Source organism: Kordia sp., assembly GCF_965283645.1.
In the GTDB taxonomy this organism is placed as follows: Bacteria; Bacteroidota; Bacteroidia; order Flavobacteriales; family Flavobacteriaceae; genus Kordia.
Map to the genome: position 1 here is coordinate 4,909,560 of NZ_CBDIPG010000001.1, position 57,671 is coordinate 4,967,230.

At 34.4% G+C, this 57,671-nt stretch carries 48 protein-coding genes (2 of these 48 cut by a window edge); 17 read left to right on the forward strand and 31 right to left on the reverse strand.

Translation table 11 applies throughout. The annotated features are described in order from the left end of the window. From mnmA to ACQ654_RS21565, 6 genes are all read left to right on the forward strand, one after another. Positions 1-585, forward strand: partial view of a tRNA 2-thiouridine(34) synthase MnmA gene (gene mnmA / locus ACQ654_RS21540; protein ID WP_430412409.1) — the final stretch only. 603 nt of this gene lie to the left of the window's left edge; only the last 585 of its 1,188 coding nucleotides appear in the window; its start codon lies off the left edge, out of view; its stop codon occupies positions 583-585. Between the two features lie 159 nt (positions 586-744). Beyond that, a complete protein-coding gene (locus tag ACQ654_RS21545; protein WP_430412410.1) occupies positions 745-2,364 on the forward strand; it encodes a S8 family serine peptidase in 1,620 nt (539 codons plus the stop codon). 5 nt (positions 2,365-2,369) lie between these two features. After that, the gene (locus ACQ654_RS21550; protein ID WP_430412411.1) at positions 2,370-3,326 is read left to right on the forward strand and encodes an NAD(P)H-dependent flavin oxidoreductase; all 957 of its coding nucleotides are present in this window, start codon (positions 2,370-2,372) and stop codon (positions 3,324-3,326) included. 5 nt (positions 3,327-3,331) lie between these two features. Further along, on the forward strand, positions 3,332-3,712 hold the full coding sequence (locus ACQ654_RS21555; RefSeq protein ID WP_430412412.1) for a VOC family protein: 381 nt from the start codon (positions 3,332-3,334) through the stop codon (positions 3,710-3,712). A gap of 36 nt (positions 3,713-3,748) precedes the next feature. Beyond that, positions 3,749-4,249 (forward strand): hypothetical protein, encoded by a 501-nt coding sequence (locus ACQ654_RS21560; protein WP_430412413.1) that lies wholly within the window; start codon positions 3,749-3,751, stop codon positions 4,247-4,249. A 170-nt stretch (positions 4,250-4,419) separates the two neighbouring features. Next, a complete protein-coding gene (locus tag ACQ654_RS21565; protein WP_430412414.1) occupies positions 4,420-4,587 on the forward strand; it encodes a hypothetical protein in 168 nt (55 codons plus the stop codon). A gap of 130 nt (positions 4,588-4,717) precedes the next feature. Here ACQ654_RS21565 and ACQ654_RS21570 read toward each other — a convergent pair whose 3' ends face one another. The 3 genes from ACQ654_RS21570 to ACQ654_RS21580 form a co-directional block, all read right to left on the reverse strand. Continuing rightward, positions 4,718-5,443, reverse strand: a complete 726-nt coding sequence (locus ACQ654_RS21570; RefSeq protein WP_430412415.1) for a DUF6090 family protein — start codon at positions 5,441-5,443, stop codon at positions 4,718-4,720. Positions 5,444-5,576: 133 nt separating this feature from the next. Then, the gene (locus ACQ654_RS21575; protein ID WP_430412416.1) at positions 5,577-6,404 is read right to left on the reverse strand and encodes a M23 family metallopeptidase; all 828 of its coding nucleotides are present in this window, start codon (positions 6,402-6,404) and stop codon (positions 5,577-5,579) included. A 4-nt stretch (positions 6,405-6,408) separates the two neighbouring features. Next, a complete protein-coding gene (locus ACQ654_RS21580) occupies positions 6,409-7,521 on the reverse strand; it encodes a serine hydrolase (protein ID WP_430412417.1) in 1,113 nt (370 codons plus the stop codon). A gap of 174 nt (positions 7,522-7,695) precedes the next feature. On the opposite strand from ACQ654_RS21580, the gene ACQ654_RS21585 reads away from it, so the two are divergent. Then, entirely contained in the window at positions 7,696-8,181 is a 486-nt protein-coding gene (locus tag ACQ654_RS21585) for a hypothetical protein (RefSeq protein ID WP_430412418.1), read from the forward strand. A gap of 72 nt (positions 8,182-8,253) precedes the next feature. On the opposite strand, the gene lysA is transcribed toward ACQ654_RS21585, so the two are convergent. Beyond that, on the reverse strand, positions 8,254-9,498 hold the full coding sequence (gene lysA, locus ACQ654_RS21590) for a diaminopimelate decarboxylase (RefSeq protein ID WP_430412419.1): 1,245 nt from the start codon (positions 9,496-9,498) through the stop codon (positions 8,254-8,256). A gap of 399 nt (positions 9,499-9,897) precedes the next feature. On the opposite strand from lysA, the gene ACQ654_RS21595 reads away from it, so the two are divergent. The 7 genes from ACQ654_RS21595 to ACQ654_RS21625 all read left to right on the forward strand — a co-directional run bounded on the left by ACQ654_RS21595 (position 9,898) and on the right by ACQ654_RS21625 (position 14,708). Further along, a complete protein-coding gene (locus ACQ654_RS21595) occupies positions 9,898-10,086 on the forward strand; it encodes a hypothetical protein (protein WP_430412420.1) in 189 nt (62 codons plus the stop codon). Positions 10,087-10,158: 72 nt separating this feature from the next. Then, positions 10,159-10,332 (forward strand): hypothetical protein, encoded by a 174-nt coding sequence (locus tag ACQ654_RS21600; RefSeq protein WP_430412421.1) that lies wholly within the window; start codon positions 10,159-10,161, stop codon positions 10,330-10,332. 140 nt (positions 10,333-10,472) lie between these two features. Continuing rightward, complete coding sequence (locus ACQ654_RS21605; protein WP_430412422.1) at positions 10,473-10,703, forward strand: hypothetical protein; 231 nt, start codon at positions 10,473-10,475, stop codon at positions 10,701-10,703. Between the two features lie 26 nt (positions 10,704-10,729). Next, the gene (locus ACQ654_RS21610) at positions 10,730-10,975 is read left to right on the forward strand and encodes a hypothetical protein (protein ID WP_430412423.1); all 246 of its coding nucleotides are present in this window, start codon (positions 10,730-10,732) and stop codon (positions 10,973-10,975) included. Between the two features lie 552 nt (positions 10,976-11,527). Beyond that, on the forward strand, positions 11,528-12,721 hold the full coding sequence (gene sucC / locus ACQ654_RS21615; RefSeq protein WP_430412424.1) for an ADP-forming succinate--CoA ligase subunit beta: 1,194 nt from the start codon (positions 11,528-11,530) through the stop codon (positions 12,719-12,721). Between the two features lie 567 nt (positions 12,722-13,288). Beyond that, positions 13,289-13,723, forward strand: a complete 435-nt coding sequence (locus ACQ654_RS21620; protein WP_430412425.1) for an Hsp20/alpha crystallin family protein — start codon at positions 13,289-13,291, stop codon at positions 13,721-13,723. Positions 13,724-14,030: 307 nt separating this feature from the next. Beyond that, positions 14,031-14,708, forward strand: coding sequence for a class I SAM-dependent methyltransferase (locus ACQ654_RS21625; RefSeq protein WP_430412426.1), 678 nt, complete (start codon positions 14,031-14,033; stop codon positions 14,706-14,708). Here ACQ654_RS21625 and ACQ654_RS21630 read toward each other — a convergent pair. The 20 genes from ACQ654_RS21630 to ACQ654_RS21725 form a co-directional block, all read right to left on the reverse strand. Then, a complete protein-coding gene (locus tag ACQ654_RS21630) occupies positions 14,705-15,592 on the reverse strand; it encodes an SPL family radical SAM protein (RefSeq protein WP_430412427.1) in 888 nt (295 codons plus the stop codon). The genes ACQ654_RS21625 and ACQ654_RS21630 overlap by 4 nt on opposite strands. An 18-nt stretch (positions 15,593-15,610) precedes the next feature. Further along, positions 15,611-17,392, reverse strand: a complete 1,782-nt coding sequence (locus ACQ654_RS21635; protein WP_430412428.1) for an FAD/NAD(P)-binding protein — start codon at positions 17,390-17,392, stop codon at positions 15,611-15,613. Positions 17,393-17,562: 170 nt separating this feature from the next. Further along, complete coding sequence (locus tag ACQ654_RS21640) at positions 17,563-18,141, reverse strand: PhnA domain-containing protein (protein ID WP_430412429.1); 579 nt, start codon at positions 18,139-18,141, stop codon at positions 17,563-17,565. A 64-nt stretch (positions 18,142-18,205) separates the two neighbouring features. Beyond that, positions 18,206-19,081, reverse strand: coding sequence for a hypothetical protein (locus ACQ654_RS21645; protein WP_430412430.1), 876 nt, complete (start codon positions 19,079-19,081; stop codon positions 18,206-18,208). A gap of 15 nt (positions 19,082-19,096) precedes the next feature. Then, positions 19,097-19,699, reverse strand: a complete 603-nt coding sequence (locus ACQ654_RS21650; protein WP_430412431.1) for a short chain dehydrogenase — start codon at positions 19,697-19,699, stop codon at positions 19,097-19,099. Positions 19,700-19,737: 38 nt separating this feature from the next. Continuing rightward, positions 19,738-20,154, reverse strand: a complete 417-nt coding sequence (locus ACQ654_RS21655) for a hypothetical protein (protein ID WP_430412432.1) — start codon at positions 20,152-20,154, stop codon at positions 19,738-19,740. Positions 20,155-20,171: 17 nt separating this feature from the next. Further along, a complete protein-coding gene (locus tag ACQ654_RS21660) occupies positions 20,172-20,450 on the reverse strand; it encodes a DUF1456 family protein (RefSeq protein WP_430412433.1) in 279 nt (92 codons plus the stop codon). Positions 20,451-20,559: 109 nt separating this feature from the next. Further along, positions 20,560-20,751 (reverse strand): cold-shock protein, encoded by a 192-nt coding sequence (locus tag ACQ654_RS21665; protein ID WP_298427232.1) that lies wholly within the window; start codon positions 20,749-20,751, stop codon positions 20,560-20,562. A gap of 94 nt (positions 20,752-20,845) precedes the next feature. Beyond that, complete coding sequence (locus ACQ654_RS21670) at positions 20,846-21,526, reverse strand: ATP-binding cassette domain-containing protein (protein ID WP_430412434.1); 681 nt, start codon at positions 21,524-21,526, stop codon at positions 20,846-20,848. Further along, on the reverse strand, positions 21,520-22,443 hold the full coding sequence (locus ACQ654_RS21675; RefSeq protein WP_430412435.1) for an ABC transporter permease: 924 nt from the start codon (positions 22,441-22,443) through the stop codon (positions 21,520-21,522). The genes ACQ654_RS21670 and ACQ654_RS21675 overlap by 7 nt, the downstream gene beginning before the upstream one ends. A 353-nt stretch (positions 22,444-22,796) precedes the next feature. Then, positions 22,797-24,785: an excinuclease ABC subunit UvrB gene (uvrB, locus tag ACQ654_RS21680; RefSeq protein WP_430412436.1), complete on the reverse strand. Its 1,989-nt coding sequence runs from the start codon at positions 24,783-24,785 to the stop codon at positions 22,797-22,799. A gap of 251 nt (positions 24,786-25,036) precedes the next feature. Further along, the gene (locus tag ACQ654_RS21685; protein ID WP_430412437.1) at positions 25,037-25,288 is read right to left on the reverse strand and encodes a hypothetical protein; all 252 of its coding nucleotides are present in this window, start codon (positions 25,286-25,288) and stop codon (positions 25,037-25,039) included. Between the two features lie 10 nt (positions 25,289-25,298). Further along, positions 25,299-25,820, reverse strand: a complete 522-nt coding sequence (locus ACQ654_RS21690) for a hypothetical protein (RefSeq protein WP_430412438.1) — start codon at positions 25,818-25,820, stop codon at positions 25,299-25,301. A 113-nt stretch (positions 25,821-25,933) separates the two neighbouring features. Further along, complete coding sequence (locus tag ACQ654_RS21695; protein WP_430412439.1) at positions 25,934-26,482, reverse strand: hypothetical protein; 549 nt, start codon at positions 26,480-26,482, stop codon at positions 25,934-25,936. 13 nt (positions 26,483-26,495) lie between these two features. Beyond that, the gene (locus tag ACQ654_RS21700) at positions 26,496-31,334 is read right to left on the reverse strand and encodes a choice-of-anchor L domain-containing protein (protein ID WP_430412440.1); all 4,839 of its coding nucleotides are present in this window, start codon (positions 31,332-31,334) and stop codon (positions 26,496-26,498) included. A 185-nt stretch (positions 31,335-31,519) separates the two neighbouring features. After that, entirely contained in the window at positions 31,520-33,616 is a 2,097-nt protein-coding gene (locus ACQ654_RS21705; RefSeq protein ID WP_430412441.1) for a gliding motility-associated C-terminal domain-containing protein, read from the reverse strand. Between the two features lie 198 nt (positions 33,617-33,814). Beyond that, on the reverse strand, positions 33,815-40,126 hold the full coding sequence (locus ACQ654_RS21710) for a lectin-like domain-containing protein (protein WP_430412442.1): 6,312 nt from the start codon (positions 40,124-40,126) through the stop codon (positions 33,815-33,817). 351 nt (positions 40,127-40,477) lie between these two features. Further along, positions 40,478-47,161, reverse strand: coding sequence for a T9SS type B sorting domain-containing protein (locus ACQ654_RS21715; RefSeq protein ID WP_430412443.1), 6,684 nt, complete (start codon positions 47,159-47,161; stop codon positions 40,478-40,480). A gap of 302 nt (positions 47,162-47,463) precedes the next feature. After that, positions 47,464-48,297 (reverse strand): ABC transporter permease, encoded by an 834-nt coding sequence (locus ACQ654_RS21720; RefSeq protein WP_430412444.1) that lies wholly within the window; start codon positions 48,295-48,297, stop codon positions 47,464-47,466. Between the two features lie 18 nt (positions 48,298-48,315). Next, positions 48,316-49,218, reverse strand: a complete 903-nt coding sequence (locus ACQ654_RS21725) for an ABC transporter ATP-binding protein (protein ID WP_430412445.1) — start codon at positions 49,216-49,218, stop codon at positions 48,316-48,318. Positions 49,219-49,470: 252 nt separating this feature from the next. Between ACQ654_RS21725 and ACQ654_RS21730 the strand changes: the two genes are divergently transcribed. Further along, positions 49,471-49,656 (forward strand): hypothetical protein, encoded by a 186-nt coding sequence (locus ACQ654_RS21730; RefSeq protein WP_430412446.1) that lies wholly within the window; start codon positions 49,471-49,473, stop codon positions 49,654-49,656. Between the two features lie 62 nt (positions 49,657-49,718). Here ACQ654_RS21730 and ACQ654_RS21735 read toward each other — a convergent pair whose 3' ends face one another. The 7 genes from ACQ654_RS21735 to ACQ654_RS21765 form a co-directional block, all read right to left on the reverse strand. Continuing rightward, a complete protein-coding gene (locus ACQ654_RS21735; RefSeq protein ID WP_430412447.1) occupies positions 49,719-50,777 on the reverse strand; it encodes a nucleoid-associated protein in 1,059 nt (352 codons plus the stop codon). 255 nt (positions 50,778-51,032) lie between these two features. Further along, positions 51,033-51,257, reverse strand: a complete 225-nt coding sequence (locus ACQ654_RS21740) for a hypothetical protein (RefSeq protein ID WP_430412448.1) — start codon at positions 51,255-51,257, stop codon at positions 51,033-51,035. Between the two features lie 224 nt (positions 51,258-51,481). Next, complete coding sequence (locus ACQ654_RS21745) at positions 51,482-51,994, reverse strand: IS1096 element passenger TnpR family protein (RefSeq protein ID WP_430412449.1); 513 nt, start codon at positions 51,992-51,994, stop codon at positions 51,482-51,484. 27 nt (positions 51,995-52,021) lie between these two features. Continuing rightward, positions 52,022-53,056: a COX15/CtaA family protein gene (locus tag ACQ654_RS21750; protein WP_430412450.1), complete on the reverse strand. Its 1,035-nt coding sequence runs from the start codon at positions 53,054-53,056 to the stop codon at positions 52,022-52,024. Between the two features lie 34 nt (positions 53,057-53,090). Then, the gene (locus ACQ654_RS21755) at positions 53,091-54,515 is read right to left on the reverse strand and encodes a CCA tRNA nucleotidyltransferase (protein ID WP_430412451.1); all 1,425 of its coding nucleotides are present in this window, start codon (positions 54,513-54,515) and stop codon (positions 53,091-53,093) included. Between the two features lie 213 nt (positions 54,516-54,728). After that, positions 54,729-55,289 carry an L-threonylcarbamoyladenylate synthase gene (locus ACQ654_RS21760; RefSeq protein WP_430412452.1) on the reverse strand — a complete coding sequence of 187 codons (561 nt, stop codon included), beginning with the start codon at positions 55,287-55,289 and terminating at the stop codon, positions 54,729-54,731. Between the two features lie 2 nt (positions 55,290-55,291). Continuing rightward, complete coding sequence (locus ACQ654_RS21765; RefSeq protein ID WP_430412453.1) at positions 55,292-56,194, reverse strand: glycosyltransferase family 2 protein; 903 nt, start codon at positions 56,192-56,194, stop codon at positions 55,292-55,294. Between the two features lie 74 nt (positions 56,195-56,268). Between ACQ654_RS21765 and ACQ654_RS21770 the strand changes: the two genes are divergently transcribed. Together ACQ654_RS21770 and ACQ654_RS21775 are read left to right on the forward strand one after the other, a co-directional pair. Further along, positions 56,269-56,865: a class I SAM-dependent methyltransferase gene (locus tag ACQ654_RS21770; protein ID WP_430412454.1), complete on the forward strand. Its 597-nt coding sequence runs from the start codon at positions 56,269-56,271 to the stop codon at positions 56,863-56,865. 6 nt (positions 56,866-56,871) lie between these two features. Then, positions 56,872-57,671, forward strand: partial view of a hypothetical protein gene (locus ACQ654_RS21775; protein ID WP_430412455.1) — the 5' portion only. 157 nt of this gene lie beyond the right edge of the window; only the first 800 of its 957 coding nucleotides appear in the window; its start codon is at positions 56,872-56,874; its stop codon lies beyond the right edge, outside the window.

Here is a 57,671-nt window from a genome sequence, read left to right on the forward strand (position 1 = left end):
ATTGGAAAAGTAAAACTACCAGACTTTTTACAGCAACAACTGCAACCAAAAGAAGGTGTAATAGTTGAGGTTTCTACAGATAAAGAAAGCTATCACAAGCAATTGCCAACATTTACAAACAAAGTAGACGAATTAGCGTACTATGCGCAAAAACATACCTATGCACTTTCAGATGGGAAAGTAGTAGGAAAACACCAAGGAGCACACTATTTTACCAAAGGACAACGCAAAGGCTTGGCCGTTGGCGGAACAACAGAACCTTTATTTGTTATAGAAACTGACGTAAAAGAAAACGTAATATATACAGGACAAGGAAAAGCACATCCAGGATTGTACAGACGTACATTATTTGTAAAAGATGACGAATTGCATTGGGTTCGAGAAGACATGGCTTTACAGCCAGATGAATCATTGGAAGTCATGGCGCGTATTCGATATCGTCAACCATTGCAAAAAGCATTAATTTACAAAATAGATGGCGGCGCATATGTAGATTTCGAAAACCCACAAAGTGCCATCACAGAAGGACAATTTGTTGCTTGGTACATCAACGAAGAATTAATTGGTTCAGGAGTGATTTCTTGATGAATTTGAATTTGAAATCGAAAATGTTATATCGAGAGCAGTCGAGATACAATCAAACTTAAAATAATTTGAAAATGATTTCGTATAATTTCCCAAGAATAAATTAACAAATCAACAGAAATGTAAAACCCAAACTCCAAAACCGATAACTGATAACCTATGAAAAAGCTGCTTACACTCTTACTACTATTCGTTACTCAATTCGGTATTTCGCAAACGGAACATGCTTGGGTATACTTTACGGACAAACCTGATGTAGCAAATGCATTGGCCAATCCGACAACAATTCTAACGCAAAAAGCAATAGATCGCAAAACAAGTCATGGTGTTGCAATAGATGAACGAGATGTTCCTGTGAACGAATCGTACATCACACAAATAAAAATGCAGCAAGGAATTACGGTGAAAGCGAAATCAAAATGGTTCAACTGTGTGCATGTATTAGGAACGCAAACTGACATTGATGCGTTGGTGAATCTATCTTTTGTAAATGAAATTCTATATGCAGATCGATCGTTAAATACAATGAACAGACCTGCGGCAATAGCAAATGCAGAAAGAACAGTAGAAAAGTTTGAAACCTTAGTCATGTACAACTATGGAAATGGTGCGAATCAATCTGAAATGATTAAAATAGATAAGCTCCATGAGCTAGATTATACTGGTGAAGGCGTAACAGTTGCAGTATTGGATGGTGGATTTACAAATGTAAATACTTTAGCAGCTTTTCAGCGTTTGCGTGACAATGGCGATTTATTAGATGGATACGATTTTGTAGATAGAAATACAGATGTGTATGCCTACACAGGAAACAGTCATGGAACAAATGTGCTATCTGATATGGCTGGTTATATTGACGGGCAATTTGTAGGAACCGCGCCAGATGCAAGCTATTACTTATTTAGAACAGAAGATGCTGGAAGCGAAACACCTGTAGAAGAATCGTATTGGGTTGAAGCGGCAGAACGAGCAGATAGTTTAGGTGTAGATGTGGTAAATACGTCGTTGGGTTATAATCGTTTTGACGAAAGTAAATATGATTACACAACGGCTGATATGGACGGAAATACAACATTCATCACCAAAGGTTCTAACATTGCCGTTGAAAAAGGATTGTTACTAGTAAACTCAGCAGGAAACTCTGGAAATGATGGTACTTGGGGAATTATAACCGCGCCAGCCGATGGAAATGGCTTCACCGTTGGAGCTGTTGATGGAAGTGGAAACTACGCGGCATTCAGTTCAAGAGGAAGAACACCAAACATTCCTGTAAAACCAGATGTGGTTGCACAAGGTGAAAGTGTATATGTAGTAAGCTCAGATGGAAATGTAGTACTATCAAACGGAACTTCGTTTTCTTCACCAATTATAGCAGGAGCAATGGCGTGTTTGGTACAAGCGTTTCCAAACAAAACAAATTTGGAACTAATGCAATTGGTGCGAGAATCATCTTCCATCTATGCAAATCCTACGATCCAATTAGGTTATGGAATTCCAAACTTTGAAATGGCGTTTCAAACCTTATCAACTCCAAAAACTAGCAATCAGGCTACAATTCAAGTCTTTCCAAATCCCGCGAAAGCGATAGTACACATCAATTTACCAAAAGACTATCAAAATGCTACAATTACGCTAGGAACGTTGGTTGGGAAAACGATCAAAACATATACAATAGCATCAAATTCAAGTGTAGATGTGAGTCAATTAGCGGCTGGAATTTATCTCTTGCGTATTGAAGCAAACGGAGCACAATTCACCAAAAAACTTATAAAACAGTAATACGAATGACAATATTCGCACAAAATAGAATTACAAAATTATACAACATACAATATCCAATAATTCAAGGTGGAATGATTTGGGCAAGCGGTTGGCGATTGGCTTCTGCGGTAAGTAATGCTGGAGGATTAGGCTTGCTAGGCGCTGGTTCTATGTATCCAGATGTGTTACGCGAACATATTCAAAAATGTAAAAAAGCTACAGACAAACCGTTTGGTGTCAATGTTCCGATGTTGTATCCGAATATTGAAGAAATCATGAATATTATTGTGGAAGAAGGTGTGAAAATTGTATTTACTTCTGCGGGAAATCCGAAAACATGGACGCCTTTTTTAAAGGAAAATGGAATTACAGTTACACATGTTGTGAGTAGTTCAAAATTTGCGTTAAAATCACAAGATGCTGGCGTACATGCGGTCGTAGCAGAAGGTTTTGAAGCTGGCGGACACAACGGACGAGAAGAGACAACAACATTAACATTGATTCCGAGTGTAAAAGAGAAGTTAGAAATTCCGTTAATTGCGGCAGGCGGAATTGGAAGTGGAAAAGCAATGTTAGCCGCAATGGTTTTAGGAGCTGATGGCGTACAAGTAGGAAGTAGATTTGTAGCTACGGACGAAGCTTCTTCACATCTTGAATTTAAAAAACAAGTAGTAGAAGCAACGGAAGGAAGTACAAAATTAATGTTGAAAGAATTAGCGCCAGTTCGTTTACTCAAAAATAAATTTTACGAAGATTTAGAAGAATTATACACAAAAGCGCCATCTGTGGAAGAACTCAAAACTTTACTTGGAAGAGCGCGTGCAAAACGTGGAATGTTTGAAGGTGATTTGATAGAAGGTGAATTGGAAATTGGACAAGTTGCTGCGTTAATTCATGAAATAAAACCTGCTGGTGAAGTTGTAAACGATATGATTTCAGAGTTTAAAGATAGCGTAGCGGTAATTAAAACACAATTTTAAAACGAATGAAAGCAACAGAACAATTTCTGAGTGTACATCCAGTATTAGCTGTAAAAGATGTGTTGGCATCGTTGGGTTTTTATGTAAATAAACTCGGTTTTGAAGTTACTTTTGCAGATCATAAAACAAATCCTACTTACGCAGGGATTAGACGTGGAAATGTTGAAATTCATTTGCAATGGCATCATGCTTCCGAATGGGAACATCATATTGATCGTCCAATGTTGCGTTTTTTAATTTTGAATACAGAAGCATTGTTTGATGAATACAACACCAAAAAAGTGTTTCATGCACAAACTTCACTCAAAAAAACCGCTTGGGGAACCAAAGAATTTGCTTTTTATGATATCGATAAAAACGGTTTGACGTTTTATGAGGATTTGTAAAAAAGTATTAATTTATATCAAAACATAGCAACAATCATGAAATTGATTTTCAAAAATGTATTTTGTCTTTTAATGATTTTGATCATTTTTGTGTGTTGTGATCATGCAAAAAAAGAAAAAATAGACAATACATTGTTTCAGCTTGATGTTGTAGATAGTGAAAACTTTGTTAGCATAAAGATTCCTGATAGCGTAAATTTTTCATTTCCTGATGAAACAGCCAAAAAAGAACCTTATAAATACGAAGATTTTAATGCTGATGGAAAGCAAGATATTTTAGTATATCTAGGCGCTTGTGGTACAGGTGGTTGTATGTATGGTTTATTTCTAAATGAATATGAGAACTATTATACTTTGGCTTTTCTGGATTATTTAAAAGGAGCCAAATTTGAAAAAGATGAAAGCGGTTTTGTGATCATCAAATCTTTTGAAGAAGTTGCACCTTACAATCCGTCTAAGTTGAATGTTTCAGTGTATGCATTTGACAAGAATACAGAATATTATAAGCTCGATTCGATATTTGTGTTACAGGATTGAAAATCAATAAGAAATAATATTTTTATAGCAAACTCACGTTAAATATACAATTCCGTGAATTGCTATATCGTTCACCAATGAATTCACGGAATTGTCACATGCGTTGTTATGAAACCTCTTTCGCGCTCTATACTTTTGAGTCATTATTAATTTTTAAAATGATTCAAATTATGAAAAAAAGAAATTTAAAATCGCTAAGCCTAAACAAAAAATCTATAAGTGATTTAGATCTGAATAATACCAAAGGAGGATTGCCTTTAACGATACATATACGTGTTTCTTGGGCTGTTTGTCCTACGCCATTGGATATTGCAACAAAATTATTGGATTGTAATTAAAAAGAGTTCCAACGCTTAGAACTGACTGAAACTTTTCAAAAATAAAAATTGTTGCTTCTAGCTATTCTCAAACGATCTTTGGATCGTTTTTTCTTTTTATATTTTTTTAGATTTAATGAGTATTTGAAGTTCAATCATCTTTCAATCGTTTATCAATTCGCTCTAAAACAATCTTTGCGTTGTCTTTATAACTTTTAATCAAAAGCAAATGATTTCCATAGGCTAATACATTGTAAGCGGCAACCTTTTTTCGGTAATCTTCATCAGTAGCAAAATAGGCAATCATATCATCTGTTAGCTTTCCTTGTGCCCAATCTACAAACCAAGAAAACTCTTTAAAATCATCTAAATTATCCAAAACTACTTTTTCCAAACGCTCATTGCTTTTGTCAATATTTGGAATGAACAACGAGTAAAACTGAGTCAAATCGGCAAAAAGACTATCTTCTTCACTCGTCCCTGTTTCTATAGTACGACGTAGAATATCATAGCCTTTCGTTTGAATGTTAAATGGTTGATATAGTGTAACTAAACTTCTGCTTCGCGGAAATTCTTGAAAATTAGCTATCGTAATTTCCTTGTGAATAATCTTATCACTAATTCCTTGATTAACTTCAATTATTTTAATCAATTGTGTAGCCGCAATAGTATCTCTTTGCAAATCTGTAGCAACGGTTTTTAAAGTATCTTTTAATGCACTTTTGGTTTTTCTACTTTCATTCCAATTGTTTACTTGTAATGCAAGTAGAATTCCAATCATGACTAATAAAATCTCTCCAATAGCATATAAAACATAGTTTTTAAACTTATTTTCTTTTAGAAGACGTTGTCTGATAGAACGAAAAAACTTTAGCATACTACAGGTGTTAGTTTATATTATTTTGATCATCTTGATCGTTTGATTTAGGAAAGTTTTTATAAAGTCGAATCCCTAATCTCGCGAAAAGTAACACAGCAATTACAAGTACAATATTTAAACCTTCCATAACTTATTTTCTTCTTCGTGTATATCGTCTTCCTTTTCTAAACTTTTTACCGACAAAGCCTTCAAACTGAATGGCAACAGAAACATTTCCATTTTTTTCAGTTGCTTTATGAACCACAAAATGTAAATGTGGAGTTGTGGTAAACCCTGTCATTCCTGAGATTCCAATTGCTTGTCCTCTTTCTACAAGATCACCTTGTTCGACCAAAGCTCCATTAAAATTTAAATGAAAATAGGCGGCAGTTGTACCGTCATCATGTTGAATAATTACATAATTTCCATGATTGATAAACTTTCGAGTCCTTCCGTGTTTTTTAGAACTTTCTTTAATCATAACTACTTTTCCTTCGCGTGCGGCGTAAATAGTATCACCAATTTGAGTTCCAAAATCAAACGCATGATACGATGAAATATGATCATGTGAAAAATTACCGTAATTCCCCTGAATCAACTTTCTGTTTCTCTTATACGGCAACAAATATTCATACTCGTCCGTGTGTTTTACGGTACTTGGATCGCCGTATCCAAATTTAAAATTAAAATAATCTCTTAATGTGATTAAAGAACTATCCGTTTTCAGAATATTACGTGGAACTTTGATAAAATTATTAATTCGTTCAGAAGGTTTAATCACAGTAATTTCAGTAAAAATAATCGTTTCAGGAATGTTATCTTTTGGGATAATTTTACAAAACATTGGTGATAACATATTGTTTTTCACATATAAAGAAACATATTCTTTTGTAGATAAAGTAGAATCTCTTTTAATAGAAACCTGTTGTGCTTTACAAATAGAAATGCTAAATAGTAGTAAGAAAATAACGATTCTCATAGTATTAATTCTTTTGTTTTTCGAGATAAAATTGATGAATTTTTCGTCCTAATTCGGCTAAAAACGGAATTCCAATAGTTTCATATTCATACGTATCATCATTAAAGATTTGATTTTTATTTACATGAATTGTCGCTGTAACCGTAAATGAAATATCATTTTTTTTATCTACAATATGCGCACAATCTGTCAAATAACCATACGCATATCCAACTTTGTTATAAATTTTAATATGAGCAGGTATTGCTTCTTTTGTGTCTCCATACATGAAGAATTTCACATAACTATCATAATATTCATCATCTGTAAAACCTTGTTGTTTCGGAGTTTTGTGCATTACTTTCTTCACAAATTCACGATCTTCATCTGAAAGATTAAAGACAGTTTCCTTTCGTTGACTTTTTGTATGATGAAATCGATACATAAGTTGATGAAGTGTTTGCAACGGAATGTAATTCTTCTTAGAAAAATTCATTGGTTCATTTACCAATGAATCGTTTCGGTAAAAGCCTTTGCCTTTATGAATTCTTTTCAAATCTAAGGCGTCAATTGATCTATTTTGAGCTTCTTTTTGAAAATATACAACGCTGTCATTCTTAGTAAAAGTAACTGCTTTAGAAGTGGTAGAAGCTGGGTTTGAAGTGCTCAATCGATGTGAAATACGCACTAAATAAGATGTTTTTTTTCGCAAAGCATCAGTAATACTGTCCTTTCTTAAAAAATCGAACAATCGGTTATAGGCTTCATTATCACTTACGGCAAAAATTTTCTGAACTTCTTTTTGAATGGTAGTTTTGACTGAATCACCTTGTATCTGAAAAAGTGTTTCACTGTCAATCGTTGGAATATTATTCGCTTTTTCTAATGCTAAAAGTGCAATTGGAAATTTGACACTACTTGCAGGATAAAAATAATCGAAGTCATTCAATTGAAAATCAAAATTAGTTCCTTCGGAATCCGTAACCATAATTTGAACTTCATGTGCTTCCAAATTTCGCATAACTTGTTGAATTTCTTCAGCATCAGAAGCGAGTGCAAATTGTATTGGATCGTCAAAATCCTTTTGCTTGGCACAACTAAAAAGCACAATTGGAAGTAAAAGCAATAGTTTTTTCATCAAAATAAAATACGGTTAAATCTTTTTACAAGATACTATTTTATCTAAAAGAGTAGAAATTTTAAAAACTGTTACACTATAAATTATTGTCAAGGACATTGCTAAACTTAAAAAAGAAATGGAACTTTCTTATATTTGACAGTATATATTCCTCAAAACGCAAACGATATAAACATGAAAATTCAATTTACAGAAGAGCAAAAATTTTCACAATGGTGGCTTTGGTTGATTCTAATTTCTGTTGGAATTATGCCTATTTACGGAATTTACAAGCAATTAATCCGTGGAGAATCTTTTGGGAGCAAACCAATGTCGGATACTGGACTCATTATAGTTGCGATTGTAGTTTTTCTAGTCATTGGATTATTTTTAATCATGCGTTTACAAACAACAATTGATGCTGCCGGAATTCACATGCGTTATTTTCCTTTCATAAAAAAAGACGTGAAATGGCATGAAATTAAGAAAGCGGAAGTTGTTAATTATGGATTCGTTGGCGGTTGGGGAATTCGACTTTGGACATCGTACGGAACCGTTTATAATATCAGAGGAAACAAAGGTTTGGCAATAGAACTTCAAAATGGAAAGAAATTCCTCATCGGAACACAAAAAGAAACTGAACTGACGGAAGTTATAGAAAAAGTAAACGTAGCTCAATAATTTATCAAAATTATATGGAATAAAAAAAAGTGCCTACAATTTGCAGACACTTTTACCAACACTGATATTTACCTAAACTTCTTTAGGCACACTTTTTTTCTTTTTTTTGGTTGAAAAGTTAACATCAACCTGATTTTTCAAAATATCATCAAAAGTTTCACGCTTACGAATCAAATGTGCTTTGTTTTCATACCATAAAACTTCGGCAGGTCTGTAACGTGAATTGTAATTACTCGCCATAGAAAAACAATACGCGCCAGCATTATTAAACTTTAAAATATCGCCTTCGCGGATTTCACTAATTCTCCTATTATTGCCAAACGTGTCTGTTTCACAGATATAACCAACCACAGAATAATAGCGTTCGCGACCTTCTGGATTACTGATGTTTTCAATATGATGATATGAATTGTACAACATTGGACGAATCAAATGATTAAATCCACTATCAATTCCCGCAAAAACGGTTGAGGTTGTTTGTTTTACAACATTAACTGCGGCTAAAAAATAACCAGCTTCACTAACTAGAAACTTGCCAGGTTCAAAATTTAAAGACAATTCTTTTCCGTATTCTTTGCAGAATTCATTAAAACGTACACTAAGTTTTTGACCAAATTCTTCAATATTAGTTTGAATATCATCTTTTTTATACGGAACCTTAAAACCACTTCCAAAGTCGATAAAATCTAAATTCTTAAAATTGGTTGCCGTTTTAAATAAAATCTCAGAAGCGTACAAAAACACATCAATATCTAAAATATCACTTCCAGTATGCATGTGAATTCCGTTGATGTGCATTCCTGTTAATTCTACAATGCGTAATACATGCGGAATTTGATGAATAGAAATTCCAAACTTAGAATCAATATGTCCAACAGAAATATTATGATTTCCACCAGCCATTACATGCGGATTGATACGAATACACACAGGAATTGTTGGATGTTTACTTCCAAATTGTTCCAAAATAGAAAGATTATCAATATTAATTTGCACACCTAGTTTAGCGGCATTTTCAATCTCTTGTAAAGAAACACCATTTGGCGTATACATTATTTCTTCTGCATTAAAACCTGCGGCAAGTCCTAATTGTACTTCTTGAATTGAAACAGTGTCTAATCCAGCGCCAAGTGATTTCATCAGTTTCAAAATGCTCAAATTGGACAATGCTTTTACAGCATAATGAAGTTTCATATTTGGTACATTCTGAAATGCTTTCGTCAAGCGCTCATATTGAGAAGTTATTTTCGTAGCATCATACACATACGTCGGACTTCCGTATGTTTTTGCGATATCTAGTAGATTGTTATGATTCATTATTCTTTTTTTTAACAGTTCAAAACTATGGTAAAATGAAGTTACAATAAAGAAAACTATTTAAAAAATATAAAAATAACACAAAATGTTTCATTTGTAACATTTTAAGGTTTGGAGCAGAATAGTGAAATGAAATAATGTTTAGTAGTATCTATTAGCAGTTACAAAATTGTCTATGTCACTATAATAAGACCATATATGTAATAACAAAAAATGTTAGTGATCGTGTGTTCTTAATTTTAGATTTTAAAATATAAGTATCTGTTTGTTAGGTTTTTATGTTTTGATTAGAAGTTTTTATTATAACCCATGATTATCTAATTGATGTTTATAAACATTGATAATGTCTTTTAAATGTTATTCATTTGATACTATTATTAATTATAAAAATATACTATTATGAAAAAAAGGAATTTAAAATGCTTGACATTAAACAAAAAATCAATTTCTAATTTAGATGAAAATGTAAATGGAGGAAAAGCTGGTGGTAGTGGAGTTTATTGTGTAACACAAGTAGGTAGTTGTCAAACAACTTCATGTGTGTGTACTAATAACCAACATTGTCTTACTTGGACTTGTCCTAAATAATTCTACGGTAAAGCCATAATTGTTTACTACTAGATTTTCTTATATTTAAATAGTATTTAAAAATTAGATATTATGAAAAAAAGAAGTTTTAAGAATTTAGCGCTAAACAAACGAAAAATTAGTGAATTACAAGGAGGATTTAGACAATTGGACACAGACGGACCAACCATGAGCGGTTGTTCATGTAATAGTTGTGGAGAAAATTGTAATACACAAACGGCTTCTACTTTAGCGTGTACGGAGTAATGTTTAAAACAAAATAGTACATAGAAAGTAAAGTGAGCAGCAATGTTCACTTTTTTTATGGAACAAAATCTATGGAAAAACCGTAACAGTTTGATTTTGAATATGCTTAACTTTAGGTGTAACCAAAATAAAATAATATCATGAAAAAGAAAAAACTTAATTCTTTAGAGTTAAACAAGCGTAAAATTAGTCAATTGCACAGTACAAATGGTGGCGCTGCAACTCCAATTGATGTTGGACAGACCATAAAAACATGTTTAACAGAATTTTGTGCAATAATTTCTGTTTTAGTATGTCCTCCGCCAATAACGCAATTTTGTTCTGTAGAATGTGTTACGCGCGATTGTACCTTTATTGGTTGTGAAGTATAATTAATAATATGTTTAAATAGAAAATCATGAAAAAAAAGAAACTAAAATCATTAGCACTAAACAAAAAAAAGATTAGTCAATTACAAGAAGGTATAGGAGGAAGACAAGCGTTTACTACAGACCAAATCACCATAAGTACGTGTACATGTGTAAGCTGTTTGCCAGGTCAATGTACAATAGGTGTAACCAGATTTATTTGTCCACCTAGACCAACAGAAGAATGTACTTTTCTTACGTGTCCGCCACCTACTACAGGATTTGAAATTCCATAATTTGTAATTAAATACTAAAGAAAACTTTACTGAAAAAGGGAAAAGATTTAGAGTCTCTTCCCTTTTAAATTTAAAGTTTTAATTCAGAATAAAATAGATATTAATTTAGAGATAATTCCTTTCCTCTTTCTTTTTTGATAAATTAAATCTAAATTAAACCTATCACTGCTTATAGCAATACGAATAATTCTTTTCTTTTTATCCATAAATATGATTTTAATGGATTCTTAATATTTTGCGAATAATCTTCTTTTATGTCTATGTCATATACACTAAATTGTTTAAGTAAGTTATTTACTAGTTATTTTTTTTCTATTTGGTTAATCATTTTTTCCAACTTTTAAAATGTACTACGGTTAGTAGGAATAACTTATGATTGCTCACATGTTTTTTAGTTTATTTTACTACAATTAAAAGTTTATTTCTCTAGTACATACTACTAAAACTACAAAAATTAATTTTCTTGCATTTTTTAATCAATCAAAAACCAAAATTAATTGGGTTTACTGCGTTCGATTTTTTACATTTGTGCTCTATAAAAAATTTCGTAAAATGAACTTACACGAATATCAAGGTAAAGAAATATTAGCAAGTTTTGGCGTACGCATTCAACGCGGAAAAGTCGCTTCTACACCTGCAGAAGCTGTTGAGGCTGCAAAGCAATTGACAGAAGAAACAGGAACAGGATGGCATGTGATTAAAGCACAAGTTCATGCTGGTGGACGTGGAAAAGGTGGCGGAGTAAAGCTTGCCAAAAATCTTCAAGAAGTTGAAGACATCGCAGGACAAATCATCGGAATGGATTTGGTTACACCACAAACTTCTGCAGAAGGTAAGCGTGTACACCAAGTATTAGTTACTGAAGATGTGTACTATCCTGGTGATAGCGAAACAAATGAATTTTACATGTCTGTATTGTTAAACAGAGCAACCGGACGCAACATGATTATGTATTCTACAGAAGGTGGAATGGATATTGAAACGGTTGCAGAAGAAACGCCACATTTAATTTTTACAGAAGAAGTTGATCCTGCTTTAGGATTATTAGGCTTTCAAGCAAGAAGAATTGCGTTCAACTTAGGATTAAGTGGATTGGCATTTAAAGAAATGACAAAATTCGTTTCTTCATTATACAAAGCATATGTTGCTTCTGATTCTTCATTATTTGAAATCAACCCTGTGTTGAAAACATCTGATGACAAAATCATGGCTGTTGATGCAAAAGTAACGTTAGACGAAAATGCATTATTCCGTCATAAAGATTACGCGGCAATGCGCGATTTACGTGAAGAAAATCCAATAGAAGTTGAAGCAAAAGAAGTAGGACTAAACTATGTTGACCTTGACGGAAACGTTGGTTGTATGGTAAATGGTGCTGGTTTAGCAATGGCAACTATGGATTTAATTAAGATGGCTGGTGGAGAACCTGCTAACTTTTTAGACGTTGGTGGAACTGCGGATGCAAAACGTGTTGAAGAAGCATTCAGAATTATCTTGAAAGACGATAACGTAAAAGCAATCTTAATCAATATCTTTGGTGGAATCGTTCGTTGTGATCGCGTTGCACAAGGAGTTGTTGATGCATACAAGAATATGGGAGACGCTATTAAAGTGCCAATCATTGTTCGTTTACAAGGAACTAACGCAGACATTGCAAAGGAATTGATTGACAATTCTGGATTAGCGGTTCAATCTGCTGTTGAATTCCAAGAAGCTGCTGATAAAGTACAAGCAGTTTTAGCGTAAGCTAAAAAAATAACAAGTTATATAGTATTCAATTTATATATAAAAAGCCTTTCCATTAGTTTGGGAAGGCTTTTTTTGTTGAGTATAGATTTATTTAACTAATCCAAGCCATATTGATAGTATAAGTAAAACTATAATTATTACGATCCATATTACGATTCTAAAGAATATTGACCAACAGCCCTTTTTTTTATCAGGTATATAAGTATTGCTCTTTGAACTGCTATAACTTGACGTTCCTGCTTTGGCTTCCCATTCAGCAACTTCTCGCATGTGTGAATCGTTTTTATAATCTTTCCCCATTTTATTCTAAATTTCCCTTAAAACTACTAGAACGTTAGGTGAAATCAAAACATTTTATAGGATTTGCATTACAGTTGTAAATCGGCTCAATTCATTTCCGCCACGCTGTCACATGCATTTTTAATAAAAACGCCATTTTGTCATTATATGAATATGTAAAACTGTCAAAGTGACACATTTTTTCACTTGGAATCCTTTTTGCCTTATACATCTCGTATTTGAATAAACAAAATGTAAAAATTTAATCACTTAAAACATAAAAAGATGAACATAGTAAAAAGTAAAAACGTAGATCTTCCTTCAATTTTTGACGAATTATTTCCAGCTGATTGGTTTGGTGGAATTGCAAATCAAGTAGCAAGCACAACAAATACGCCAGCAGTAAACATTAAAGAAACTGCAGACAATTTTACCTTAGAAGTTGCTGCACCAGGAAAAGTAAAAGAAGATTTTATCCTTTCATTAGATCATGATTTATTAACGATTAGTGCGGAAGAGAAAAAAGAAGAAGTTGAAACGGAAGACAACTATACACGTAAAGAGTTTAGTTTTTCAAGCTTTAAAAGATCGTTCAAATTACCACAAACGGTAAACAGAGAAGAAATTAATGCAACGTACACAAACGGAATTTTAAATGTTGTTTTACCAAAGCGTGAAGAAGATAAAGTGAAGCCTAAAAGAACAATTGAGATTTCATAGAACAAAGTTAGAATTGGTTAGTTAATGGGAAAAGGGTTCGTCAAGAAATTGGCGAGCCTTTTTTGTTTTTCGCTTTGTTCAATGCAAGGATTCAAAAATTTAATGATTCAAGGTTCTTGGTAGCTTCGCTTTGGTTGTTAATTGCTCTTACGTCACTTCGCGTGAAATTATGAAATAAATTTGTATCGAGAAGTACTTTGTATCTATGTTGTTATTCTTTTTTGCTCACAAAGTGTATCAAACTGAAGACAAAAATTATAACTCATATTGTTGTATTTTTGAGTCAAGTACTACAAATAACGCGTTTGTGAAAAAGAAAGAAATCAAATCTAACAAAACAAAAAAACCTTGGCCAACAAAAGCGGCTATGGAACAAGTGTATGCATTGAAACTTTGGGGAAATAATAAGACTGATTTTTATTCGGGAGAAGGATCACATCATCCAAAAATTGTAAACCCGTATGTAGATACAATCATCACTTTTTTAACTTCTTTTAAAGAACCATTAGTTGTATGCGATTTAGGTTGTGGCGATTTTAATGTTGGAAAAGAATTTGTAAAATATACCCATAAGTATATCGCGGTAGATATTGTTTCAGATTTGATAGCGCGTAATAAAACTAAATTTACAGCTGACAATTTAGAATTCTATTGTTTGGACATTGCTATAGATGATTTACCTCAAGGCGATTGTGCGTTGGTTCGGCAAGTATTACAACATTTATCGAATACAGAAATACAGAATATTATAAAGAAACTAGCAAATTTTAAATATCTAATCCTTACGGAACATTTGCCAGAAGGTGATTTTATCCCAAATAAAGATATCATTTCGGGACAAGGAATTCGACGTAAAAAACAAAGTGGAGTAGATATATTAGCTTCACCATTCAATTTTAAAGTACAAGAAGTAAAACGGTTAATAGGCATTACATTGCCTAATTCTAAAGGAATTATTGTAACGACACTTTACACTATTTTTTAAATAATCCGATCTTTTAAATTATACGTTTTAGAAAGTTCTTTCATTTTCGTATAAAAAGCATTTCTATAATATTCAGGCAATTGATGACTGTTTGAAAAGTATTTTAAATAACGCGCTTCCAATTCAGGGTAATGATTTCTTATTGCGTTTAAAATCAAGGTTTTACTGTCTGATTTCCCGTTTCCGAAAACGGTTAAGGTTGCTGGCATTACATACTTTGCTTCACATTTTTGAAACGCACGGAACAGTTTTTCTAAATGTGCTGTTGTGTCTGTGATAAATGGTAACAACGGCATAAGGCTTACGCCAGCATGAAATCCTGCTTGTAGTGTGCGTTGTAACGTTTCAATTCGTAACGAAGGTTTTGGTGCGCCAGGTTCAAATATACTTCCAATTTCATCATCAACAGTGGAAAAAGAAAACGTAATAAGTGTTCCGTCAGGAAGTTTTTGTCGCAAATCTTCGGGCAAAATTGCTTGCTGATTGATTTCTTGTAAAATATCAAAATCGCGTTCAATTAATGTCGATTTCGTAATCATATGCACGGGAAAACGATATTTTAGAATCACTTCTAAGGCTTTTCGCGTAAGCATATATTCCTTTTCAATATTGATATACGGATCGGTTACAGAAGATAATACAATGAAACCATATTCGCCTTTTGCGGCACGTTTTTTCAATTGTTTTTCTAACAACTCAATTGCGTTTGTTTTTACGGATAAACTTGTCGCAAGATTTGTTCCGTATTTACTTCCACGAATGTAGCAGTACAAACAGTTGTATGAGCAACTTTGATACGGATTGAAGGTATAATCGTCCAAAAACCAAGCATCTCTTTTTTTGGTTTTGTTTAATACAGATTTGACTTCAATTTCTTTAATCATTATTAAAAAATAATAGAATTAGGATGAAATTTTACTTTCTTTAAGTGCATCTATGTGACGTTTCGTTGCCTCCGTCGCCCATTTTTTCGGTCGCGAACCATAACATTCTAAAATAGCATCAACGCCAATAATTGTTCCTTTTGCCAATCTACCCAACAATGCAATCGGAATGACATGCGCTTTATCATTTGAAATGACATACCCATTTTCGTCAGTCATAATTCCTAAATCATCATGAACCATTTGAATCAAATTAGAAGATAGTAAACTTTCCACAATAGGAGCGTTCACCGATTTTACTTTTGGCGGATTTAGAACAGAATTGATCATAACGGTAGCAGTTTCTGTAGTGCCATTCGCCAGAAATTTCCAGCCGTTTTTTGTCAATTCAAAATCTGGATCACTGATCATATCAACCTCCAAAACATTGGCTTCTATCAACGCGATCATTTGTTGCAAACTTTCTACTGGCGGACCGTAGGAATATCTTTTTGTAGATTCATCCAATGCAATAATTTCTGCAAAAACATCTTCATTACATTCGCTAAACGATAGTGCTTCATACATAGTTGGCTGGCAGTGACGCCAAACTTGCCCTACGCAAAAGTCCAAGCTAAACGGTTTGTTATCAGTTGCCATAGCTACAAAATCCTGCATTATTTTTTTTATAGGCTGATTCGTAGGTACAATAGTATTGTGTTGATATTCGGAATCTTTCAACCATTTTTTGATGATTGTTTCTACTTCTTTATGTGTTAATTTTTCTTTGTGATGTACATTTTCTAATTGCTCATAAATTGTAGCGGCAATAGGTGCAAATGCTTCTAGTAAAAAGTCAGGACTTGATGCTTTTTTCTGTATTTCAGAATTTCCCACATGTGAAGCAAATTCTGAAAGTTGCTTTTCTGTGGGTTTAAATTTCTCATCAATACTTGCATTTAAGGGCTTTGGAACTGCTGGAAGTCCGTCAAGTGAGAACGGAATAAGTTTCCCTTGATACGTTTTATTTGCATGAAATGTACATTTTTTCGTGTACTCATCTTCAATAGTAAAGTTGCCAAAATTGAGCGCAATTGCTCTTGCTACATCAATCATAGCCAAACCAAAACCTCTAATTCCGACAATACTTTTGTTCGTTAAGTTGTTGTGATTTAGGAAGTTGGAAATAGGATATGGAGATGTAAAAAGATTAAGATGCTTTTTGTTTGAAGCAAATTTTTTCCATTCCACTAATTGTTCTGAAAGTTCAGTAGGTTGATGTCCGATAGTGAGTAGCACTTCATCAATTGCTTCATAAACCTTTGTCGTTGTTTTAATTGACGCTTTATACGCTTCTGACATACTCACTTTTTCTACATAACTTTCCACCAACGTAACGATTTTATTTTCCGAAAGTGGTGTTAAAATCGATTTGAGTCGTTGTTGTAAATATGTTCCAATTTTCGCTCTTGGTGGATACGTATCAATATGTTCTTTTGGTATTTTTTTGAAATCTTTTGATATCCATTCGTGATAGGAAGGAAATGAAGGAATCTGAAGTTCGGCAAACGTAATAGCTTCGCGTTTTTCTAATAATAAAACTCTTTCTGGAATGTTAATCCAGTTGCTTTCAGTTTGAGTTGTTTCATATACTTTACCATTTCCAAAATTGCCTGTTTGCTCAAAAAGCAGCAAATGAATTTGTGATAAGTCTGATTTTTCGTTTAGTGAAGCTATAAAGTTTTCCAATGCATATCCGCCACGAGGACCGATTCCAATGATAGCAATGTTGCGTTGTTTTGTTGTTGATGATTTTTTCAATGCGAGCGTTTTTCAAGATAAAATCAACTAATTTTTTAAACTTTAATAAAAATTAAGCGAATAATCTTATGTAAATGATAGGTTTTTTGTAATGATTTGAAAGATACAAAAAACGACGTATTCTTTGTTGAAAATACGTCGTTTTGCTGTTTTTTATGTGTGATAAAATGTTACGTTTTTTTTACATATTTGGTAATTATTACAATATGTTGTCCATTTAAACGTCCTTCTATATGTGCTGCATTATCATGTGTAAGTGTAATGTTTCTAACTGCTGATCCTCGTTTTGCGACAAATCCAGCACCTTTTACATTTAAATCTTTAATTAAAACCACGCTATCACCAGCTTGCAATTGCACACCATTTACATCTAAATGTTTGATGGCGTTTTCTTTGTCGTCTGCTTCTCCTGTTGCGTTCGCCCAAGTTAAATCGTCTTCATCAAAATACATCATGTCTAACAAATCTTGTGGCCAACCTTCTTTTTTGAGTCTGTGTAGCATTCGCCAAGCGACAATTTGAACCGCTTTTACTTCGCTCCACATACTATCATTTAAACAACGCCAATGATTTACATCCATTGTTTCAGCATCTTCTATTTGAGAACTACACGTTTCACATATATATATAGATTTTTCGAGCTTGTTTTCGTGATTTGGTGGTACGTGGTAAATTGCTAACTTTTCTGTTGCGCTACACAATTCGCATGCGTTATTACTGCGTTTTTGTATGTCTCTTTCAATGCTCATTTGGAAAATCTTTAATTTTGAACAAAATTATAGGTTTAATTGATATATGAAAGCAGTTTCTATTTTATTCTTCAACAACAAGATCGAAAGTAGTTTTAAAACTATTGTTGGTTTTATTATCTACCACTTCAAAAACACAAGTAACAGGATTTTTCACGTATCCTTTTGTAATGGAAAGAGTGGCGTATAGTTGATCTTTTAAATCTTCAGCACTTACAAGGTCTGGAAATAAATTATCTTTTTTATTAATTACGGTTCCGTCAGCAGTTACAAGACTTATAGAAGCTTTTAAATCAACTGTTCCGTTTTCGTCAATTTCGTAGCCTTCTAAGTTTTCTATTAAAATATAAATATTTTCATCAGCCTTTATTTTATTGTCAATTAATGCAACATCTCGCTTTTGTGAGTATAAATACAGAATGTCGTAGGTGAGACCATCGGTTTCTGTTTTCAGTAATGGGTTTTCAATAATCTTGAAGTTTTTCTTTAAATTATAATATCCATCACTGTGTTTGTCACGAATGTGAATATTCATTACATAGGAATTTTTTGGTAACATTGGCTTGGCAAACGTAAGATTGCTAGTCAGGTTTAAGGTTTTTTCAGTATATCCTTTTGTTGTATACTTTAGTAAATCTTTCTGATTCAGCATTGTATCTCCTTTTTTGTTTAATACAAAGATGCTCATATCTGGATATGCTAAACTGTCTTGCAACTCAAAACCAGTCATATTATCATAGAATAACGTGATTTTTTCACCGTATGAAAACTCAGCTTTATTAACAATTCCGGTATAGTTTTTCATGATGATACCATCACAATTTAGTTTTTCATTTTCTATCGTAACATCTGTAAGATAGTTTTCATTTTGAGAGTTATCTTTTCCACAAGAAAGGAATAGAAAGCTTGCGAGTAGGAGATAGGTGAATTTTGATTTCATATTGTTATAATTGAGTTAGTTGTATATTTTAATGATTTTGCCAGTTCCTTTGCCTTCAACGCTTTTGCGATATCCATTGATTACTTTTTGCATCGGAATTGGATTGTGTCCTGGGAAATATGCATCGTATTTTTCTACAGCATCTTCGACTAATCCTGATGAAACTACATTGACACGAATTTGTCCTTCCAAATCCAATACAACGGCTTTTACAAAACTATGAATTGCTCCGTTTACCATAGCGGCACTTGCTGTCATTGGAACAGGATCGTCTGCTAAAATTCCTGTCGTTAAAGTTACGGAACCGTTTTTGGTTAAGAAATGTTGTCCAATTCGCACCAAATTGACTTGTCCCATTAATTTACTTTTAAAACCTAAGTAATAATCTTCTTCTGAGAGTTCATTAAATGGTTTCCATTTGGCCTCACCAGCAACACAAACAATGGCGTCAACAGTTCCAGTTTTTTCAAACATTTGTTGAATACTTTCGCTATTGCTAATGTCAACAGTAACATCACCAGAATTTCTTCCAGCAATTAAAACTTCATAATTTTGAGCGAAGTATGTCACAACTTTTTTACCAATTGTTCCGTTTCCGCCAACGATTAGGATTTTCATTCTGTATTGATTTGTTCCTCAAATATACTAGATATATTTTAGCAATCAAAAGGTAGTAAATCGGGAACTAGATATGTTTGTTTTGCGTTTTCAGAATTGAAAATGTTTATAGAATAGTGAGTTTCCATTAATTTTTTAAAATTGTATTGAAGTCTTGGAAACTCAGTTATGAAGCCATGAAAGTTGGTTGCTGTTGATTTTAATGTAAAATGATATACAGCTTTTGTAGCGGCAATAGTAAGTGTTTTGTTGTATTTTTCATGCGCACCAACATGCATTACAAATGTTAAAAGTTGTGATTGAATGTTTTGCAACGCTTCTGTAATTCCATATTTTGTAATATGAATCCAAGCAAGTCTTAGATGTGCTTCATGACTAAATAATGAAGGATTAAATGTACAGTTTGCAAACTGTTTTTCGAATATTGAGTCTGTAAATTGAAAATGATCATTCATGATACTACAAGTAATTTTTATCCTTTCCGCTTAGATGTCGATTGTGTCGATTTTGGTTTGGGTTCCTTTTTTGGCATTGGTCCACGCAAGTGGATTACTAAACCATTTAAGAAGTTTCGTAAAATTTGATCACCGCAATTTTTATATTTTGGATGGTCTTCATTTCTAAAAAATGCACCTAATTCACTTTTTGAGATTCTAAAATCTACCAATTCTAAAATCTTTACAATATCATCATCACGGAGCTTTAGCGCTACACGTAATTTTTTGAAAACGTCGTTATTTGTTAATGCCATGCGGCAAAGATACTTAAATTTAATTTTTTGTGATTTAAATTTAAGACATAAAAAAAGCCTATCATATTGATAGGCCTTGCTTCATTAAGGAATAAAATATATATAGATATTAAATTACTCTCACGTCTACTGCGTTAAGTCCTTTACGTCCTTCTTTAAGTTCGAATTCAACTTCATCTCCTTCACGGATTTCATCAATTAATCCAGAGATGTGTACAAAATGTTCTTTGTTTGAACCTTCTTCTACGATAAAACCAAAACCTTTAGTGTCGTTGAAGAATTTTACTGTTCCTTTGTTCATTGTAATAAATTTAATAATTGTTTTAATAGTTGCAAAGATAATACCAAATTTAATGCGCCCGACTTTTTAAGGCTTTTTTTTTAGTTAGTTACAATTATTTAATATTGAATTTTTTAATTTTTTCGTCTAAAGCCGCGTCTTTTATGAGATTTTCAATAAGATGAAAATTTTTCTTTTCTACCGTTTTTTTAATTTTTCCTGCTTTTAAGTAGTGTAAATAATCGCAAGTATCTTGTAATGTGGAGAATATGTGCGAAGATAACAACACTATTTTCCCTTTTTCTTTTAATTTTTTTAATAGTTCTTTGATGATGAGATTACTTTGAATATCAACACCATTAAATGGTTCATCAAGTATGAAAATTTCATTATTTTGAAGTAACACGCCCGTAAGTGCTAACTTTTTTTTCATTCCTGTAGAATACGTTGTTGCATATTGCTTTAATGGAAGGTCAAAAATGTTTTGTGCGTCAAAATTTACATCTTTGATATTTCGCGCATTGCAAATCAATTGTAAATATTCTTTTCCTGTAATTTTTGATAGAAATTCAGGATTCGTATCTAAGAAACCAATTGTGTTTTTTATATTGTTTACTGAATATTTAATTTTTCCTTCATACGATGCTAAACCAGCAATACACCTAAATAGCGTTGTTTTTCCAGCACCATTTTCTCCAACAATTCCATTTATTTCTCCAGGTTTGCATTCAAGTTGAATTGCATCTAGAATTTGCTTTTTGGCAAATGATTTTGATAGATTGTGAATGCTTAACATGTCAAAATTGAATTTAGATTTTTGATAGATTTTCTATAGAATACTAATATGAATACGAATACCAAAGGCGGAAATAGCAAACTGACCAACAATGCCAATGTCTGAAATAGTGGAATTTGTGAAGGATAATTATGGTATTTTCCTAAGATAGTGAGTGCTACAAAACAAAACCCAAGAAATGTAAAAAGTAATGTAAATTGTAATTCTATTAACGGAAAACAAATGGATAAAATAATGATAATAGGCAATGTTAGTACACCACTAAAGCTGATTGCCGTTTTTAGTTTTTTGTATAAAAAGACTTTTGGTGTCAGTGCGTGAATCCAAACGTAATATAAAGGTTCAGGTTTGGAATAGTAGGACATGCAGGTTGCAAAAACTACGAGTAAACTAAAAACTCCAAGATTGTAATTGTTCACCACAATGGAAATGCATGTTAAGGAATATGCTAAGATAAAAACCCAAAAAGTATTTCGAAATCCGATGACGAATTCAAATGGTTTTTTACCAAAAGGAGTTGGAATTGTAATGCTTCTCTTTTCAAAATTGTTCATAAACGCAATTCCGATAGCAAGTAGTTGTAGTACAATTGCTTCCAAATAGCATTGTTTGAATATTAGAAATATGCTAAATGGAAGTATAAAAAATGAATTCTCTAACATTCTCACTTTCAAAAACGAATTCGTAGGAAAGCATTTTTTTAAGAAATCAGTTCGTTTTGTAGTTCCTAATTTCAAACTCAGTCCAAGACCGATCAACATGTAATAATAGTGAGCGTGTTGTACAGTGTCAAATAGAATTCTTGAAATTCCAATAAAAAAGGCAATAATCGCGGCAACACCAATAAGTGGAATGACACCAAACTCGTCAATATGACGATAGATACGTTTGCATTGTAATGTAAAATAGAATTTCAATATTGGTTGATTTCACTTCAAGAATCGAATATACAGATTATAATGTTTTTTGAAGATGATCGGAAGATTTTAGCGAATTATTAACGTGTTTAGCTAAAAGTATGAAGCAAATAACTAGGTGTTTCTACCTGTTTCTTAGTCTTAGGAGTTATACGCACTTCTAAAAAGTATAATTTTCTTACATTTATGCTGTAGGATAAAAACAGGTAAATCATTGTTTAACGATTTTGGAGTTATTGAAAAATATAACTTGTTTTTAGGTTACAATTTTGTTTAGTATATATAATTGAGAGTAAAAGCGCAATAGAAGCTGGTAAATTTGCCCTACCATTTCTTTTTGCGCTTTTATGTTTTTATAATTTTTCTTGTAACAATTTAATTTCATCACGGTATTTTGCCGCGTCCATAAAATTCAAATCTTTTGCCGCCGTTTCCATGGCTTTCCGTTTTTCACGAATCAACTTTTCAATTTGTGCTTTGGTCAAGTATTCCAAATCTGGTTCTGCCGCAGCTTTCGCTTTGATTTCATCTTCCCAAGAAAGGCTATCATCTTTTCCAAGAATATTGCTTAATGCTTTGTTTAAACCTTTTGGCGTAATACCATGTTTGGTATTATATTCAATTTGCTTTTCACGTCTGTATGCCGTTTCATCCATCGTTTTTTGCATGCTTTTCGTGATTTTATCCGCATACAAAATTGCTCTTCCGTTTATATTTCTTGCGGCTCTACCAACCGTTTGTGTCAACGATCGCGCTGAGCGTAAAAAACCTTCTTTATCTGCATCTAAAATCGCGACTAATGAAACTTCTGGTAAATCCAATCCTTCACGAAGTAAGTTGACACCAATTAAAACATCAAACAAACCTTTACGTAAATCTTGCATAATTTGCACACGTTCTAACGTATCAACATCACTGTGAATGTAACGACAACGAATTTGAATTCGCGATAAATATTTTGTCAATTCTTCCGCCATTCGTTTGGTCAATGTTGTTACCAACACACGTTCATCTTTTTCGGTACGCAAGTGAATTTCTTCTACTAAATCATCAATTTGATTTAAACTTGGACGTACTTCAATAATTGGATCTAATAATCCTGTCGGACGAATTACTTGTTCCACATAAACACCATCTGTTTTGTGCAATTCATAATCTGCAGGCGTTGCACTTACATAGATGACTTGGTTTTGAATGACTTCAAATTCTTCAAATTTTAACGGTCTGTTGTCCATTGCCGCTGGCAAACGAAAACCATATTCTACTAAGTTTTCTTTTCTACTTCTATCGCCACCATACATGGCATGTACTTGTGAAACTGTTACGTGACTTTCATCAACGACCATTAAGTAATCTTCTGGAAAATAGTCTAATAAACAGAAAGGACGCGTTCCTGGCGCACGACCATCTAAATAGCGCGAATAGTTTTCTATTCCAGAACAATAGCCTAATTCACGAATCATTTCCAAGTCGAAATTTGTACGTTCTTCCAAACGTTTTGCTTCTAAATGTTTCCCAATTTCTCTAAAATAATCAACTTGCTTTACCATATCTTCTTGAATTTGATGAATGGCATTTTGTAAAACTTCCGGAGAAGTCACAAACATATTTGCAGGATATATGGTGAGTTGTTCGTATTTTTCAAGCACATTATTCGTCGCTGGATCAAACGATTCTATTTCTTCAATTTCATCACCAAAGAAGTGAATTCTAAACGCAAAATCGGCATAACCAGGAAAAATATCTACAACATCACCTTTTACACGAAACGAACCGCGTAAAAAATCGGCTTCTGTTCTGGAGTATAAACTTTGTACCAAACGATGTAATAATTTTGTGCGCGAAATCACTTGTTCACGTTCTAGTTTGATGACATTTTTTTGAAATTCTACAGGGTTTCCAATACCATATAAGCAGGAAACCGAAGCAACTACAATTACGTCACGACGTCCAGAAAGTAGGGAAGAAGTTGTGCTTAATCGTAATTTTTCTATTTCTTCATTAATCGATAAATCCTTTTCTATATATGTTCCCGAAGTCGGAATGTAGGCTTCAGGTTGGTAATAATCATAGTACGAAACAAAATATTCCACCGCGTTTTCTGGGAAAAATTGCTTGAATTCTGAGTATAACTGAGCCGCTAACGTTTTGTTGTGTGCTAAAATGAGCGTTGGTTTTTCAACTTGTTCAATCACATTGGCAACCGTAAACGTTTTTCCTGAACCTGTAACTCCTAACAACGTTTGGTAACGTTCGTCAGCTTCAATTCCTGAAACTAATTCTTTGATTGCTTGTGGCTGATCTCCCGTAGGAGAAAAATCAGATACTATTTTGAATTTCATAAATGTAGTTTCTTTTTTGGGCGTTTCCTTCGGTCAGGCTTTCGGCTATATCTTTTTTATGTATTGTCATTACAAGGCAAATTTTAATTTGTTGTGGCAATCTGCTCCTTCACAAACAGATTACTTCGTCGCTTACTCCTCGTAATAACGTTGCAACGTAAAAAAGGATGTCGCTTCAATCCTTAACGCGATATTTTGCAAAAATAATGAAAAGACGTGAAGTAAAATTCTTTTAGGAAACTATTCCTCAATTACTTTTCGGGAGTTTCAGTTAATTCATAAACACTTAATTCATAATTATCACCATTTATAGAATATTGTTTATGCAACATATACAATTCATCTATACCATTATTGTTTAAGTCCATTGTGCTATACGTAACAGTTGTTGGGTTACTAAATAGTAAGGTGTCTAATTGTTTAACGTCATAACTTTTTTCTGTCTGACAGCTACAAAAAAGTGTTAAGACGGTTACAATGTTGAGTATATATGTTTTCAACATGATTACGAATTTAGTGTTTAGTTTCGCGAATATATTTTTTAGGAATTTTTACTTCGTCCGTTTCAAATGTCCAAACCATATTGGCAATCCACCAACGATTTTTAAGATAAACCAATTGATAACTATTAATGCCTCTTTCTTCATTTCCTTCAGAATCTTTGCCATAAAAACTTTGAAAAACATTGGCAACGCCATTAAACTCATTCACAACTTTCCCAGTTTCTACTTCATAAAATCCGTTGTCGTAATAACTATCTTTCAACGATTCTATAAAGTCTTCTAAGTTTACAGTTTCAAATTGAGTTTCATAGCTTTTGTCTGGCGAACGCACACTAAACGTTGCACTTGGAAGAAATAAATTTTCAAGCGCCTTCCAATCGCGTTTTTTGCCTTTTTCACCAGAAATAATAGTGAGCATTTTGGTTAAAACTCCGTCAATTGTTTTTACGGCTTCCGTATGTGTTTGTTTTTTCTGTTGTGCTGTAACAATCAATGAAATACTGAAAAATATCAACAATAGTAGTTTTTTCATGTTAGAATTTTAAGTTGTGTAAAAGTCTAAAGTAATAAAAGTCAATTGCTTTTTGTGTAAATGGTCTCTTTTTGAGATAGATTTAACAACATGTTTTTAGAAGTAGTGATGTGTTATTTTTTCTTTAATAACTGCCAAACAACAAATATCGTTTCCTTATTTATGGTATACGTTTCTGGAGCATTTTTTAATGGTGATAACGAAAATGAGAATGTTGCGTTTGGTTCAAAATTCCAATAATAACTATTTTGCACGCCATCTGTAGTTTCAACGTTCCATTGTGGAATGTTGATAAAAGAGTATTTACCTTCCCGATTGATGTCAATGGCAAATATTTTTAAATCTTCTGGTTTGCTATATTTTAATGTAATTGTAGCGTCTAAAACACCTTTTTTTGGCGAAGTATATACAATTGATTTTTCAAGATAGGTATCAAATAGTGAATTCCAACTGCCCTTGTTGGCATACATTTCGGAGAATTCTTTTTCAACCAATGTTGGATCATTTTCTTTCGGATAGACTGCTACTAGATTTTTTAGGTGAATTTCCATCACATTCGATGTTGGATCAACCGTAACGATGGTTTTTTCGGCTACGACCGAAGTTGTTTCTACTCCAAAGAATACACCTAATACAAAAAAGACAAGTCTGATTGCTTCCATCTAGTTTACAATATTATCGTTTTAAGGTAAAATGTCCTTTTACTTGAAACGCTTGATCACCATCTTTTATTTCTGCTAAGAACCAATAATCACTTGAAGGCATTCTTCGTCCTCTGTATAATCCGTCCCAACCACGATCATCTGGTCCTAAAGCTGTTAATAATTTTCCATAACGATCAAATATGTATACGACAGAGTTTGGCAAGGTTTCTATTCCGATAATGTGCCATGTATCGTTAAATGTATCATTGTTAGGTGTAAAGAATCCGATGTAGTCAATAACAACAACTTCTTCCGTTACTTCACCACAACCATTTATATCAGAAACCGTTACTGTGTGATATCCTGGCCCTACAAATTCAAATAGATTTGAAACCTGTGGCGTGCCACCATCTAACGAATATAAATAATCTCCATTTCCAGTTACGTTTACAGTGACAGTATTGTTGTCTGAAAAGTTTACGACATCAACATCAACAATGGTAGCCAATTCGGATTCGTTTACGGTAAAACTTGCAGATTCTGTACAACCAAATTGACTTGTTACGGTTACATCGTATGTTCCAACGGATGTAATGTCAATAGATGCTGTTGTTTCTCCAGTAGACCATAAGTACGAGTTTCCAATAGTTGAGCCAGCAGTTACTGTTAATGGAAGATCGTTTAAACACAACGTAATATCTTCTGGAAGATTTACAGTAGGTAATGGATGCACAATAGTCATGAATGATGTTGTACTATAACAACCTGTGTTTGTGTTTTCTACTCTTATGTATATGATTTGCTCATCAAAAGCGCTGTATAAGTTTGGTAATGGACTTACATTGTTTTGCGCATCTTCTATACTTACATGATAGCTTACCGCAAATACACCTGGGTTTTGCGCGCCTAATACTGTTGAAGTTTGTTGTGATAAATTGAATACTTGTGTAAAGTTTCCGTTGTCATCAATACAAGCTTCCATGTCGCTCACAGGATTTGCTATCGGATTCGGGTTGATGAGTACATCAATATCTGAAACAAAGTAACAACCTGTATCGTCATTTTCAGCTCGTATAAAAATGGTTTCTGGATTTGTAGCATACGTGTAAATATCTGGAAGCGGATTTGTTTCGCTGTCTGCATCAGCCGCCGAATTGTAGTATGAAAGTGAAACTCCAGTAGTATCATCAATAATGATTTCGTCTATTTGAGTTAAATCTACTGTTCCTGGATTTTCCGCAGCACAAAATGTAGCTTCTGGAACATCATTTAGTAATGGCGGTAAATTTATATGTAGTGTAAATGGAATGATGACGTAACATTGTGATATTGTATTGATCAGTCGTACAAAAATTGGTTGCGGATTGATTGAGTTTGTGTAGGTTGTTGGTGTTGCAATTGCGTTTGCACCAGTTTCTGCATCTGCTTCTAATTCATGATACGTAATTACCACATTATCTTGTCGAATGTTTAAAATGTCAAATTCGGCAAGTGTTAAGTCAAATTCAACTTGTCCATCATAATCTACATCACACACAGTTATATCAGAAGCCGCATTTGTTTCAGGTACCTGAATTACATTTACTTCAAATGTTACTACTGTAAAACAATCGGAATCATTGGTAACTCTTGCAAAAATTGCTTGCGGATTGGTTGTATTTGTAAATGTGTTTGCGATTGGATTCACGTCCATATTGGCATCATCTTCTGATAAGAAAAAGACAACCGTTAAGTTTTGAGGAATTCCTTGTGCAATTTCTTGTGCGGTAAGCGTAAGATCGAATGTATCAATTCCGTCATTCGTCACATCATCACAAACAAATATATCTGTTGGCTGATTGAAGAGTGGTGCAGGACTTACTTGAATGACAAAAGATGACGTTGCAAAACAATCAGGATCGGTATCATTTTCAATACGAACATGTATTGTTTGCGGATTCGTTTGATTTGCATAGGGCATGGTTTTATCGATTTCGTTCGTTTTATCCAAAGCATCTTGCGCAGTAGGATAGTAGAGAACGACCATCGCCGTTTGTCCGTTCAAGATTTCATCATCTCTGGTTTCCATGACGAAATTTTCTGTTTGATCTGTATCAGTTTCACACAGTTGATAAATATCGGTTGCTACAACTTCTGGAATTGTATTTACAATAACGGGAAGTGTAACTACTGTGAAACAACCTGTTGTTGCATTTTCAACACGAACAAATACATCTGTAGATGATGTTACAAATGCTGTAGGCACAGGAACTGAATCCGTTGTTCCATCTTGTGCACCTGCTAATGATTGAAAGAAATTAATGTTTATGTTTGTTGTGTTTGCAACAATATCTGGAATGCTTACAGTTACATCTACAGAAGAAATGCCATCCGTATCATCATCACAAATTAAAATTGGAGGCGGTTGTGTTACTGTAGGTGCAGGTAATATGTCTAACATAAATGATGAAACATCGTTACAACTCGTTGCAGGATTTGTAATTCGTACAAATATTTCTTGCGGGTTTGTTTGGTTTGCAAATGGAGCTACAATAGCATTGCTAAAGCTGTTTGCATCTGCTAGAGTAGCAAAATACGCAACATTAAAAGTTGTGTTTGCTCCTTGAATTGTGGTATTGAATTCGGTAAGATTTACAAGTGCAAAGCTATCGTCGTTGTTATCACAATAGGTTAATGTTCCGATAGTGCCTAGTGTTACTGAAGGATTTACAATTAAATTAAACGAAGAAACTTCCACACAACCTTCATCATCCATTAGTGAAATAAAAATTTCTTGCGGATTGGATGTATTTTGAAAAGGAACTGATGTGTCAATAGCGTTTACACCATTATCTCTATCATTTTGTGTAAGATAAAAATCGATTGTAATTCCATCTAAGTTATTTTGTATGCTAGCAGAAATTAATTCGAAATCAAATTCAAAAACACCATCATTACTATCATCATCACATCTATTAACATCTTCAATGCTTGTTGCTGTTAGAAGTGCGTTGGTGTGTATTTCAATAACAGATATTGCAAAACAACCTGTACTATCATCAGTAACACGTACATAAACAGTTTGAAAATCCATTATTGTATTGTTAAAAGATGATGGGTCAGGAATAGGATTTATACCATTTTGCGCCTCATTAATAGATGTGTGAACAGAAACCGTAACGCCTGTAAGTCCCATTGTGATTTCATTGACAAGATCAGTAAGATCAAAATTTGCAAAACCATCATGATCTGGATCACAAGCATCTATTAAGTTTCTACTACTTCCGCCTAATTCTGGAGCAACACTTACATTGATATCTAACGTTGTTGTTGTGAAACAACCTGTTTCTGTATTGACAACTCGAACAAAGACTGTGTCATTTGGAGCCGTATTTGTATAAGTTGTTACAATAGGATTGATATTATTATCCGCATCTGATTGTGAAAAGTGATAACTTACACCAAGTACAGGATTCATTCCAGTTATTTCATCATTTCTTACCGTTAAATCTGTAGCAACAATACCATCTGCATCTGTATCGCAAATATCAAACGGAGTCGGATCAGTAATGTCTGGTAATGTATTTACAATTAAATTAAAACTTGTAAATGCCAAACAACCATTATCTATATCTAATACACGTACAAATATTTCTTGTGGAGATGATGTGTTTTGAATAGCGTTTGGATAAGGATTTGTATTGTTTTCAGCTTCAAATTGAGTGGAATGATAGCTTATTTGGTAATTAGCAGGCGGAACAGTCGCTAATATTTCTGGATCTTTTATGGTTAGTGTGAATGTTTCTTCTCCGTCCTGAGAAGGATCATCACAAAGTTCAAAATCTGTAATTGGTCCTGCAGTTTGTGCTTCATTCAGCGCAACTTCTACCGTATCTTCAATGACACAGTTTTCAGTTCCGATTGGAATTGTAATTTCAACTCTATACGTTCCGCTTACACTCGCTGTAAATGTTGTTGTATTACTGTTTGGAAGTGCAACATTATCTCTGAACCATTCATAAGTAGCTAATGGATTTCCAATATCGGCGTTAAGTTCATACGAATCGGCACACGTTGTAATATCTGGACCAAGATCAACAGTTGCATTGAAACTATTTCCTTGAATAAAGATAGCAGAATCTGCATTTTGATCTGTTCCATCAGCAATAATTAATTTGATATGGTATTGTTGATTAGGAATTAGATTTGCTGTAGCGGTTAATACCGTAGTTCGTCCATTGTAGTTAGTGTCTCCTAAATTGTACCCTTCAAAGTATTCAGGATTTTCAGCAGGACAGAAACCTACAATTATATCATGAATAACACTTGTACTCACAGGAATATTTGTTCCAGGAACAACTGCAATATTTGTGTAAGGACTAGCGCTCCCGGTAGGTCGTATTAAAAAAGCAAAACTATCCGAATAGTTACAAGGGAAACTACCAGCATATTCTTCAGACGCTAATAAATAATTAAAACTTATTTGGTTGGTTACGGCAATAAAATCGAACTCTATGGAAGTTGCATTTACAGTATTGCTTAAATCTATTGCTGCATTTGTATCAATATCAGTATCAGTTCCCCAACTTAAATCTCCACTATTTAATAAATCTGTATTTAAAGAGTTTCCTGCTTGTGATGCACTTCCAGAAGTTAATACCAAACCATTTGCAAATGGGAAAGCAGAACCAGCCTGATCGAAATAAGCATAACTTTGGAGACTATTTACACTTCCATTGATGGAAGATGAAACATTTGAAATTTCCACACAACCTTCTGCGAGCTGTTCTACAAGTTGTTGTAATGGAATAGATTCATCAGTTGTTACTTGTTGACCAGAAATTCTATGGCAGGTAAATAGTATAAAAAGTATTAAAAAAACTTTTTTCATAGGAATGGGGTTAAGTCGTGTTTCCGACCTATATAACGTTAGCTGGGCAAACTTAGGCTATATCGGATATCAAATAAAATTCTAAGACAAAGATATACATTATTTCATGTCTGCGAAATTATTTTTAATAAGCTGTTAATCAATACTAAAATACAGAATAACAATGATATTAACGCATATTTTTACTAATTATTCTGAAGATAAACCCAACCTGTGTAAGTTTGTTCCAATAAAACGGTGTTTCCTGTTGTAATTGTGTCGTTTAAATAGAGTACGTAAAAGTATGTTCCTGTTGGAAGTTTATTATTTTTTGGCGTTCCTCTGTTGGCAAAACCATTCCAACGACCTGTATTTCTATCACCAACAAATATTAGCGTTCCAAGTCTGTTATAAATGTGAATTTTGTGATGTGGATGTGCTTCCAGGTTTAAAATATTAAAGACATCATTTTTACCATCACTATTTGGAGATAAGCCATTAGGAATATAAATTTCACAATCGTTTACACGAATCTCAAAAGTAGTAGTGCTAATACATCCATTTGTATTTTCAACAGAAATATAAATTGTTTGCGGATTGGTGGTATTTTCAAAAGTTGTAGGATTTGTAATTTCATCTTGAAACGAGCCGTCAGAAGCTAGTGTTTCAAAATAAGTAAACGTGATATTTGATTCATTACTGATTGTAGTTTCGTTTGTTGTAAGATCAAATATTGAAATCTCAGTTGCATCAATGGTGCAAGCAATTAGGTTTTCGGGTTGATTTAGGATCGAACTTTCTAACAATACAATATCAAAGGTAGCAATTGTTCTACAGAATGTGATGCTATTTACAACTTCCATATAAATGGTTGCAGGATATGAATTGCTTTCATATGCCGTAGGATTCATGATTGGATTCATCATATCCGAAGCATTATCAAACGTTTCATAATATTGGAATATCAATAAAGGATTGGTAAATAAATTTTCTTGTGATGTTAAATCGAATGCTAAATTCGGAGTATTATCACACAATTCTAAAGTATTCAATTGTGGAACTTCTGGAGAAGTTGGCAAGGTTATATTTTCTATGGCAATATTATTATCCTCATTAATTTCATCAACGGTTCCTGCGCCAGTTCCATCATCATCAACCACAATAGTCAAATCAAACGGATTTGCAATACTTGCAGGAACTGTGAGCGTGATTGTTTGTTGCACATTTCCATCAATAGGAAGTGTGAGTTGTGTTGTTGCTGTAGTGAGTAATACGCCATCGGCATAAAAAGCAATAGGTGTATTTTGTGGCAAAGCCGCTGTACTATTTGTGTTGAAAATTGTATAATCAATTGTTAATTCTCTGGAATCGCATGTCGTTTCAATCTCGTCTATAGTAACGGTTGCATCAGGAAGTTGACTATTCAAAACCGTGATAATATTATTAATCATCACAAAATCCTGACCAGAAGTAAGTGAAATTGTAGCTGTAGTATCTCCAATTGCAATATAATTTTGAATGCTGTAAAAATCAATATCCATATTATACAAATCAGAAGCGCCTGTAAAACTATTGGTGCCGTTGAAAGCGTTATTTGCAGGATTTAACGGAAAGTTTTCAATAATTGATCCGTTAATACGCAACGATTCGTTCACACTTAACGAGCGATCACCTTCCCACGCAATAAAACCTATTTTTGCGCCCATATTATCAAATACATTGAGGTTTTCTAGTGTAATTTCTAACGCATCTGGCACACTTTCCAAACCATCATAAACATTCAATTGATTCAGCGGTAAGGAAGGATTTTCATAAATTACAGTAATTGCCCAACCACCAAAGTTCGTTCCTGTCGGGCAATACGGATTGATAACTGAGGTTAGATCAAATTCACTTACGGTATACAGTCCATTTCCTTGCGAACTTACAATATCTGTAACATCAGCAAAAGCGGCGAAAAAAGTTCTATTTCCTGTTAAAGCGTCGCTAAAAGTTCTTGCGGCTGTAATAGGTATTCCGTTTAATTCAATATCAAAATCACCATCGTCCGAACCTGCCCAATATAAATATGCAGCAACAATGGTTTGATCTGTATTTAGAAATAAGCTTGCGCTAGAACTGGTATTGATTGTACAAATACCACCAGGACCATTTTCGGCTGTATTCATTGTATTTCCTAATGCGGTATAGTCGAAACGTCCGTTAAATTGCTGGAATAATGTAATATCTTGAGCAGTCGCTTTATATGTGTTGATAAAACAACCTAAAAATAGGAAAATACAGATGTACGTTAGCTTATTCACATATAAATGATTAATGTTTGAAAGTAACAAAATCTTGTCGCATAAAAAAACCGAAGGCTTAAAATGTCTTCGGTTTTTCTTTGTTTTTTAATTTTGATGTCAATTACCTCATGTCAAGCACTTGAGTCATGTGTAAAGAATTCACATAAAATATAGCGATACTTCTCTGAGAATTTTAAATCTCGATTCTTGAGTACATTATCTCTTCAATGTAAAATGATTGATAAACTCTTTTGGTGTTCCATCAAATGGATCTACATATTCTACTCTAAACCAATAATCTGCTGATGGCATTGGAGTTCCGTTGTAGGTTCCATCCCAACCAGCTCCTGCTGGACTTATTTGTTTTAGAAGCTTTCCATATCTGTCAAAGATGTAAATCTTCGCTGCTGGCTGGTTCTGTAATCCGATAATATTCCATGTCGGATTGTAAGCATCTCCATTTGGAGTAAAGAACTCCATAAAGTCGATCAGTCCAAAAGTTCTTACCAGTTCTCCACATCCGTTGGAGTCTCTAACCGTGATGGTATGTTGTCCTGGTTGTAAATCTGTAAAGATTCCATCTATTTGCCACTGTCCATCATCTAATTGATACTCATAACTTCCTGAACCACCTGATGCGGTTGCTGTGACAGTATGCGTATCTGAGAATGCTGGTGTGTTTACTGCAATATCCAAGGTTGTTGGCGCTGAAGAAGCTGTATAGGTTACACTATCATCAAAAGTACAATTGGTTGGATGATTCATATCGGTTACCGTTACACTATAAGTTCCTGCTTCGGTTACTTGTACCGTTGGCGTAGTTTCTGTTCCACTTGGTGTTGTCCATTGGTAGGTATAACCTGCTCCAAAATCGACTCCAATAGTTCTGATATCCAAGGCTTGTCCTGTAGCATCTACACACAGAATATCAGCTGCAGGTAAGGTAAATACAGGCAATGGATTTACTTGTAAGTTCACTAAGATTGGATCTGATAAACATCCCGTGATGGTTTGTCTAACACGTGCATAGAGCGTTTGTGGATTGGACATGTTTACATACGTACTTGCATTTGCAATACTATTGCTGTCCATATCCGCATCGGTAGCACTTTCATAATACACCACTTCCATATCAGCTTGTCCATTAATAATGGTTGTATCCAAACTTGTCAAATCAAAGGTTGCTGTGTCTTGATCTGTTTGATCATCTGCACATAACTCATAGGTATTTGGAGCAGTTGCCGTTGGAATTGGCTCAACACTGAGTTCTAGACTTGCAATGTTGTTGGAGTTGATACACTCAGTTGCAATATTCTCCACACGGATAAACACCGTTTGTGGATCGGTGGCATTCTCAAATCCATTGACAAGTGCCGCTGTTCCTGCCAGCGCATCTGCCACCGTTGGATGATAAGTTACTGTAAAGGCTGCAAGATCTTGTGGCGCTTCTAATAGATTCAGTGAAGCTGTTACCACATCCCACTCAAACTGTCCTGTGTTATCATTGTCATATTCACAAAATACATATTCAAAAGTTGCACTAGTTAGTACTGGTAATGGATGCACAATCACAGGAAGTGCTACTACCTTGTAACAAGGTAGCATATTGCTATCAATCTGCAAATCACTCTCCACACGTACATAAATAATTACCTCTCCATCAGTATTGGCAGTTGCCATATCAATACTATGCATGGTCGGATCAACAATGGCGTTTGTATCATCCATAGCATCTGTTTCGCTTGTGTGATAACTAACTGTTACATTGTTTTCATTATTTACAATCTCAGCTTCTGACAAAGTAAGATCGAATACTAAAATACCATCTGCATCATCGTCACATTGAGTCAGTGGCTCAGGCATGGTATTAGGTGTTGGAATTGGAAGCACACGAAGTGTCATGGTGATATCAGTGGTACATCCTGCGCTGTTGGTGGCTCTGATGTAGAGTGTTTGCGGGTTCTCCACATTTTGATACGCCGTTGGATCTACAATTGGTGTATCACTAGCTAGATCAGTAGCATTGGCATAATACGCAAGTGTTAAACTGGTATCGCCACCTGTGATTTCTAAATATTTCTCTGTCAGATCAAATGTTGTTAGCTCATCACTATCATCTCCACTTTCTGCATCATCACACAATGCAAATGGTATGGGTTGTACCAGTACTGGTGGTCCTACCACAATGATATCAAAACGACCAATGGCAAAACATTCCGTAGTATTGTCTTCCAATCGTACCCAAATGGTTTGTTGATTGGCTACAATGTTGGTATAATCCGTTAGATTTACAATTGGATTGAGAGCATCTGCTGCATCTTGCTGACTCTCATGATAACTCAGCGTGAAATCACTTGGTGTTTGAGTTCCATAGATTTCTGTTTGGGTCTGGGTCAGATCAAACATATCAAAACCATCCAAACTATCAGCATCATCACACGCTTCTATATCTGTAATCACGAGTGGCAATACTGGAATTGGCGTTACGGTAAGTTGTAACGGCGTCACGGTAAAACAACCTGTAATAGTATTGGTAGCAAGTACATAAATTTCTTGGCTATCCATCATGATATTCGTGTACGGACTTGCCAGTGGAAATAGGTTCTGCTGTGCATCAGCCAGTGTTTCATGGAAACTATACACCACATCGGGTTCATTGTTGATGATATCGTTTACTAAATCATCCAAATCAAAGAGTTGGAATCCATCATTGTCCTCATCACAGATATCAGCCACTAACATTCCGTTAGGGTTTAGTGTTGGACTTGGCAGTGGATTGACACTGATGTCAAAAGTGATGGTGTTTTCACAACCTGTGGTATCATTGGTGGCTTTTACAAAGATGGTTTGCACTCCAAGCTCTGTATTGCTATACATACTTGGATTGGCAATTGGCGTGTCACTAGCTAGATCAGCCATATTGGCGTAATAGTCAAGACTAATTCCAGGTGCGCTGTTTAGTAAATCTTCTGAGAGTGATGTTAGATCAAATACTTCAACACCATCATTAAGCGAAACGGCATCACAGAGTTCCAGTCCTGATAATTGTACCAATGTTGGTAATTCATTGACAATTAACGTTAGGTTGGTTACCGTAAAACAGCCAGTGGCTAAATCCTCCACACGCACCCAAATGATTTGTGGACTTGGTGGAATGTTGCTATAGGCGTTTGTGTTGTTGATCTCGCCTGCGTTAGTTCCTGCAATAGCATTTGCTTGTGTGTTGTAATAACGAACATTGTGAGTTAACGGATCTTCTCCGTTTAGAATGTCTGGTTCACTTTGCGTTAGATCAAACTGAGCAATACCATCGGTATCAGCATCACACTCGGCAAGAAGCGTGGCATCCATAGCGGCAATCTCTGGTGAATCGTGAACAATCAAATCAAGTGGTACGACATTGAAACATCCCGTAAGGACATTTTCAACACGTACATATATTGTTTGGTTATAGGCGTTGATGTTGGTGTAACTATCTGCCAATACATTGACATTGTTATCCGCATCTTCTGGTGTTTCGTGATAGGTGACAGCAATATTAGTGGTAACTCCACCTGTTACTTGATTTTCCGTACTTCTGATATCGAAAATACCGAAACCGTCGTTATCTGTATCACAATATTCTAACGGTGTTATTGGAAAAACTGTAGGCGCATCTTCAACAGAGATTACTAAAGAAGTTGTGACAAAACAACTTAAGTTTCCAGTTTCTACACGCACATATACCGTTTGCGGATTGCTAGTGTTTGTGTAAGGAATTGTTAATGGATTTAGATCGTTATTGGCATCAGTTTGTGTTAAATAATATTGCACTGAAAACCCAGGTTGATTGTTAACAATTTCAGCATTTTTTACATTTAAATCTACAGCAGTGAAACCATCAGATATTTCATCATCACAGACAATTAGATCGCTTGGCATGGTAACAATTGGAGGAATATCGAATAATAAATCAAACATAGTTGTATCATAACAACTGTTTCCAGCTTGTGTACTTTCTATTCGCACAAAAACTGTTTCAGCATTTGAACCATTGTACATTGTTGAAAGTGGATTTACATTATTATCAGCATCAAATTGATTGTTGTGAAATGTGATGTTGAGATCTGCCGCATTTTGAGTTCCTAAGACATCAGGTTCTTGCAATGAAAGATCAAAAATTTCAGTTCCATTATTGTCAAAATCACAAACAATCATATCGTTTGGTTGATTAGCTATTGGTTGCGTGTTTACACAGACTTCAAAACTAGTAGTGTCGAAACAAGTTGTGTTTACATCATTTTCTATACGCACATATATTCTTTCACATTGTGCCATGTTTGTGTATGGAAACATCAATGCATTTGTGTCATCATCAGCGTCTGTTTGACTTGGATAATAGTTTACAGAAAACTGAGAAGGATCAAGAGTCCCAAGTACAATTGTATTCAGGTTTGTGAAATCGAAAGCATTTACACCATCATTCGAATCATCATCACATATATTAAAATCAGCGATTGTGTTTGCTATTGGAATTTCATTTAATAGTAATTGGAAAGACGTTGTAGCAATACAATCATTTCCAGCTTCAGTACTTTCAATTCGAACAAAAATAATTTCATTATTCGAACCTGTATGCATTGTCGGAAGAGGATTAACATCATTAATAGCATCTAGTTGGGCAGCATGGAAAGTGATATTGAAATCCATAGCATTTTGCGTTCCTAAGATATCAGGCTCTTGCAGAGAAAGATTAAAGGTTTCTGTTCCGTCATTTCCAATATCACATAAAATTATATCATTCGGTTGGTTCGCAATTGGCTGTGTATTTACACAAATTTGGAAATCAGTTGTTTCGTAACACACAGGATTGTCATCATTTTCTATTCGAACGAATATTTGCTCGCACTGTGTCGTGTTTGTATATGGAAATGTTAATGCGTTTGTATCATTATCAGCATCTAATTGACTAGTGTAATAGGTTACAGAAAACTGGTTCAGATCTTGCGTTCCTAAAACCGTAGTATTAAGTGTTGTAAAGTCGAAAATAGCAATGTCATCATTTGAAGAATCATCACAAACATTGATGTCGGCTACAGGATTTGCTATAGGAGTTTCATTTAGAAATAATTGAAAAGACGTTATCGCAAAACAATCATTTCCAACTTCAGTACTTTCAACTCTAATAAATATAAATTCATTATCCGAACCTGTATGCATTATCGGAAGTGGATTTGCATCATTTAACGCATCTACTTGTGAAGCATGAAAAGTGATATTGACATCCGCAGCATTTTGTGTTCCTAATATATCCGGTTCTTGCAATGCGAGATTGTAGACTTCAGTTCCATCATTTCCAACATCACATGCTACCATATTATTTGGTTGATTGGCATTTGGTTGACTATTTACACAGATTTCAAAACTCGTTGTATCATAACAAGATACATTTGTGTTATTCTGAACACGAACAAATATTTGTTCACATAAATCGGTGTTTGTGTATGGAAATGTTAATGGATTTAAATTTCCAATGGCATCAGAAAGACTTAGGTGATATGATACATCATACACATTAGAATCTTGCGTACCCAACACATCACTGTTTAGATTTGTAAAGTTAAAAGCAACAGCTCCATCGTTTGTAAGGTCGTCACAAACAGCAAAATCACTTATAGAATTCGCAACAGGTGGCGAATCAATTGTAATGGTAAAACTTTCCTGAATTATTTCAGCACAACTATTTGTAATACTTACTGTATATGTTGTGGTAGCTGTTGGACTAAATGTAGGGTTTGGAATTGTAGGATTGCTCACTCCTATAATTGGCGTCCATGTATATGTAGTTGCTCCTGTAACTGTTGCATCAACAGAATCAACAATGTTTCCAGAGCAAATATTTTGATCGTTTAACGATAGAGAATTTGCAAACGACACATAATCAAAACAAACCCGTTGTAAGTTTGCGGCTCCTCCAGTAGATCCTGTAAAGCCAAAATATGCATCACTAATTCCTGAAAAAATATTATTTACAACATCTCCAGTGTATGAAAGTCGCAACGCGCAATCAAAATATACATCAAGCGTATTGGTTACTGCTGTCCATTCGATTCGAATAATATGCTCAGCGCCATCTTCAATATTTGTGGTTGTGGCTGAAGCTTGTACTGGTCCTGCTAGGTTTGTTCCTGCATTATGATTATTTACACCTGTACTTATGATAGCAAGATGATCAAAAAACGGATCCCCTAAATCGTTATTTTGCCAAGTGTCAAATTCGACTGCTAATGAGCTTCCTATTCCTTCATAGCCCATTCCACCTCCTAAATTCCCAATTTGGGGAGTTGGATTATTTTTTAAGATAAACACAATTCCGTCAGCTCCATTGGCATCATTTGTTCCAAAAAAACCTCTAAACTCAATAACAAAATCACTTGTCATATCAATTGGAGTACCTGACCAAACGGCTCCAGATTGGTTATTTATATTTTCTGTAATTTCGAAACAGTCACCTCCGATATCATTAGCGTCTCCAATTAATGAAGGCATCAACTGCGCATGAAGTTGACAGCTACATAGTATAAAAATTACTAAAAAACTTTTTAGAATAGAGTTGATTTTTCTGTTTAAAGTCATTGTCTTACAAATATATAAAGCAAATATGCTAATTAATCTCTTTAATGTAAAATGATTGATCGATTCTTTTATGAGTTCATTTTTGGTATAAATAGAAGAATAAAGCCTCAAATTCTATATACATAACAATTAGAACACCTTAAATCCGACGTTTAACGCGAAAGTGATTTTTTAAAGAATGTATAAGGCTGTTTAATTTACAGCACAAAAAAACCGAAAACATTTTGTCTTCGGTTTTTCTTTGTTTTTTTATTTCTGTGTACATTATCTCTTCAATGTAAAATGATTGATAAATTCTTTTGGTGTTCCATCAAATGGGTCTACATATTCTACTCTAAACCAATAATCTGCCGATGGCATTGGAGTTCCGTTGTAGGTTCCATCCCAACCAGCTCCTGCTGGACTTATTTGTTTTAAGAGTTTTCCATATCTGTCAAAGATGTAAATCTTCGCCGATGGCTGGTTCTGTAATCCGATAATATTCCATGTCGGATTGTAAGCATCTCCATTTGGAGTAAAGAACTCCATAAAGTCGATCAGTCCAAAAGTCCTTACCAGCTCTCCACATCCGTTGGTGTCTCTAACCGTGATGGTATGTTGTCCTGGTTGTAAATCTGTAAAGATTCCATCTATTTGCCACTGTCCATCATCTAATTGATACTCATAACTTCCTGAACCACCTGATGCGGTTGCTGTGACAGTATGCGTATCTGAGAATGCTGGTGTGTTTACTGCAATATCCAAGGTTGTTGGCGCTGAAGAAGGTGTATAGGTTACACTATCATCAAAAGTACAATTGGTTGGATGATTCATATCGGTTACCGTTACACTATAAGTTCCTGCTTCGGTTACTTGTACCGTTGGCGTAGTTTCTGTTCCACTTGGTGTTGTCCATTGGTAGGTATAACCTGCTCCAAAATCGACTCCAATAGTTCTTATATCCAAGGCTTGTCCTGTAGCATCTACACACAGAATATCAGCTGCAGGTAAGGTAAATACAGGCAATGGATTTACTTGTAAGTTCACTAAGATTGGATCTGATAAACATCCCGTGATGGTTTGTCTAACACGTGCATAGAGCGTTTGTGGATTGGACATGTTTACATATGTACTTGCGTTTGCAATACTATTGCTGTCCATATCCGCATCGGTAGCACTTTCATAATACACCACTTCCATATCAGCTTGTCCATTAATAATGGTTGCATCCAAACTTGTCAAATCAAAGGTTGCTGTGTCTTGATCTGTTTGATCATCTGCACAGAGTTCATAGGTATTTGGAGCAGTTGCCGTTGGAATTGGCTCTACACTGAGTTCTAGACTCGCAATGTTGTTGGAGTTGATACACTCAGTTGCAGTATTCTCCACACGGATAAATACCGTTTGTGGATCGGTGGCATTCTCAAATCCATTGACAAGTGCCGCTGTTCCTGCCAGCGCATCTGCCACCGTTGGATGATAAGTTACTGTAAAGGCTGCAAGATCTTGTGGCGCTTCTAATAGATTCAGTGAAGCAGTTACCACATCCCACTCAAACTGTCCTGTGTTATCATTGTCATATTCACAAAATACATATTCAAAAGTTGTACTAGTTAGTACTGGTAATGGATGTACAATCACAGGAAGCGCTACTACCTTATAACAAGGTAGCATATTGCTATCAATCTGCAAATCACTCTCCACACGTACATAAATAATTACCTCTCCATCAGTATTGGCAGTTGCCATATCAATACTATGCATGGTCGGATCAACAATGGCGTTTGTATCATTCATAGCATCTGTTTCGCTTGTGTGATAACTAACTGTTACATTGTTTTCATTATTTACAATCTCTGCTTCTGACAAAGTAAGATCGAATACTAAAATACCATCTGCATCATCGTCACATTGAGTCAGTGGCTCAGGCATGGTATTAGGTGTTGGAATTGGAAGCACACGAAGTGTCATGGTGATATCAGTGGTACATCCTGCGCTATTGGTGGCTCTGATGTAGAGTGTTTGTGGGTTCTCCACATTTTGATACGCCGTTGGATCTACAATTGGTGTATCACTAGCTAAATCAGTCGCATTGGCATAATACGCAAGTGTTAAACTGGTATCGCCACCTGTGATTTCTAAATATTTCTCTGTCAGATCAAATGTTGTAAGCTCGTCACTATCATCTCCACTTTCTGCATCATCACACAGTGCAAATGGTATGGGTTGTACCAGCACTGGTGGTCCTACCACAATGATATCAAAACGACCAATGGCAAAACATTCCGTAGTATTGTCTTCCAATCGTACCCAAATGGTTTGTTGATTGGCTACAATGTTGGTATAATCCGTTAGATTTACAATTGGATTGAGAGCATCTGCTGCATCTTGCTGACTCTCATGATAACTCAGCGTGAAATCACTTGGTGTTTGAGTTCCATAGATTTCTGTTTGGGTCTGGGTCAGATCAAACATATCAAAACCATCCAAACTATCGGCATCATCACACGCTTCTATATCTGTAATCACGAGTGGCAATACTGGAATTGGTGTCACCGTTAGTTGTAACGGTGTCACGGTAAAACAACCTGTAATAGTATTGGTAGCAAGTACATAAATTTCTTGGCTATCCATCATGATATTGGTGTATGGACTTGCCAGTGGAAATAGATTCTGCTGTGCATCAGCCAGTGTTTCATGGAAACTATACACCACATCGGGTTCATTGTTGATGATATCGTTTACTAAATCATCCAAATCAAAGAGTTGGAATCCATCATTGTCCTCATCACAGATATCTGCCACTAACATTCCGTTAGGATTTAGTGTTGGACTTGGCAGTGGATTGACACTGATGTCAAAAGTGATGGTGTTTTCACAACCTGTGGTATCATTGGTGGCTTTTACAAAGATGGTTTGCACTCCAGGTTCTGTATTGCTATACATACTTGGATTGGCAATTGGCGTGTCACTAGCTAGATCAGCCGCATTGGCGTAATAATCAAGACTAATTCCAGGTGCGCTGTTGAGTAAATCTTCTGAGAGTGATGTTAGATCAAATACTTCAACACCATCATTGAGCGAAACGGCATCACAGAGTTCCAGTCCTGGTAATTGTACCAATGTTGGTAATTCATTGACGATTAACGTTAGGTTGGTTACTGTAAAACAGCCAGTGGCTAAATCTTCCACACGTACCCAAATGATTTGTGGACTTGGTGGAATGTTGCTATAGGCGTTTGTGTTGTTGATCTCGCCTGCGTTAGTTCCTGCAATAGCATTTGCTTGTGTGTTGTAGTAACGAACATCGTGAGTTAACGGATCTTCTCCGTTTAGAATGTCTGGTTCACTTTGCGTCAGATCAAACTGAGCAATACCATCGGTATCAGCATCACACTCGGCAAGAAGCGTGGCATCCATAGCGGCAATCTCTGGTGAATCGTGAACAATCAAATCAAGTGGTACGACATTGAAACATCCCGTAAGGACATTTTCAACACGTACATATATTGTTTGGTTATAGGCGTTGATGTTGGTGTAACTATCTGCTAACACATTGACATTGTTATCCGCATCTTCTGGTGTTTCGTGGTAGGTGACTGTTACCTGTCCTGGAATTACGCCACCTGTAATTTCACTCTCCGTGCTACGAATGTCGAAGATTCCGAATCCATCGTTGTCCGTGTCGCAGTATTCTAAATCGGTCGGGATATTCGCCACAGGCGATTCACTGACAACAATTTCAAAGCTAGTGGTGCTAAAACAGCCTGTTGTTCCATCTTCGACACGTACAAAAATCATTTGTGGATTGCTGGTATTTGTATAGGGAGAAGCGAGTGGATTCATGTTGGTATCCGCATCCGCTTGTGTTAGGTAGTATTGCACCGAAACACCTGTTTGAGTTCCGATGATTTGTCCACTTTGAGAATTTAAATCACTTGGCGCAATTCCGTCAAACGGATCGTCACACACGGCTAAATCATCGGGCATGTTAGCAATTGGATTTTCATTGATGATTAAATCAAAATCCATGGTAGTATTGACACAACCTGTTACGGTGTTTACCGCACGTACAAAAATGGTTCTTGGAAAAGAGGTGTATGGACTTGCTATAGGATCGGTATCGGACTGTGCATCCGCAAGCGATTCATGATATGAAACATCAATATTGGCTTGTCCGTCGATTACTTCTGAATCTTTTGTAGAAAGATCAAAAATGAATTGATTGGCATCATCACTACAAACGACATAATCTGTAATTGTGTTTTGCGTTGGCAATGGATTTACTGTAAGACTGATATGTTCACCAAGACCAAGACAGGCATTGTCCACATCACTATCGACACGCACCACAATGTTTTGTAAGTTAGGTGAGGCATCATTTCGGTGATTGCTAATATCTGGAATTGCGTTTGTTTCTGCCAAGGCATCTGCAAAGTTTTCGTAGTAGGTGATCGTTAATGTTTGACCAGTAGCTGGAAAAAGCGCGTTGATTTGTGCTTCCGCTGAACTGAAATCAAACGTAGCTACACCGTTGGTATTGTCATTATCGATGAGTTCATCATCACAGACTTCATATTCTATTTGAAAGGTAGCAGGAATCTGCGTAGTAGCTACCGAGAGATTTACCTGTCCAATTCTAAAACAACCATTTACAGTTTCTACATTTGCGTAGACTAATCCGCCATTTGTGCTGGCAAATGCTGTTGGATCGGCAATAGGATTGGTGTTATTCTGCGCATCAGTAAGATCCGTATAATAGGTAAATGTTTCATTGGCAAAATCATTCGATAAGAGTGAATTGGCTTCTGTGAGATTAAAATCAGAAACTCCATCAGTATCATCATCACATTGACGAAGCAGTACAGGTTGTAGAACTACAGGCAATGGATTCACCACTACATTAAAGGTAGTCGTTTCAAAACAGTTTGGATTGTCAATATTCTCCACACGAATCACCACTTGATTTCCACCAGCAGTAGTATTGATATAGGAATCTGAAAGCGCGTTCATGTTATCATTCGCATCATTTTGATTGGCATGATAGGACACAGAAAACTGTGTAGGATCTTGCGTATTCAGTACTAAAGGATCAATCGTTGTCAGATCAAAGGTTGTAAAGCCATTGGTATCATCTCCATCAACGGCATCATCACAAAGCTCGTAATTCATCACGGCATTCGCAACAGGTTGATCGAAGACATCAAAGTCAAAAGAAATGACAGCAGCACAATCGGTGTTGTCATTGTTTTCTATACGAATAAAGATCGTTTCGAGTGTGTAAGCAACTTGATTTGTATACATTCCTGCAATAGGATTGGTGTTCATATCAGCATCCATCTGTGTAGGATGGAAGGTAGTTGTAAACTGCAATGGATCTTGTGTTCCGAGAGCAATCGCAATGAAATCATCTAAATTCAAGGTAGAAAATCCATCATTGTCATCATCACAAATGAGTTGATCATCGATGACGTTGGCGGTTGGTGTTGTAAATATGGTTACAGTTGCTTGTCCTTCTAGCGGACATTCTCCATTATTTTGATCAATAGTTACCTCATATAATCCAGCATCTGCTAGTGTTACATTTGTTAAATTTAGTTGAAAAGTATTTGTAGCTAAAGGATTTCCTTCAAACGTCCATGTGTAGGTTGCACCAGGAATATCATCGGCTGTCAGGGTATAATTTTGTGTGGTACATAATGTCAAATCTGTTGTAGAAACTCCATTACGTATAATATCGATTGGTGTTGCAAATAACGATTGAATGAATGGTGGAAGTCCAATTCTGGAAAGATTTGTATTTGTGCCTGTAATATCTAGTAAAATTCCATTTTGATTGTATACTACAGCTGGTCCAGCTGCTTCAGGATTTTCTATAACACCTAAAAACTGACCTGATCCAGCAATATTGTTAAAGTCTAGTAAAGCTCTATATATTCTTCCATCAATACCAACTTGAACAGCTCCAGCAGAAAAAACAGGAGAATCATTAATTGTGAATTGTGAACCTGGAATATCCGCGGCTAATAAATCGTATTGAAGTAATAAACTGTTTCCAGTTCCAGCATCTCCAAGTCCAACAGTAGCATATAATTTTGTTGCTTCAGGTGAGAATTCTACTCCGTAAGGAGAATCTCCATCATATAATTCAATTTCATTGCTTACAATTCCAGAACTATTATCAAAGTCATATAACATTACTTTTCCAGGACCATTTCCACCTTCTACAGTAGTGAGTCCTAAATGTGCGGCCGCTAATTTATCTCCAAGTGGAGATGCTTTCAAGTATCCTAAAGCATTTCTTCTGTATCCAGAAATAGGGACAATTGTTGGAGTATTACTAACAACTGGGTTTGTGTCAACTCCTACAGCATCAACTTTGAAGGCATAAAAGTTATTGATAAAGTGTGTTATAACCCAAAAAGAATCACAATCAGAGCTTTTTACAGCAGATATTTTTTCAGAACATTTGAAACGTGTTTCTTGAGGATTTGTAGTGTCATATGTTATTAGTGGAACATTTTTTTGAGCACCATCAACAAAACCAATTCCGTCTGTCATGTCTACAACGGAATAGTTTAATCCATTATTTACACCACCATCATTATGATGTGGTTCATCTACCGTAAAAATGTAATAGATATTTGGGTCTTGTGGTTTTGGTACAATAATGGCGGATGAAGTACTTGAACTATCTCCATTTAAACCAGTACCATTTGTCATGATTAAGTGGTTTCTATTCCAAACAGTAATTCCGTCAGTATAGAATAATAATTCTCCATCTGTATCAGAAATAGAGGCGCAACCTTCGAGTGTATCTAAGCTTCCATTAGTTACAGCAGTTACAGTTCCTGTGTCAGGGTCAAATTGTAATCCTGCATTTTGACCAAAATACCAGTTAGCAGCTTCGCCTTGTGCAAAAATTAATGTTGGTACTATAATAAAAACGAATAGTAAAAGTTTTTTCATTTGTAATCTTTGTTTTCTGTGCATGTAAAATGCTCAATGCCTAAGTAATAACTCGTTTTGTGCGCTATTATTTTATGATATTGAGAATTAATCTTTTCTGAGCAATGTGCAATTGAAATAACAGTTTTTATACTAAACAGCTATGATTTTAAAAAAGGGAAATCATAGAAGGAGTTATATTGAGGTATTTCATAGCAATTATCAATACTCAGCGGTTGCCAAATATACTAAATTAAGAACCAAAAAAAGAGCGAATTTCTCCGCTCTTTATATAAAATCTATTCGTTTGGTATACTATTTTGTTATAAATCTCTACTTTTTAATAATCGGTAGGATAAAAAGATATAAATAAAAATCCACGCGCCTGCAATTACAAATTCATACCAATATGCTGGATAGTCAGTTATAAGTGTAACATCAGTTGGATTGTGTAGAGCAACAATTCGTGATGCAGGTTCATCAATTAAATTCCACATTGCGGTAAATGGGAAAAACTGCATAATTTCATTAGAAATATCATAATTGTACCATTTAAAGCGGAATAAACCATATAAAATAAGTTCTAGTATAAAACTTATAAACAAGAAACCTAATGAAAAAGCTGATCGTTTTATCAATACACCTACAAACAAGCATAAACTAAAGAATGTCAATAGTTTTACAAAATAGGCTAAGATGAATTCAGTGCCACTAAAAACAGTGTCAATATATAAATCTTGAGATGGTGTGTTGAGCACACCAATGGTTAACGTAATCAAAAATACAACAAAAGTAACCACTACCGAATAGGCTAAAATGAAGTAAAACTTGGAAAGAATGACTTCTTTTTTGCTCAATCCGTCAATTAAATTTTGCTTTAAAGTTCTGTTACTGTATTCGTTCCCAATCATGGAAACCACCACAATAGCAAAGAAAAACTTAAAGAAAGCAATAAAAAATGTAGTAATATGCCATATGTATGGAAACTCAAAAATTTTAGTTTCTGATAAGTCAAGTGTAAAATATCCAAAAAAGTTAATCTTTATAGAGGAAAGAATTAAAATGGATAGTGGAAATATAAAAGATATTAATAATAATAGTTTGCTGGTTCTGTTGAGCCAGAGTTTTTGAAATTCTATTTGTAGTAAACGTACCATAGTCGATGATGAATGAAATTAGTTAGATTGATTTTCGGTAAGGATTAAGAATTGTTCTTCCAAGCTTTCTTTTCGTTGCACTAAGTGCGATAGCACAATACCTTCATTAAACATTTGTTTGTTAAAATCGGCAGCACTTAAAGGTGCCGTTAAAAAAGCGGTAATCAATCCGTCTTGTCTTTTGATTTTCCCAAAAGAATTGTTATTCTGTAAATACGACAGTAACTGATCTTCTTGCGCTGTTTTTAATTCAAAAAATCCTTGACTCGCTACCATTTCGTCCACGCGTCCTGAATATATTTTCTTTCCTTTTCTTAAAATTACGACATGCGAACATACTTTTTCAACTTCATCCAATAAGTGAGAAGCCAACAAAATAGTAGTTCCTTTTGACGCAATTTTTTTAATAATTTCTCTAATTTGATGAATTCCTTGCGGATCTAGTCCATTTGTTGGTTCATCTAAAATTAAAATTTCTGGATCATTCAATAGGGCAGAAGCAATTGCTAATCGTTGTTTCATTCCTAATGAAAATGTTCTAAACGAACTGTTTTTTCGTTCTAAAAGTCCAACGAGTTCCAGTTTTTTGTCAATTTTATCAGTTGAAACATTTTTAATTTTGCACACTAACTTTAAATTGTCTTTTGCAGACATGTACGGGTAAAAATTTGGGCGTTCAATAATGGCGCCTACTTTTTTCAAAGCATCATGTACTTGAACATTTCCGTCAAACCAATGAAAATTTCCAGAAGTTTTATTAACAACATTTAAGACCATTCCTAAAGTGGTAGATTTTCCACTTCCGTTAGGTCCTAAAATACCGTATACATTCCCTTTTTCTATGGTGAATGATAAGTCTTGTACTGCTTTTATTAAACCAAAGTTTTTACTGAGGTTTTGCAGTGTTAGAATAGTTTTCAATATGAATAGTTTTTTGATTGATTGTATATAGTTGACGACTCAAATTAAGATTTGTTACAAAATACATGGAAATCTCCACTTTCTCTACTTTTTTTAAAATCAAATGTAGAAATAGTCTTATTGGGTACACCTGAACATATTGAGTTTTAAAAATACTTCAAAAACTATCATATCATATAATTTAGAAAAACCAAAAAAGGTGTATGCCGAAAAACCGATTTCAAACAGAGTAGGCAATTTAAATTTATAACTATGTTAAAAGGAATTTTAGGAATTAAGGGAGTTTCAGAATTAAAAAAACAACAGCAAGCAACAATTCGTGGCGGTGTAAATTATGATCCTCAAGTATGTATACAATGCCAAGGAGTGCCACTGCCAAATGGTGGTTGTTTTATTTCAGAAGTCAATGAACCTTGTTTAGAAGGTTTGGATGGTTAAAAATAGATGAAGTTAAAAAGGTAGCATATGTTATAAACGATATGCTACCTTTTCTATGTGAATTATGCTTTCTGTTCTTTGTTAAAATACACTAAGTAATAATACATTTGCTTTTCTTCGTCCCAACCTTTTTCTACAAACTTCTCCGCAGATTCTGGATTGATGAAATCAAGTTTAATTTGAATATTCGTATCTAAATTAATAGTGTTTTTAATACTTTTTCGAGCAGATGAAACGGCTTTGTTTGCAATTGGAAATTCAGAAACATCTTCAATACTGTATTTTGGACCTTTCTCAACTTTATAATGTTTAAATTCTGGAATCAAATCCGGATTCTCAATTACATCATTTAAAAACTCTGTTTCTTCAAACGTATCATTTTTTGCAAAATGATTCACAGCTCTGTTCATAAACATTACTTCTTCCTTCTTATCTTCCGCAGGAAAAACAACATCTTTTGCAAAATTTTGACAGAATTTCAAATATTTTTTGGTGTAAAAATTCTCGTCAGCAAACGCATCAACACCTAAAAAATGATCTAACCAATATTTAGTATCGTATTTATTACTGTCAACCGATAAAATTTTATAACCTTCTTCCTTTTTTACATTAAAAATAATGCAGCCTTTATCCAACTTGTTTAATGAAACTCCTTGTTGAAATAAGACATCTAAATTACTTCCGTTTTCTTCAAACTGAAGAAAGTCGTTCTTAATCTCTGATTTAAAAATTCCAACGGCATCTACTTTTTCATTATCAATAACAACGTTTTCAAAATATCCAACATACACTTCACCACTTTTAATATGTGGATGTTGCGATTGTTCAAACAATAAAGAAGCTATCTTTTTTGAATTTTCATGAATAGAAGCTGGATCATTAAAAACAGCAGTTACAATTGCAAACAACTGATTAAATTCGATATCAACTTCATTCGTAAACTGAAAATAATTTTCTTCTTTTTCTCTAAAAGGTTTGAAAAAATATTCTTTAAGTAATGGTGTAATTTCATCCGTTAATTGATACGGTTCTGAAGAAAGAAACACATTTTCATTTCTACTTTTATTTCCAACTTTATGAATAGATAACGAATCTATTTGTGCACTGTATAAATTGATCATTATAGGGTATTTTATTTTCTGAGAATACTAGTTTCCAAAGACGAAATTATACGTCTTTTAGAATCTGTTGCTGATTGGCAAAAGTAATAGAAAAAAACTTAAAAAATACCTTGACGCTGCTCGTTTTATTCACAATAAAATAAGAAACACCTACACAAATGATTTTGAGCAGCATAAAAGAAAATGGTCTTTTATAAAACAAAAAAAGTCGGAAGATTTTTTCTTCCGACTGTAACTGAACCTAAGTTCATTTTTTTATTTATCGCCAGTACAACCGTGACATGAATTATTAGGACAAGACATTGTCTGATCTGGTCCACCTGTGCAACCTATTTCTGAGTTACATCCAGGGCCATCAATTACAGAGATAAGTGTGCCGATAGAAATTGTCGTAAAAGTTCCGCCACTAAGTGCATTCTTTTTAAAATTTGAAACTAAACTCTTGTTCAAATTCAACGATTTTAAATTTCTTTTTTTCATAATAATAAGGTTTTATAATAATGATTAATTAATAACTCAAACCTATAAGATTTCTGAACAAGAATAAAATAATGATAATCGTCATTTATAAATCACGACAAAAAAAGCCAATGAAACTGCATAACGCGGTCATTGGCTTGTTATTTTATAAGATTTTAAGGCAATTATTTTTTAGAATTACTTTGCAACGCTTATCCTATTTTAGGTAACTACGTTTGTTCAAACTAGTTCCAATTTTCGTCAAAATTTAAACTATCATAATCATTAATGTCTAAATCTTCATCATCATCTTTCAATCCGTATGGATCTTGTTCGGCTTCAAACTGTTTGTCTGGCGCGCTATCTGGTAAAATTCCGTGTGTAAACAATAAGTTTGGGTACAATTCTCCAACTACAGGTTCGGCAATTTCAGCAAGTTCTACCAAAAATGTCCACATGTTTAAAAAATCGTACACATAAATCAATCGTGTTTGATCTTCAGACAAAACACCATCTAATGTAGTTTCATTCATCAATCGAATAGAATTTTGTCCTTCGCTCATATCAAACTGAGAAATTTCTTCTCCTTGATTCCATTCATCATCACTCACATAAAAAGACGCCATTTCCATTCCGTCAAAACCAAATGCTTGTGTAATGGCATTGTGAAAGTCTTCAAAAGTTGCATCTTCCTGAATTTCAATATCTCGGAACACATCTTCTTTGGCATCTAATATAACTCTGAATCTATAAATCATGACCTTTTAAAAATTTGGATTGCAAATCTACAAACTTTCTACGTTGTTTACCGCTTTATTTGCTTCTAAGATAAGATAAAATTGAATTCCGAATAAAATGGTCGCAATTACAATATGTATAGTTTGTGTTCCAAATGGAAAATCAAAGTAATACATGGCAATTCCCGAAATGATTTCTAACACTAATAAAACCATAACCCAATATATCTTTTTGAAACCTAATTGTAATTTTCGGAATCTGTAAAATAAGGCTACATTCACCAAGAATACAACAACAGAAAACGTTCTGTGAACATAAAAATCGAGTTCTGGTTTGGCAAGCCATAACTCCTTACTTGTTTCTCCTAATGTGTGAATTTGCTCGTCTACAAACTGTCGAACTTGTGTTCCTAATACAACTTGAATCAATGTTAAAATAATAGAAACATAGAGTAATTGTGTGAAAATTTTGTCTTTTTTATGCGATTTAATTTTACTCGAAGTTACATGAATAATGTATAGCAACACGGCAACAATAACCAACGCCATCACCATATGAATCGTAATTTTAAAAGGTGCTAAGTTTGAATCTACAACTGTTTTTCCTAACCAAGCCTGAAATCCCATGCCTAAAACGGTAAAGAATGATAAAATTGGAATGCTTTTTCGTTCGTTCCAATACCAAAAAGAACCAATTAATAATACCAACGTAGCAAGTCCGGCTAATGCGCCAAACAAGCGATTGATATATTCCACCCACGTATGAAACGCGTTAAAAATAGCATAATCATGTTTTGTATATGGTTCCCAGTTTTCACTGATAAAAGTTGTTGTCGTTGTAAAATCTTCTTTGGCAACTTGCAATGCTTCGTCCACAATAATCACCATTCCGTCTTCATAAAAATGATTGGATTTCCACTCTAATTGTGATTCTTCTGTTGGAGGAATGTAATATCCAAAACATTTTGGCCAATCAGGACAACCCATTCCACTTCCAGTCATACGAACAACGGCACCAGCAATGATAACGAGATATACGAGTATGAGTGTGACTTTTGCAATGGTGTGAAAATGTTTTTTCATCAATCTGTATGTTTATTTCGGTTAGCTAAAAAGTTTAAGTTGCGTTATGTACTTTTAAACCTAATTCTTTTCCTTTGGCAAGCATAAATTTGTATGCTGCATTGTGTTCGTTTGGAATATCACCTTCCAAAATTGCTTCTTTTATGGCATGTTTGATGATTCCGATTTCGCGCGAAGGTTTTAAATTGAATGCTCTCATAATTTCTTCACCAGAAACTGGTGGCTGAAAATTACGTACTTGATCGCGTTCTTCAACTTCTACAATCTTTTCACGAACAATTTTAAAGTTGTTGCGATACTTTGCAAACTTCTTCGGATTTTTGGTTGTAATATCCGCTTCGCACAAGGTCATTAAATCTTCTACATGTTCGCCAGCATCAAATACCAAGCGACGCACTGCCGAATCTGTCACGCCATCCTGTGACAATACAATTGGTCGCGAACTCATCATCACCATTTTTTGAACGAACTTAACCTTTTCATTCAACGGCATTTTTAATCGTTTAAAAAGTTTGTGTACCATTTTTCCACCTACAAATTCATGTCCGTGAAATGTCCAACCAATCTTTTTGTGAAAACGTTTCGTTGGTGCTTTTCCAATATCGTGTAACAACGCCGCCCAACGCAACCAAACGTCATCTGTGTTTTCAGAAATATTATCAACAACTTCTAAAGTGTGATAAAAATTGTCTTTGTGTGTTTGCCCTTCCTTTTCGTCAATTCCTTTTAAGGCGACTAATTCGGGTAACATATGAGGTAAAAGTTTTGTTTTTTCTAACAATATAAAACCTGTAGAAGGTGTTGAACTCAATAAAATTTTATTCAACTCTACTACAATTCGTTCTTTCGAAATAATATCAATACGAGTTGCATTTCGTGTAATTGCTTCTAGCGAAACAGGATCAATTCTGAAATTTAATTGTGTAGCAAATCTGATGGCACGCATCATTCGTAACGGATCATCCGAATAGGTAATATCGGGATCGAGTGGTGTTACAATTCGCTTGTCTTTTAAATCTTGTAAACCGTTAAACGGATCGAGTAAATCCCCAAAATTGTTTTCATTTAAACTCAACGCCATTGCATTGATAGAAAAATCACGACGATTTTGATCATCTTGAAGCGTCCCGTTTTCTACTGCAGGATTGCGACTTCCACGTTCGTAACTTTCTTTTCGGGCGCCGACAAATTCAATTTCTATTTCTTTGGTTTTAATCATGGCAGTACCATAATTTTTAAACACTTGTACTTTTGGTTTATTGGGTAGGAGTGAAGCTGCTTTTTTCGCGAGCTCAATTCCGCTTCCAACGGCAACAATATCAATATCTTTTGCATCACCGCGTTTCAAAAGTAAATCGCGCACAAATCCACCAATTACATACGTTTCGAGCTGTAATTCGGTTGCGGCTTTTGAAATTGTAGAAAAAATATCGAGTTGTAATGCTTCTTTGTAATTCATCAATGTATTCTAAATGTGGTGCAAATTTACGAATGTTTTAGGTATTATAAATATTTAAAAACATCATAATTTAATATTTACAATTGTCATTTCGAATGATTTTCGAAAGAAAATTGTATCGAGAAATAATTAGAATATCTAAGCTGTTCTCGATACTTTTGACTCTTATCAAAAACTAGAACTGACGTTCATAGATATTAGCAACTAGCCAATCTACGCTCTAATTACTTTAATTTCTCCGTTTGATCGCAATTGTATAATTGTCGATGGTTTGGAGGCTTTTTTTTCGTTTTGCAAATTCACAACATAGTCTACACCTTTTAAAATAGCAGCGCTAATTTCTTTATAGCTTTTTGGTGTAGCTTGGCCACTAATATTTGCCGAAGTAGATACAATTGGACGTTTGAATTTCCGAATGAGTTTCTGGCAGAATTCATCATCTGGAATTCGGATTGCTAAGGTACGATCTGAAGCAACTAAATTTTTTGCAATACCAACAGGATTATCGTAAATAATAGTTGTAGGTTTATCTGAAGCTTCTAGTAATTCATAGGCAACTTTCGGAATGTTTTCAATATAACGTTCCAACATACGAATGTCACTCACCAAACAAATTAATGCCTTACTTTCTTCACGATTTTTCAACGTGTAAATTTTAGCCACAGCTTCCGCATTTGTTGCATCACAACCCAATCCCCAAACAGTATCTGTAGGATATAATATGGTGTTTCCCGATTGCAATTGATCAAAAGTTTTGTTGATTTCTTCAATCATAATTAAAATCGAATTTGCTGTTCTTGTTTTAATGATTCAGATACATGTGCGCCTCTCCAAACCAATCCTAGCATAAACCATTTTTTAGGTTTGATGAGAAAAATTACACAATAATAAATTCTGATGAACAGATATTTTAAGTACGAATAATTTTTTCGAATCACATACATGTGCGAAATCATTCCTTCTTTGCTAATTGCTTTAGAAACACCTGTACTCACACCTTGATAGTGTAAAATTTTTGCTTCCGGAACCAATACACTTGTAAAACCATGTTGTCTCATGCGGAAACAAATATCCATTTCTTCAAAGTAGAGAAAAATATTGGTGTCAAATCCGCCAACTTTTTCAAAAACGTCTCTTCTAAAAAACATAAACGCACCATTGACGAAGTTTACTGAAACAGGTTCAGTATATTCCTTTTTACGTTTTGGAAACTGTGTTGACCAATTTTTTTCTAAGAAACTTCTTCCGAATAGCAACTTTCTAATGCCTTTATCATGATCAAATGAAATCACGTGTTTACCATGTTCATCATAATTTTGCGCTGTTGTTACACCAACATTAGGATTGGCTTCCATATACGAATGTAAAATGGACAAACAATCGTTTTGCAACATGGCGTCATTATTCAAGAATAGAATGTATTTTCCGTTTGTAAATTGCGCGCCAAACATATTTCCGCCACCAAAACCTGTATTAATTACACTTCTGTGTAATGAAACATGTGCGTGTGTTGGGAAGTTTTCTTTAAGATGCGAATAATCTTCTAGCTTGGAATTATTATCAACGACAACAATTTCGTAGGACAAAGATGTGTCTGTAAATTTAATAACCAAATCCACACATTCAAGTGTGTACTTTGCGGTGTTATAGTTGATGATAACAATAGAAATATCCTTCATATGCGTAGTTGTTGTACAAAATTACACAATTTTATGTTGAATTTTATACTTTTGCGCAAACACAAACCACAATTATGGGACTTCGTTCAAAATTAAAAAAATACCTTTTACATAAAAGATTGCCAATGGAAACGTATGTTCCGGCAAAAAAGACCACTCCAGAAAAAATGATCCAAATGGTAACAGCTTGGGAAGGTTTGGAGTTGATTATTGAAGATATTTTAGATCGTTTTGAGATTGGACGCGATTCTTGCATCGAATTTGGTGTAGAATTTGGCTATTCGTCAGTGGTTTTTTCAAACTATTTTAAAGAAGTAAAAGGAATTGATATTTTTATCGGTGATGAGCATACAGATCATAAAGGTGATCATTACGATAAAACAAAAGCGTCGTTGGCTACATTCAAAAATATTGAATTGATCAAGTCAGATTACCGCGATTGGATTAAGGAAGATGACAAACAATACAACTTTTCACATGTAGATATTGTACACAATTATAAAGAAACGTACGAATGTGGTTTATGGGCGGCGCAACACAGTCAATGTACGGTGTTTCATGATACCGAAAGTTTTCCAGAAGTACGTAGAGCTGTCATTGATATCGCGAAAGCAACAGGAAAAAAAGTGTATAATTATCCGCATTGTAACGGATTGGGAATTATTGTTTAATTTCTATTGAATTCACAAAAAAAAATACTCATCATTGCGCCTTTTGCGTTCGGTTACACGGCACATATTCACAAGGCATTACAACAATATCAACATATTGATGCGGAAATTCTATATTTAGATCAACCTGCATTTGCATATAAAAATACGTTTCATAAAGCGCAGAATTTCTTTTCAAAAATTGTATTAGGAAAGAATTTGAAAAAGACATTTGTTACAGATCGAATCAAAGCTTCTCTAGAAAAATTAGGTAAGCAAGATGAAATTTTCATCATTCGTCCTGATGTGTTAAATGATAATTTGTTACACTTTATTAAAAGCTACACAACTAAGTTTATTGCTTATTATTACGATAGTACACGACGTTTTCCGCGAAAAGCAGACATCATTTCGATGTTTGATAAAGTATACAGTTACGATCGTTTGGATGTTGAGAAATACAATTTAGAATTACTGACAAATTATATTTTTGAAGAAAGTAATTATCAAGAATATAAATATCAGTTTTTCAATATTTCAACTAATGATTACCGTTTTCCATTGCTTGAAAATTTGGCAAGTTACTTGAAGCAACACAAGTGGAGTTATAACATTCAAGTATATAACGGAAGCGAAATGCCTGCCGAACATGTGGAAATTATCACAACGCAGAAATCGATTACAGAAGTTGCTGAGTTGATACAAAAGGCAAAAATCATAGTTGAAATTCAACGAACTGAGCAAGTTGGTTTGTCCTTCCGAATTTTTGAAGCGTTAGGACATCACAAAAAGCTCATCACAACCAACAAAGATATTGTCAACTACGA

Bases quoted from the DNA above. Each gene is read 5' to 3' on its own strand.
- ACQ654_RS21645 (WP_430412430.1), bottom strand. From the start codon at position 19,081: ATGAAATCAAAATTCACCTATCTCCTACTCGCAAGCTTTCTATTCCTT.
- ACQ654_RS21545 (WP_430412410.1), top strand. From the start codon at position 745: ATGAAAAAGCTGCTTACACTCTTACTACTATTCGTTACTCAATTCGGT.
- ACQ654_RS21665 (WP_298427232.1), bottom strand. From the start codon at position 20,751: ATGAACAAAGGAACAGTAAAATTCTTCAACGACACTAAAGGTTTTGGT.
- ACQ654_RS21630 (WP_430412427.1), bottom strand. From the start codon at position 15,592: ATGATTAAAGAAATTGAAGTCAAATCTGTATTAAACAAAACCAAAAAA.
- ACQ654_RS21620 (WP_430412425.1), top strand. From the start codon at position 13,289: ATGAACATAGTAAAAAGTAAAAACGTAGATCTTCCTTCAATTTTTGAC.
- uvrB (WP_430412436.1), bottom strand. From the start codon at position 24,785: ATGAAATTCAAAATAGTATCTGATTTTTCTCCTACGGGAGATCAGCCA.
- ACQ654_RS21575 (WP_430412416.1), bottom strand. From the start codon at position 6,404: ATGAGAATCGTTATTTTCTTACTACTATTTAGCATTTCTATTTGTAAA.
- ACQ654_RS21735 (WP_430412447.1), bottom strand. From the start codon at position 50,777: ATGATCAATTTATACAGTGCACAAATAGATTCGTTATCTATTCATAAA.
- ACQ654_RS21720 (WP_430412444.1), bottom strand. From the start codon at position 48,297: ATGGTACGTTTACTACAAATAGAATTTCAAAAACTCTGGCTCAACAGA.
- ACQ654_RS21570 (WP_430412415.1), bottom strand. From the start codon at position 5,443: ATGCTAAAGTTTTTTCGTTCTATCAGACAACGTCTTCTAAAAGAAAAT.
- ACQ654_RS21670 (WP_430412434.1), bottom strand. From the start codon at position 21,526: ATGTTAAGCATTCACAATCTATCAAAATCATTTGCCAAAAAGCAAATT.
- ACQ654_RS21740 (WP_430412448.1), bottom strand. From the start codon at position 51,257: ATGAAAAAAAGAAATTTAAAATCGTTGAATTTGAACAAGAGTTTAGTT.
- ACQ654_RS21585 (WP_430412418.1), top strand. From the start codon at position 7,696: ATGAAAATTCAATTTACAGAAGAGCAAAAATTTTCACAATGGTGGCTT.
- ACQ654_RS21580 (WP_430412417.1), bottom strand. From the start codon at position 7,521: ATGAAAAAACTATTGCTTTTACTTCCAATTGTGCTTTTTAGTTGTGCC.
- ACQ654_RS21660 (WP_430412433.1), bottom strand. From the start codon at position 20,450: ATGGCATTAACAAATAACGACGTTTTCAAAAAATTACGTGTAGCGCTA.
- ACQ654_RS21690 (WP_430412438.1), bottom strand. From the start codon at position 25,820: ATGAAAAAACTACTATTGTTGATATTTTTCAGTATTTCATTGATTGTT.
- ACQ654_RS21600 (WP_430412421.1), top strand. From the start codon at position 10,159: ATGAAAAAAAGAAGTTTTAAGAATTTAGCGCTAAACAAACGAAAAATT.
- ACQ654_RS21550 (WP_430412411.1), top strand. From the start codon at position 2,370: ATGACAATATTCGCACAAAATAGAATTACAAAATTATACAACATACAA.
- ACQ654_RS21770 (WP_430412454.1), top strand. From the start codon at position 56,269: ATGGGACTTCGTTCAAAATTAAAAAAATACCTTTTACATAAAAGATTG.
- ACQ654_RS21560 (WP_430412413.1), top strand. From the start codon at position 3,749: ATGAAATTGATTTTCAAAAATGTATTTTGTCTTTTAATGATTTTGATC.
- lysA (WP_430412419.1), bottom strand. From the start codon at position 9,498: ATGAATCATAACAATCTACTAGATATCGCAAAAACATACGGAAGTCCG.
- ACQ654_RS21640 (WP_430412429.1), bottom strand. From the start codon at position 18,141: ATGAGCATTGAAAGAGACATACAAAAACGCAGTAATAACGCATGCGAA.
- ACQ654_RS21595 (WP_430412420.1), top strand. From the start codon at position 9,898: ATGAAAAAAAGGAATTTAAAATGCTTGACATTAAACAAAAAATCAATT.
- ACQ654_RS21745 (WP_430412449.1), bottom strand. From the start codon at position 51,994: ATGATTTATAGATTCAGAGTTATATTAGATGCCAAAGAAGATGTGTTC.
- ACQ654_RS21700 (WP_430412440.1), bottom strand. From the start codon at position 31,334: ATGAAAAAAGTTTTTTTAATACTTTTTATACTATTTACCTGCCATAGA.
- ACQ654_RS21765 (WP_430412453.1), bottom strand. From the start codon at position 56,194: ATGAAGGATATTTCTATTGTTATCATCAACTATAACACCGCAAAGTAC.
- ACQ654_RS21655 (WP_430412432.1), bottom strand. From the start codon at position 20,154: ATGAATGATCATTTTCAATTTACAGACTCAATATTCGAAAAACAGTTT.
- ACQ654_RS21715 (WP_430412443.1), bottom strand. From the start codon at position 47,161: ATGAAAAAACTTTTACTATTCGTTTTTATTATAGTACCAACATTAATT.
- ACQ654_RS21750 (WP_430412450.1), bottom strand. From the start codon at position 53,056: ATGAAAAAACATTTTCACACCATTGCAAAAGTCACACTCATACTCGTA.
- ACQ654_RS21555 (WP_430412412.1), top strand. From the start codon at position 3,332: ATGAAAGCAACAGAACAATTTCTGAGTGTACATCCAGTATTAGCTGTA.
- ACQ654_RS21605 (WP_430412422.1), top strand. From the start codon at position 10,473: ATGAAAAAGAAAAAACTTAATTCTTTAGAGTTAAACAAGCGTAAAATT.
- ACQ654_RS21755 (WP_430412451.1), bottom strand. From the start codon at position 54,515: ATGAATTACAAAGAAGCATTACAACTCGATATTTTTTCTACAATTTCA.
- ACQ654_RS21650 (WP_430412431.1), bottom strand. From the start codon at position 19,699: ATGAAAATCCTAATCGTTGGCGGAAACGGAACAATTGGTAAAAAAGTT.
- ACQ654_RS21730 (WP_430412446.1), top strand. From the start codon at position 49,471: ATGTTAAAAGGAATTTTAGGAATTAAGGGAGTTTCAGAATTAAAAAAA.
- ACQ654_RS21760 (WP_430412452.1), bottom strand. From the start codon at position 55,289: ATGATTGAAGAAATCAACAAAACTTTTGATCAATTGCAATCGGGAAAC.
- ACQ654_RS21610 (WP_430412423.1), top strand. From the start codon at position 10,730: ATGAAAAAAAAGAAACTAAAATCATTAGCACTAAACAAAAAAAAGATT.
- sucC (WP_430412424.1), top strand. From the start codon at position 11,528: ATGAACTTACACGAATATCAAGGTAAAGAAATATTAGCAAGTTTTGGC.
- ACQ654_RS21695 (WP_430412439.1), bottom strand. From the start codon at position 26,482: ATGGAAGCAATCAGACTTGTCTTTTTTGTATTAGGTGTATTCTTTGGA.
- ACQ654_RS21685 (WP_430412437.1), bottom strand. From the start codon at position 25,288: ATGTTGAAAACATATATACTCAACATTGTAACCGTCTTAACACTTTTT.
- ACQ654_RS21710 (WP_430412442.1), bottom strand. From the start codon at position 40,126: ATGCCTTCATTAATTGGAGACGCTAATGATATCGGAGGTGACTGTTTC.
- ACQ654_RS21565 (WP_430412414.1), top strand. From the start codon at position 4,420: ATGAAAAAAAGAAATTTAAAATCGCTAAGCCTAAACAAAAAATCTATA.